Origin of the sequence: Mesonia phycicola, from assembly GCF_900141885.1 — a bacterium.
GTDB lineage: Bacteria > Bacteroidota > Bacteroidia > Flavobacteriales > Flavobacteriaceae > Mesonia > Mesonia phycicola.
The window spans coordinates 1-57,671 of sequence record NZ_FQYY01000008.1 but is presented as its reverse complement, the minus strand read 5'-3'; the positions used below and the strand labels follow the sequence as shown (position 1 = coordinate 57,671).

Annotated in this window: 52 protein-coding genes and 5 tRNA genes (1 of these 57 running past the window's edge); 41 read left to right on the top strand and 16 right to left on the bottom strand. The window is 31.8% G+C overall.

Annotation, left to right across the window (positions count from 1 at the left end; genetic code table 11):
• Positions 1–1,619, top strand: partial view of an amidohydrolase gene (locus BUC03_RS12245; protein ID WP_073152476.1) — the 3' portion only. It extends 49 nt beyond the left edge of the window; 1,619 of the gene's 1,668 nt are visible here — the last part of the coding sequence; its start codon lies beyond the left edge, outside the window; it ends in the stop codon at positions 1,617–1,619.
• A 91-nt stretch (positions 1,620–1,710) separates the two neighbouring features.
• Here the strand turns inward: BUC03_RS12245 and BUC03_RS12240 are convergent, their stop codons facing one another.
• The 4 genes from BUC03_RS12240 to BUC03_RS12225 all read right to left on the bottom strand — a co-directional run bounded on the left by BUC03_RS12240 (position 1,711) and on the right by BUC03_RS12225 (position 5,038).
• Positions 1,711–2,118, bottom strand: coding sequence for a DUF4332 domain-containing protein (locus tag BUC03_RS12240; protein WP_073152473.1), 408 nt, complete (start codon positions 2,116–2,118; stop codon positions 1,711–1,713).
• Between the two features lie 87 nt (positions 2,119–2,205).
• Positions 2,206–3,756 carry a helicase HerA-like domain-containing protein gene (locus tag BUC03_RS12235; RefSeq protein WP_073152470.1) on the bottom strand — a complete coding sequence of 517 codons (1,551 nt, stop codon included), beginning with the start codon at positions 3,754–3,756 and terminating at the stop codon, positions 2,206–2,208.
• 6 nt (positions 3,757–3,762) lie between these two features.
• Entirely contained in the window at positions 3,763–4,200 is a 438-nt protein-coding gene (locus tag BUC03_RS12230; RefSeq protein WP_073152467.1) for a DUF937 domain-containing protein, read from the bottom strand.
• A gap of 121 nt (positions 4,201–4,321) precedes the next feature.
• The gene (locus BUC03_RS12225) at positions 4,322–5,038 is read right to left on the bottom strand and encodes a class I SAM-dependent methyltransferase (protein ID WP_394333514.1); all 717 of its coding nucleotides are present in this window, start codon (positions 5,036–5,038) and stop codon (positions 4,322–4,324) included.
• A 35-nt stretch (positions 5,039–5,073) separates the two neighbouring features.
• Between BUC03_RS12225 and BUC03_RS12220 the strand changes: the two genes are divergently transcribed.
• The 5 genes from BUC03_RS12220 to BUC03_RS12200 all read left to right on the top strand — a co-directional run bounded on the left by BUC03_RS12220 (position 5,074) and on the right by BUC03_RS12200 (position 8,269).
• Positions 5,074–5,565: a YkgJ family cysteine cluster protein gene (locus tag BUC03_RS12220; protein WP_073152461.1), complete on the top strand. Its 492-nt coding sequence runs from the start codon at positions 5,074–5,076 to the stop codon at positions 5,563–5,565.
• 38 nt (positions 5,566–5,603) lie between these two features.
• Positions 5,604–6,062 carry a WapI family immunity protein gene (locus BUC03_RS12215; RefSeq protein WP_073152458.1) on the top strand — a complete coding sequence of 153 codons (459 nt, stop codon included), beginning with the start codon at positions 5,604–5,606 and terminating at the stop codon, positions 6,060–6,062.
• A gap of 13 nt (positions 6,063–6,075) precedes the next feature.
• Positions 6,076–6,870 (top strand): hypothetical protein, encoded by a 795-nt coding sequence (locus BUC03_RS12210; protein ID WP_073152455.1) that lies wholly within the window; start codon positions 6,076–6,078, stop codon positions 6,868–6,870.
• 43 nt (positions 6,871–6,913) lie between these two features.
• Positions 6,914–7,453 (top strand): hypothetical protein, encoded by a 540-nt coding sequence (locus tag BUC03_RS12205; RefSeq protein ID WP_073152452.1) that lies wholly within the window; start codon positions 6,914–6,916, stop codon positions 7,451–7,453.
• Positions 7,454–7,543: 90 nt separating this feature from the next.
• Positions 7,544–8,269 carry a YqjF family protein gene (locus tag BUC03_RS12200; RefSeq protein ID WP_073152450.1) on the top strand — a complete coding sequence of 242 codons (726 nt, stop codon included), beginning with the start codon at positions 7,544–7,546 and terminating at the stop codon, positions 8,267–8,269.
• Positions 8,270–8,302: 33 nt separating this feature from the next.
• Here BUC03_RS12200 and BUC03_RS12195 read toward each other — a convergent pair whose 3' ends face one another.
• The 3 genes from BUC03_RS12195 to BUC03_RS12185 are packed head-to-tail and all read right to left on the bottom strand — an operon-like array spanning position 8,303 to position 10,851.
• Positions 8,303–8,932: an outer membrane beta-barrel protein gene (locus BUC03_RS12195; RefSeq protein WP_073152447.1), complete on the bottom strand. Its 630-nt coding sequence runs from the start codon at positions 8,930–8,932 to the stop codon at positions 8,303–8,305.
• On the bottom strand, positions 8,916–9,578 hold the full coding sequence (locus BUC03_RS12190; protein WP_073152444.1) for a hypothetical protein: 663 nt from the start codon (positions 9,576–9,578) through the stop codon (positions 8,916–8,918). The genes BUC03_RS12195 and BUC03_RS12190 overlap by 17 nt, the downstream gene beginning before the upstream one ends.
• Before the next feature lie 58 nt (positions 9,579–9,636).
• Positions 9,637–10,851: an exo-beta-N-acetylmuramidase NamZ family protein gene (locus BUC03_RS12185; protein WP_073152840.1), complete on the bottom strand. Its 1,215-nt coding sequence runs from the start codon at positions 10,849–10,851 to the stop codon at positions 9,637–9,639.
• An 8-nt stretch (positions 10,852–10,859) separates the two neighbouring features.
• Between BUC03_RS12185 and BUC03_RS12180 the strand changes: the two genes are divergently transcribed.
• The 27 genes from BUC03_RS12180 (at position 10,860) to BUC03_RS12050 (ending at position 36,633) form a co-directional block, all read left to right on the top strand.
• Positions 10,860–12,098, top strand: a complete 1,239-nt coding sequence (locus BUC03_RS12180; protein ID WP_073152837.1) for an ABC transporter permease — start codon at positions 10,860–10,862, stop codon at positions 12,096–12,098.
• Between the two features lie 116 nt (positions 12,099–12,214).
• On the top strand, positions 12,215–13,195 hold the full coding sequence (locus tag BUC03_RS12175) for a PLP-dependent cysteine synthase family protein (protein ID WP_073152441.1): 981 nt from the start codon (positions 12,215–12,217) through the stop codon (positions 13,193–13,195).
• Between the two features lie 194 nt (positions 13,196–13,389).
• On the top strand, positions 13,390–14,070 hold the full coding sequence (locus BUC03_RS12170; protein WP_073152438.1) for an SGNH/GDSL hydrolase family protein: 681 nt from the start codon (positions 13,390–13,392) through the stop codon (positions 14,068–14,070).
• On the top strand, positions 14,067–15,350 hold the full coding sequence (locus tag BUC03_RS12165; RefSeq protein ID WP_073152435.1) for a DUF2851 family protein: 1,284 nt from the start codon (positions 14,067–14,069) through the stop codon (positions 15,348–15,350). Before BUC03_RS12170 ends, BUC03_RS12165 begins: the two co-directional genes overlap by 4 nt.
• Positions 15,351–15,365: 15 nt before the next feature.
• Positions 15,366–15,596, top strand: a complete 231-nt coding sequence (locus BUC03_RS12160; RefSeq protein ID WP_073152433.1) for a PspC family transcriptional regulator — start codon at positions 15,366–15,368, stop codon at positions 15,594–15,596.
• Between the two features lie 10 nt (positions 15,597–15,606).
• Positions 15,607–16,617 (top strand): potassium channel family protein, encoded by a 1,011-nt coding sequence (locus tag BUC03_RS12155; RefSeq protein ID WP_073152833.1) that lies wholly within the window; start codon positions 15,607–15,609, stop codon positions 16,615–16,617.
• Between the two features lie 400 nt (positions 16,618–17,017).
• Positions 17,018–19,111, top strand: coding sequence for an amino acid carrier protein (locus BUC03_RS12150; RefSeq protein ID WP_073152430.1), 2,094 nt, complete (start codon positions 17,018–17,020; stop codon positions 19,109–19,111).
• Between the two features lie 10 nt (positions 19,112–19,121).
• Positions 19,122–20,000 (top strand): ComEA family DNA-binding protein, encoded by an 879-nt coding sequence (locus BUC03_RS12145; protein WP_073152427.1) that lies wholly within the window; start codon positions 19,122–19,124, stop codon positions 19,998–20,000.
• Positions 20,001–20,092: 92 nt separating this feature from the next.
• The gene (locus BUC03_RS12140; RefSeq protein WP_073152424.1) at positions 20,093–21,259 is read left to right on the top strand and encodes an acyl-CoA dehydrogenase family protein; all 1,167 of its coding nucleotides are present in this window, start codon (positions 20,093–20,095) and stop codon (positions 21,257–21,259) included.
• Between the two features lie 118 nt (positions 21,260–21,377).
• Positions 21,378–21,572 (top strand): 30S ribosomal protein S21, encoded by a 195-nt coding sequence (rpsU, locus tag BUC03_RS12135; RefSeq protein WP_073152421.1) that lies wholly within the window; start codon positions 21,378–21,380, stop codon positions 21,570–21,572.
• A gap of 72 nt (positions 21,573–21,644) precedes the next feature.
• The gene (locus BUC03_RS12130) at positions 21,645–22,529 is read left to right on the top strand and encodes a tyrosine-type recombinase/integrase (RefSeq protein WP_073152418.1); all 885 of its coding nucleotides are present in this window, start codon (positions 21,645–21,647) and stop codon (positions 22,527–22,529) included.
• A 28-nt stretch (positions 22,530–22,557) separates the two neighbouring features.
• Entirely contained in the window at positions 22,558–22,860 is a 303-nt protein-coding gene (hpf, locus tag BUC03_RS12125) for a ribosome hibernation-promoting factor, HPF/YfiA family (RefSeq protein WP_073152415.1), read from the top strand.
• Positions 22,861–22,970: 110 nt separating this feature from the next.
• A tRNA-Thr gene (locus tag BUC03_RS12120) sits at positions 22,971–23,044 on the top strand.
• Positions 23,045–23,084: 40 nt separating this feature from the next.
• Positions 23,085–23,166, top strand: a tRNA-Tyr gene (locus BUC03_RS12115).
• A 42-nt stretch (positions 23,167–23,208) separates the two neighbouring features.
• Positions 23,209–23,281, top strand: a tRNA-Gly gene (locus BUC03_RS12110).
• Between the two features lie 67 nt (positions 23,282–23,348).
• A tRNA-Thr gene (locus BUC03_RS12105) sits at positions 23,349–23,420 on the top strand.
• Between the two features lie 112 nt (positions 23,421–23,532).
• Positions 23,533–24,720 carry an elongation factor Tu gene (gene tuf / locus BUC03_RS12100; protein WP_073152412.1) on the top strand — a complete coding sequence of 396 codons (1,188 nt, stop codon included), beginning with the start codon at positions 23,533–23,535 and terminating at the stop codon, positions 24,718–24,720.
• A 58-nt stretch (positions 24,721–24,778) separates the two neighbouring features.
• Positions 24,779–24,851 (top strand) — tRNA-Trp (locus tag BUC03_RS12095).
• Positions 24,852–24,928: 77 nt separating this feature from the next.
• A complete protein-coding gene (gene secE / locus BUC03_RS12090; protein ID WP_073152409.1) occupies positions 24,929–25,126 on the top strand; it encodes a preprotein translocase subunit SecE in 198 nt (65 codons plus the stop codon).
• A gap of 12 nt (positions 25,127–25,138) precedes the next feature.
• A complete protein-coding gene (gene nusG / locus BUC03_RS12085) occupies positions 25,139–25,690 on the top strand; it encodes a transcription termination/antitermination protein NusG (RefSeq protein ID WP_073152406.1) in 552 nt (183 codons plus the stop codon).
• A 79-nt stretch (positions 25,691–25,769) separates the two neighbouring features.
• Complete coding sequence (rplK, locus tag BUC03_RS12080; RefSeq protein WP_073152403.1) at positions 25,770–26,207, top strand: 50S ribosomal protein L11; 438 nt, start codon at positions 25,770–25,772, stop codon at positions 26,205–26,207.
• A 19-nt stretch (positions 26,208–26,226) separates the two neighbouring features.
• A complete protein-coding gene (rplA, locus tag BUC03_RS12075) occupies positions 26,227–26,925 on the top strand; it encodes a 50S ribosomal protein L1 (RefSeq protein WP_073152400.1) in 699 nt (232 codons plus the stop codon).
• 10 nt (positions 26,926–26,935) lie between these two features.
• Positions 26,936–27,457, top strand: coding sequence for a 50S ribosomal protein L10 (gene rplJ, locus BUC03_RS12070; protein WP_073152397.1), 522 nt, complete (start codon positions 26,936–26,938; stop codon positions 27,455–27,457).
• Between the two features lie 57 nt (positions 27,458–27,514).
• Positions 27,515–27,889 carry a 50S ribosomal protein L7/L12 gene (gene rplL, locus BUC03_RS12065; protein ID WP_073152394.1) on the top strand — a complete coding sequence of 125 codons (375 nt, stop codon included), beginning with the start codon at positions 27,515–27,517 and terminating at the stop codon, positions 27,887–27,889.
• Positions 27,890–28,060: 171 nt separating this feature from the next.
• Entirely contained in the window at positions 28,061–31,873 is a 3,813-nt protein-coding gene (gene rpoB / locus BUC03_RS12060) for a DNA-directed RNA polymerase subunit beta (protein ID WP_073152391.1), read from the top strand.
• A 77-nt stretch (positions 31,874–31,950) separates the two neighbouring features.
• The gene (gene rpoC / locus BUC03_RS12055) at positions 31,951–36,255 is read left to right on the top strand and encodes a DNA-directed RNA polymerase subunit beta' (RefSeq protein WP_073152388.1); all 4,305 of its coding nucleotides are present in this window, start codon (positions 31,951–31,953) and stop codon (positions 36,253–36,255) included.
• 57 nt (positions 36,256–36,312) lie between these two features.
• Complete coding sequence (locus BUC03_RS12050; protein ID WP_073152385.1) at positions 36,313–36,633, top strand: DUF3467 domain-containing protein; 321 nt, start codon at positions 36,313–36,315, stop codon at positions 36,631–36,633.
• A gap of 64 nt (positions 36,634–36,697) precedes the next feature.
• On the opposite strand, the gene BUC03_RS12045 is transcribed toward BUC03_RS12050, so the two are convergent.
• Positions 36,698–38,284, bottom strand: a complete 1,587-nt coding sequence (locus tag BUC03_RS12045; protein WP_073152382.1) for a peptide chain release factor 3 — start codon at positions 38,282–38,284, stop codon at positions 36,698–36,700.
• A 214-nt stretch (positions 38,285–38,498) separates the two neighbouring features.
• On the opposite strand from BUC03_RS12045, the gene BUC03_RS12040 reads away from it, so the two are divergent.
• Genes BUC03_RS12040 through BUC03_RS12010 form a run of 7 tightly spaced genes read left to right on the top strand, consistent with a single transcriptional unit; the run spans position 38,499 to position 50,683 of the window.
• The gene (locus tag BUC03_RS12040; protein WP_073152379.1) at positions 38,499–45,140 is read left to right on the top strand and encodes a T9SS type B sorting domain-containing protein; all 6,642 of its coding nucleotides are present in this window, start codon (positions 38,499–38,501) and stop codon (positions 45,138–45,140) included.
• Positions 45,141–45,154: 14 nt separating this feature from the next.
• Complete coding sequence (locus BUC03_RS12035) at positions 45,155–46,090, top strand: PorP/SprF family type IX secretion system membrane protein (RefSeq protein WP_073152376.1); 936 nt, start codon at positions 45,155–45,157, stop codon at positions 46,088–46,090.
• 12 nt (positions 46,091–46,102) lie between these two features.
• A complete protein-coding gene (locus BUC03_RS12030; protein ID WP_073152373.1) occupies positions 46,103–48,436 on the top strand; it encodes an OmpA family protein in 2,334 nt (777 codons plus the stop codon).
• 38 nt (positions 48,437–48,474) lie between these two features.
• A complete protein-coding gene (gene idi, locus BUC03_RS12025; protein WP_073152371.1) occupies positions 48,475–48,987 on the top strand; it encodes an isopentenyl-diphosphate Delta-isomerase in 513 nt (170 codons plus the stop codon).
• The gene (locus BUC03_RS12020) at positions 48,987–49,397 is read left to right on the top strand and encodes a 6-pyruvoyl trahydropterin synthase family protein (RefSeq protein WP_073152368.1); all 411 of its coding nucleotides are present in this window, start codon (positions 48,987–48,989) and stop codon (positions 49,395–49,397) included. Before idi ends, BUC03_RS12020 begins: the two co-directional genes overlap by 1 nt.
• Before the next feature lie 6 nt (positions 49,398–49,403).
• Positions 49,404–50,381, top strand: a complete 978-nt coding sequence (locus BUC03_RS12015) for a type I phosphomannose isomerase catalytic subunit (protein WP_073152366.1) — start codon at positions 49,404–49,406, stop codon at positions 50,379–50,381.
• 35 nt (positions 50,382–50,416) lie between these two features.
• The gene (locus BUC03_RS12010) at positions 50,417–50,683 is read left to right on the top strand and encodes a hypothetical protein (RefSeq protein ID WP_073152363.1); all 267 of its coding nucleotides are present in this window, start codon (positions 50,417–50,419) and stop codon (positions 50,681–50,683) included.
• Between the two features lie 56 nt (positions 50,684–50,739).
• Here BUC03_RS12010 and BUC03_RS12005 read toward each other — a convergent pair whose 3' ends face one another.
• From BUC03_RS12005 to BUC03_RS11990, 4 genes are read right to left on the bottom strand one after another with little or no spacing between them, the layout of a single operon-like run.
• Positions 50,740–51,474, bottom strand: a complete 735-nt coding sequence (locus BUC03_RS12005; protein ID WP_073152360.1) for a DUF4369 domain-containing protein — start codon at positions 51,472–51,474, stop codon at positions 50,740–50,742.
• 45 nt (positions 51,475–51,519) lie between these two features.
• Complete coding sequence (locus BUC03_RS12000; protein ID WP_073152358.1) at positions 51,520–52,785, bottom strand: DUF819 family protein; 1,266 nt, start codon at positions 52,783–52,785, stop codon at positions 51,520–51,522.
• Positions 52,786–52,800: 15 nt separating this feature from the next.
• On the bottom strand, positions 52,801–53,610 hold the full coding sequence (locus BUC03_RS11995; RefSeq protein WP_073152355.1) for a Cof-type HAD-IIB family hydrolase: 810 nt from the start codon (positions 53,608–53,610) through the stop codon (positions 52,801–52,803).
• 7 nt (positions 53,611–53,617) lie between these two features.
• A complete protein-coding gene (locus tag BUC03_RS11990) occupies positions 53,618–54,547 on the bottom strand; it encodes an alpha/beta hydrolase (protein WP_073152352.1) in 930 nt (309 codons plus the stop codon).
• Between the two features lie 138 nt (positions 54,548–54,685).
• Between BUC03_RS11990 and BUC03_RS11985 the strand changes: the two genes are divergently transcribed.
• On the top strand, positions 54,686–55,471 hold the full coding sequence (locus BUC03_RS11985; protein ID WP_200799140.1) for a S1/P1 nuclease: 786 nt from the start codon (positions 54,686–54,688) through the stop codon (positions 55,469–55,471).
• Here BUC03_RS11985 and BUC03_RS11980 read toward each other — a convergent pair.
• The 4 genes from BUC03_RS11980 to BUC03_RS11965 all read right to left on the bottom strand — a co-directional run bounded on the left by BUC03_RS11980 (position 55,468) and on the right by BUC03_RS11965 (position 57,110).
• Positions 55,468–55,743 (bottom strand): TIGR03643 family protein, encoded by a 276-nt coding sequence (locus BUC03_RS11980; protein ID WP_073152349.1) that lies wholly within the window; start codon positions 55,741–55,743, stop codon positions 55,468–55,470. The genes BUC03_RS11985 and BUC03_RS11980 overlap by 4 nt on opposite strands.
• Positions 55,743–56,093, bottom strand: a complete 351-nt coding sequence (locus BUC03_RS11975; protein WP_073152347.1) for a SpoIIAA family protein — start codon at positions 56,091–56,093, stop codon at positions 55,743–55,745. The genes BUC03_RS11980 and BUC03_RS11975 overlap by 1 nt, the downstream gene beginning before the upstream one ends.
• A gap of 98 nt (positions 56,094–56,191) precedes the next feature.
• Entirely contained in the window at positions 56,192–56,776 is a 585-nt protein-coding gene (locus BUC03_RS11970) for an alpha-ketoglutarate-dependent dioxygenase AlkB family protein (RefSeq protein ID WP_073152344.1), read from the bottom strand.
• A 1-nt stretch (position 56,777) separates the two neighbouring features.
• Positions 56,778–57,110, bottom strand: a complete 333-nt coding sequence (locus tag BUC03_RS11965; protein WP_394333516.1) for a DoxX family protein — start codon at positions 57,108–57,110, stop codon at positions 56,778–56,780.
• Positions 57,111–57,671 lie beyond the last annotated feature (561 nt).

The following is a 57,671-nucleotide window of genomic DNA, read 5'->3' as shown; positions in this document are numbered from 1 at the left end:
CTCAAAAAGAACAAGTAGACCTTTTGGTTAAAAATGCTAAAGTATACACCGTTAATAAAACATTTGATACTGCCTCTGCTTTTATTGTTAATAATGGTAAAATAAAACTAGTAGGAGAAGAAAAAGATTTATTACAAAGTTACCAACCTAAAAATACTTTAGATGCTAACGGTAAAACCATTGTGCCTGGTTTAATAGATGGACATGCTCATTTTTATAATTTAGGTTTACAATTACAAGCGGTAGATCTTACAGGTACTAAAAGTTTTGATGAGGTAGTAGAAAGAATTGTAACTTATCAAAAAGAAAATCAAACAGAATTTATTTTAGGTAGAGGGTGGGATCAAAATGATTGGGAAGTAAAAGAATACCCTAATAAAGATACTTTAGATATACTATTTCCCGATACACCAATAGCAATTACCAGAATTGATGGACACGCAATGTTAGTTAATAGTAAAACATTAGGATTAGCAAAAATCAATAAAAATACAAATGTAGAAGGTGGGGAGATAGAAGTAATAGATAATAAGCTTACTGGGATTTTAATAGATAATCCTATGGCTAAAATCTGGGAGGTAATCCCGCAACCTTCCAAAACACAAGAGATTGATGGTTTATTGGCAGCAGAAAAAGAAACTTTACCTTACGGTTTAACCACAATAGATGATGCAGGTTTAAGTAAATCTTCTATTATGTTAATAGATAGCTTACAACAGGCTGGCAAGCTTAAAACAAAGATATATGCTATGGTAAGAAATAGTAAAGAAGATGTAGAGTATTTTTTAAAGAAAGGAATTTTAAAAACCGACAGACTTCATGTACGTTCTGTAAAGGCTTATGCAGATGGCGCACTGGGTTCTCGTGGTGCTGTATTAAAAGAACCATACACAGATAAAGAAAATCATTTTGGGGCAATGGTAATTGGCCTAGAAGACTTTAAAGATTTAGCAGCCAAAATAGGTAAAACAAAATACCAATTAAATACACATGCTATTGGTGATTCTGCAAATTATGTAGTTTTAAAAGTTTACGATTCATTATTAAAAAATGAAAGTAATAAACGCTGGAGAGTAGAGCATGCACAAATTTTAGAAGAAGAAGATTTCTCTTATTTTGAAAGTGAAAAAAATATTATTCCTTCTGTGCAACCAACTCACGCTACAAGTGATATGTATTGGGCAGAAAAAAGATTAGGAAAAGAAAGACTAAATAACGCATACGCCTACAAAAGACTTTTACATATCGCAGGTTTAGTAACCTTGGGTACAGATTTTCCTGTAGAAAATGTAAGTCCGTTTTCAACTTTTTATGCCGCAGTAATAAGAAAAGATGCTGAGGGTTACCCAAAAACCGGATTTCAAATAGAAAATGCCTTAAGTAGAGAAGAAGCTTTAAGAGGAATGACTATTTGGGCTGCATATGCCAATTTTGAAGAGGAAGAAAAAGGAAGTATAGAAGCTGGGAAAATGGCAGATTTTGTGATATTAGATAGAGATATTATGAAGGTTACAGAAGATAAGCTCTTAGAAACTCAAGTAGAAGCTACTTTTATTAACGGAGAAAAAGTGTACACAAACCCCAATACTTCTTTAACTATAGAAAAAGAAACTTTATAAAGAAGTGTAGAGTTTATAAAAATAAAACGGCTTGGTTAATTTGTAACCAAGCCGTTTTTATGTTATTTACAATTAGAAAGAAACTAGTGAATTAATAAGTCACCATTGGTTCTGTCTCTTTTGCAATGTCAATAAAATTTTGCAATTGACTAGCGCTAGGTACTCTTCTTGTAAGTTTTTTCTCTTCATTAACGCTTGTCATTTTTTCAAATAAATTCTCTGCGTTTCTGTTACGTAATTCTTTCACTGTATCTACACCAGAAGCTTTTAAAAGTTCTGCAAATTCTCCACCAACTCCTTTAATACGCATCATATCTGCCATATTAACAAAGTCTAAAATTTTTCCTTCAGAAATACCAGATTCTTCAGCAACAGTTTTACGCCCAGATTTAGAAGCTGCTTTTTCAAGCAAACCTTCTGTAGTAGTAACTCCTGCTTTTTCTAATTTTCCAGCTGTAACTGGACCAATACTTTCAATAGTTTCTATTTTGTAAGCCATAGTTAATGTTTAATAAATTGATGTTGTACTTTTTCTTAAAGTTAAGCATTTTATAACTTATTTATATAAATAAATTATTAAGCTTAGTTATTTTTTTACTCCTAATACACCAAGAAGCCCTCTAGTAAGCTCTCTAAAAATGGTTCGTCCTACCTGTCTAACCATAGTGTTTTTGCTCATTTCATCAAAAAAGCTTTCTTCTTTTTTAGTAGAGTTAACCTTTCTTTTTTGACCAGCTTTTTTCATTTCAGCAGCTAAACGATCGTCTTTTTTAGATTGGTTTTGCGCTAGTTTAATCTTTTCTTTTAGTAATTCTGCAGCACTTTCAGAGTCTATATCTTGATTGTATTTATTGTAAATTAAAGAATTATCTATACAATCTTTAATTTCTGAAGAATCAAGAATATCCATTCTACTTAAAGGCGGACGCATTAGTGTATGTACTAAAGGTGTTGGCTTGCCATCTTCATCTAAACAAGTAATTAAAGATTCACCTAACCCCAGCTCTGTAATAGTTTCTGATATATTGTAATACGGACTTACAGGAAAATTTTCTGAAAGCTGCTTAATTTGTTTTCTGTCTTTAGCTGTAAATGCTCTTAATGCATGCTGAATTTTTAAGCCCAATTGCCCTAACACATCTTCTGGAATGTCTGAAGGGTTTTGAGTGATAAAATATATACCTACGCCTTTAGATCTAATTAATTTTATAATTACTTCTATTTGATCTAACAATGCACCAGAGGCATTTTTAAACATTAAATGCGCTTCATCTATAAAGAAAACTAGTTTTGGCTTGTTAGAGTCTCCAACTTCTGGCAGAGTTGCGTATAATTCTGTTAATAAGCATAACATAAATGTGCTGAATAATTTAGGTTTATCCTGCATATCCATAAGTCTTAAAACAGATATTCTTCCTTTTTGATCTTTATCTGTATAAATAAAATCGTTAACATCAAAAGAAGGCTCTCCAAAAAACTTATCTCCGCCTTGTTGTTCTAAGGCTATTAATTTTCTTAAAATAGTATTGATGGAGTTAGAAGATAATTGCCCATATTCTTTTTTTATGTTCTCTTTTCCTTCATTAATAGAGTATTTTAAAAATTCTTTTAAATCTTCAATATTTAATAAGGGAAGTAAATTATCATCACTATATTTAAAGAGAACAGCTAAAATTCCGCTTTGAGTTTCATTAAGGTCAAGCATTTTAGATAGAAGAACCGGACCAAATTCTGATATGGTAGCTCTCATTTTAACACCTTCACTTCCTAATAAAGTCATTAATTCTACAGGAAAGCCTTGCGGATTAAAATCTAAACCTATAGCATCATTTCTAAAAACTACGTGCTTGTTGGTAGAGCCAGGTTGGGCTAAACCACTTAAGTCTCCTTTTATATCCATTACTACACTAGGTACACCAGATAAACTTAATTGCTCTACAAATAGCTGTAAAGATTTAGTTTTTCCTGTACCAGTAGCGCCAGATATTAAACCATGACGATTAATGGTTTTAAGAGGTATATTTACTTGAAGGTCTTTTACAGGAGAGCCATTTAAAATAGCTCCCCCTAAGACTACAGAAGAACCTTCAAAGTTGTAACCTTCTTTTATTTCTTTTGTAAATTTATCTTGAAGCACAGTTTCTTAGTTAAAGAAGCCTCCTAATTTATCACCAAGACCTGAAGCTGCTGCGCTACCAAAAAGAGATTTTAATGGAGATGCATCATCTTCTGCGGTTTCATCATTCTTTTTAGAAATTAGGTTAATTAAAACAGGAACTACAATATTGGTAACAGTAGAAGATTTCTCTTTAGAGAATCCCATTTTTTCAATTAAACCATTTACCACACCAGTAGTTAAACTTGTTTGAAGACTATCTGCAGCAGTACTATTGCTTTTTCCGCTAAATAAATTCATTACGCTAGAAAGACCACCGCCTAGCATTTCTCCTCCAATTTTATCCATAGCTACAGATTTTACCACATCCATAACACCTCCAACATTAGAGCTGTCTACTCCAGCTTCTGTTTCTAATTTCCCTGCAACTTGATCTTTAAGTGAACCTAATATAGAATCTAACATGTTTTTTGTTTTTTATAATTAATTGTCTTTTGTTAAAGATATATAAAAATAGAAATGAAACCCAAATGTAAGCTTGAAAAAAAGCTGAACGTCACGTTTCTGTAGATAAATGGAAATCTGGTTATACTAGTTGTATACTTAGTTTTGCCAAATAATCAAAATGTTGCCCCTCTTTAATTAACTCACATATAAAACCATTACTTTGGGCCGCAAGTTGCAGAGAGTTAAAATCTACATATAACCAATTAAAAGAAGCAGAGGTTTCCCCTTTATAGCTAATGGTATAAGTAAGTTCTCCATAATATTGATTGGGATCTACCCAAATACCTCCATCTTCATCTTCTTCAAATAAATACCTAAGGTCTGAAGAGTCTATTAAAACACTTCCGTTAGGTGTTAGTAATGTTTTTATATGCTGAAAAAAATGCGTTAGTTTATTTAATTTACCAATAATACCACTACCATTCATAAGCATTAAAATAGTATCAAATTTTACATTTTCTATAGAAAAGAAGTCTTCAGAAACCGCATTTTTAACTCCACGTTGTTTTGCTATTTCTATTGCGCCTTTAGATATATCTATAGCTTTTACTTCTATACCTTTTTCTTGTAAATACAATGCGTGACTACCAGCACAACAACCCACATCTAATACTTTGCCTTTAGCTAATTGTAATGCTTTTTGCTCTAGAGGTGGCATTTCTTGATAACTACGGAAAAGATAATTTGTAGGAATTTCATCATCATCAAAATCGGTAGAATGTACTACAATATTTTCAGGCTGATTTTCAAAATAAAAATCGGCTACGGCTTGGCCAAAAATGTCTGGGTTTTTCAAAATAATATGTACTTATGAATAGTTATATTTGCCTTATGGAAGAAATTTTAAAAAATCTGCCAAAACAGGCCAAAGATAAGCATAACGAGAGTAAAAAGTTTTTTGCAAAGCTTAAAAAAAAGCAACCAAAAAACTTAGACCGTATAATGCAAGACCTGCATGAAGAAGAATTTGAACGTACAGACTGTTTAACTTGTGCTAATTGTTGTAAAACTACCGGCCCTTTGTTTACAAATAAAGATATAGAGAGAATTTCGAAATTTTTTAAGCAAAAACCACAGCAGTTTATAGATACTTATTTGCGTATTGATGAAGATAATGATTACGTGTTGCAGCAAGTACCTTGCACTTTTTTAGATGAAGATAACAAATGTTTTATCTATGATGTACGCCCAAAAGCTTGTGCAGAATTTCCGCATACAGATCGTAAAAAATTTCAGCAGATATCTAATCTAACATTAAAAAATGTAGCCATTTGTCCCGCAGCTTTTAATATTGTAGAAGAAATGAAAAAACGTGTAAAATAACTCTTGTATTGCTATAAGCTATATAAAACAGGAAAATTATGATTTTTGAAGGTGTAGATAACCAATTTATAGAGCTAAATATTATTAATTACCAGTTTTTAGAATCGATTAACAATCAATTTGATGCAAATTGGTTGTTAATCAATTTTAAAGTGCAAAGCTCATCAGCTATTTTTTCTGTAACAGATTCTGCTCTTTTAGTGAACGAAATATATAGTATTATTAATTGGTTAAAAAGCATTGTAACCAATAATGTATTGGTAGCAACTACTCTAAACTTTATAGAGCCAACCATAACTTTTACTTTATTAGAAAACAAACAAGACAAAAAGCATTTTAAAATAGAAATAAATGCCCAAATAAATAATAGTACGTCTATTAAGAAAGTTACTGTAAATTGCGTTTATAGCACAGATGAGCTGCAGAAAATAATTACAGCTTTAAAAGAAGAAGTAAAATTATTTCCTTTAAGAATAGTGAAAAATACAATCACATAATTTAAAATTTAAGTTGAAAATAATACGCCGTATTTTAATTTTTTCTCTACTAACTATTTTAACTCAAGTAGGTGGTGTAATTTACTTTCTATCTATTTTATTAATACCCCAAAAAAGTTTTAAAAAATCTCTACAACAATTTATTCTTTTTTTAGGTTTATATATGTTAGCCACATTAGTTATTGTACCCTATTTAGCTCCTGTTTTTGGGCGAGAAAAAATTAGAGAGACTAATAGCTTACAAGCTCGTTCTATATTTTTTGTATTAGCAAATAGAAATTATGTAGTGCCAGAATTGAATGAAAGTTTAAGAGAAATATCTGCAAAATTTAATAATGAAAACCCAGGTATAAAAATGTTGTATTTAGATGCTAGTTTTCCATTTTTTAATCACTTTCCATTATTACCGCACTTAAGTCATCACGATGGTAAAAAAATAGATGTGTCTTTAATTTATGAAAATAATGACGGGACCCTAAATAATAAAAAACCATCTGTGAGCGGTTATGGCGTTTTTGAAGAACCCACTCTTACAGAATATAGCCAAATAGATATTTGTAAAGAAAGGGGGTATTGGCAGTATGATTACCCTAAATATTTAACTTTTGGTAGCATTAATAGAGATATTAAATTTTCTAAAAAAGGCACTCGTCAGTTAGTAAATCTAATTTTAAAGCAAAACAATGTAGAAAAACTTTTTATAGAACCTCATTTAAAGACTAGGTTACAATTAAACCATACCAAAATAAGGTTTCATGGTTGCCAAGCAGTAAGACATGATGATCATATTCATTTTCAGTTGAAATAGTGAAGTTTGAGATTATAGAAATATTACAATTACATTAATTGATATGGAAGAATTTAAAATTATACTCTTTTTAATAAGTACGTTTTTTGGTATAGAAGGAGGAAGAGTAGTAGCAGATAAAACTACCGTTAGCATTTATCCTGAAAAACAGGAAGTAGAAATTATTCAAGAAAATTTATTTACAGTTCTAGAAGAAGACTATAATGCTGAAACTGTAATAAAACAGTGGAGAAAAATAGAAGAAGCTCAAACTAATGAAAACTTATGGAGAGAAGATTTAAAAAATTTCACAAATAAACAATTAATCCTTCGGGATAATAAAGAAATAAAGCCTCAAATTAAACTTACTTACACCAACAAAGAAGACTTAGAGGAGTTAGGTATTTGGTATAACGAAGAGCAGAGTCAATTTTCAATCAATCACCTTCCGCAAGAAATGATAAAAACTGAAGAAGGTGTACTAAAAGGTAATTATTGGTATTTTGATGCCAACCGTAAATTTACTTTTACTATACAACCTTTTTTAAAGATGCCAGAAAAATATAAAAAAATTAAAAAATCTATTAACAGTATTGTAGATTAAACAACAGTATCTTTAAAAGACTAATTAATTATAATACTTATATAGGAAACATTCTTTAATTAATGGATTATAAATTTTAATATCTGAAAAATGAGCTTTTTAACAGGAGAGTGGAGAAAATTAGCATTTGCAAATTATATTATAGACCCCAAAGTGCTGGCTAAATATGTTCCTTATGGCACAGAACTAGATTTATGGAATGGAAAATGCTTTGTGAGTTTAGTAGGGTTTATGTTTAAAAACACGAGGTTGTTAGGTGTGAAAATTCCTTTTCATGTAAATTTTGAAGAAGTTAATTTAAGATTTTATGTAAAGCGTTTTGAAAATAATGAATGGAAACGTGGTGTAGTTTTTATTAAAGAAATTGTACCTAAATGGGCTTTAACATTTGTAGCTAATACCGTTTACAAAGAAAATTACCAAACCATGAAAATGAAATATAAATGGTTAGAAGATGAAAATGGAAGAACAGTAGAATATATTTGGGAGAAATCAGGAAAAAGAAATATTTTTCAGATAGAAGCTAGTAAAGTATCTTTTGACATAGAACCAGGAAGCGAAACAGAATTTATAACAGAACATTATTGGGGCTATGCAGAAGTGAATGATAAAAAGTCTAATGAGTATGAAGTAAAACATCCTAAATGGAAAGCTTATAAAATAAATACATATAAAATAGATACAGATTTCGGGTTAGTTTATGGTAAAGATTTTGCTTTTTTAAATTCAATGCAACCTAATTCTGTAATGCTAGCAGAAGGATCTAAAATTACTGTAGAATATAAAAAAACCATAAAAACACAGTATGTGTCATAGTTGTTAACTGTAAATAAAAATGTTATATACAGTTTATATTACAAATTTTATACCTAAGCCTAGTCTTAAAAATTGTCCATACTTAAAGTAATCTTCTAACTCAGAAGGGACATCCATATTTAAATAATCTTTTTGTAGAGTTGCATTACCATACAAAGCAAGCCATTTGGTAAAATGAAAACTTACTTCTCCGTTTATCCATAAAGCTGTACCAGAATCGTAAAATTTATTTCCGTTTATACTTTGCCTATAGCTTACTTTTCCAACACCAATAGTAGGAGTAAATCTAATTTTAGACGAGGTGAAAAACTGATATCCTATAAGTAGTCCATTCAATCTATTATGAGTGGTAGAGTAATTACCAACGAGTGATTTGTCTTTAACATCGTGAGTAGAATTACTATGACGAAAACCAAAAATAATAGGAGAGTTTAAATTAAATGAAACCTCAAAACTAAATCCAGCACTACTATCTAAATTATCTCCAGTAAACGTATTCCCAATAGGAATAGCATAATCTCCTCCTATTTTAAAATTTGCAAAACTTTCATTTTTAAAAAAAGAATTAGATTCATTAGACTCTGAAGTTTCGGTTTGGCACCAGCTTAACGAAAAACTAAGAAGGCTTAACAGTATTAGTGAATTTCTAGTAAGATATTTCATAATCAAAATTTAGTTGATTAGGAATCACTTCAACAGTTACCTCTGGGTTTTCATCTATTTGATAAGTAATTGTTAAAGGAGCATCTTTAATTACTTGAAGGCTTAAATCTAAGTTGCTATGTAATTCACTAGTTTTAGCTGTTATTCTTTGTTCTTCATAACATCTAGAAGGGTCTTCAAGTAAACCGTATTTGTAATTATATAAACAAGTAATATTTAAAAAATTTATACTAACTTTTAAAATTGCATCTTGCGAAGACTTTTTTGTAGTTGTAAGGGTGAAATTAGAAATAGGATGTAAGTAAACAGTACCTAAATTATATATGTTAGATTCAAAAGTTTGGTTTTCATCTCTAATAATTTTAACAGATGTGTAGCCAAGCTGATGTCCGTTGTTAATATTTATAATGTAATTATCATCATAAGATTCCGCAGAAACCATATCAATAACTCCATCAGTATCTGTAAGTGTTTTTCCTAATATGTATTCTTCTACACTAGTGGTAACTTCTATATTTTGTACGGGTTGTTCATTTTCTGTAATAATATTACCTCTAACAATCACTCTTTTATTATTTTCTATTTTAGGCTCACAATCAGCTGCTAAAAGAGAAATAAATGTAGCGATTAACAACAATTTACTCATAAATAGTTGGTTTTTATGGTAGATGAACTAAATAAACAAAGGTTGCGTTAAATTACGGTTAATTGTATAAAATATATTTTTCTCTCATCTTTTTATAAGTAGTTAGTCCGTTTTGCCAAGTGGCTTTAATTGCTGTCTCGCTCATTCCATCTTCAATTTGTTGCTGAAGTTTTTTGGTGCCCGCTAACTTGCTAAAAAAGTTATTAAAAAACTCGTTTTTATTTTTTGTATGTTGATAAGCAGAAATTAACCAATTTAAATTAATGTGGTTAAGATTTTCTACAGAAGTCAAATTCATTCCGTAGCAAAGTTTTCCTTCATTTTTAGGGTGCTTAGCTCCGTCATTAGGTTGTGGTGTGTACGAGTAATTAAAAAAATCTGAATTTAAACTTGGTGCTCCAAATACTTGAAACTGAAAGTCTGTACCTCTTCCTGCATTAATGTTAGTTCCTTCAAAAAAACATAAACTAGGGTATAGATTAATAGCTTGAGCGTTAGGTAAATTTGGAGATGGTTTTATTGGTAGTTGGTAAGCTTGTAAATGATCGTAATTTTTCATTTTTATTACCATTAATTCACACTTAATATCATTATTTAACCAATTTTCTCCATTAATCATTTGAGCATATTCACCAATAGTCATTCCGTGAACAATAGGTACAGGGTGCATACCTACAAAGCTTTTATGTTCTTTCTCTAAAATTGGCCCATCAATATAATGTCCGTTTGGGTTAGGTCTGTCTAATACTAATAACGGAATGTTATTTTCTGCACAAGCTTCCATCACATAATGTAAAGTAGAAATGTAAGTGTAAAACCTTACACCAACATCTTGTATATCAAAAACCATAAAATCTATGCCTTGTAATTGAGCATTGGTGGGTTTTTTATTATTTCCGTAGAGAGAAACTAACTCAATTCCTGTTTTAGAGTCTATACCATCTTTTACTTTTTCTCCCGCATCTGCTTTGCCTCTAAACCCGTGCTCAGGCGAAAAAACTTTTTCAATTTTAATATTTCGAGAGAGTAGAGAATCTACCAAATGTGTGTAGCTACCATTTGCTTTAAATATTACAGAAGTTTGATTGCCAACAATCCCAATATTTTTATCTTTTAAAAGAGGGAGATAAGTATTTGTTTGATTGGCACCCATAATTATAGAGGTGTCATTTTTTTTATTCGGGATATTTTTTCTCATTTTTGTTTGACCTTGACAAGAAACTAGGCCTATTGCAAGAATAAAAAATGTATTTTTGACCAACCGGTAAAACATCATTGCTTTTGAATTTTGAATATTTTATTTCTAAACGCTTAATTAGCGCCAAAGATTATAAAAGTAGCATATCAGCACCAATAATAAAAATTGCAGTGACTGCAATTGCTGTTGGTGTAATTATGATGTTAGTTTCTGTAGCTACAGGAGTAGGTTTAGAGCAAAAAATTAGAGATAAAATAGCAGCTTTTAATGGGCATATTATTATTAATAATCTAAATAATAATAATTCACAAGAAACGCAGATTCCTATTTCTACTCAACAAGATTTTTATCCTGAATTTACTAGTGTAGAGGGTATAAATCATATACAAGGAGTAGCTACAAAATACGGAATTATACGCACAGAAACCGATTTTGAAGGTGCTATTGTAAAAGGTGTAAGTACAGATTACCGTTGGGATTATCTAGAAGAGTACTTGGTAGAAGGTAAATTGCCAATTTTTAAAAAAGAAGGATATAGTACAGAAATTTTAATTTCAGAATATTTATCTAAACGTTTACATTTTAACGTAGGAGACAAGGTGATTATTTATTTTATGAATGAAGAAAATAAAGATCGTCCGCGTTTAGTAGCTTTTGAAGTCAGCGGAATTTTTAATTCTGGCTTTCAAGAGTTTGATGAAACTTTTTTAATTGCAGATCTCAATCAAATTAGACGTTTAAATAAATGGGAAACTAATGAGGTTGGTAATTTTGAAGTTTTTGTAGATGATTTTAGAGAAATAGATAAAAAAGGAGGAGAAGTGTATGCTGCTATTGGTTCTTTTTTAGATGCTAAAACCATTAAACAAGCCTACGGCTCTATTTTTGAATGGGTTTCTTTATTTGATTTTAATATAGCTCTCATTATTGGTATCATGATTATTGTTTCTGGTATTAATATGATTACTGCATTATTGGTTCTTATTTTAGAGAGAACCCAAATGATTGGGATGCTAAAAGCTTTAGGGAGTACAGATTGGAGCATTAGAAAAATTTTTCTGTTTAATGCAGCTTATTTAATTATAAAAGGACTTTTCTACGGAAATGTAATAGGTATAGGGTTTTTATTACTTCAAAAATATTTTAAGTTAATTCCTCTAAATCCAGAAACTTACTATGTTACAGAAGCGCCAGTGTATTTAGGTTGGGATTATATTTTAATGATTAACTTAGGCACATTACTATTATGTATGCTAATGTTATTAATCCCATCTTACATTATAACAAAAATTACTCCTGCCAAAGCTATTAGGTTTGAGTAAATAAGAGAATTGTTTATTATTTCAAATCTATTTAAATAGAAAATTTTGATAACTTCTTTCTAACTTCTATTTCAATATCTAATCCCTATATTTGCAGTCCAAAAAAAAGAAAAAGAATGGACTACAAAAATAATATACTAGAAACTATAGGTAACACACCTTTAGTAAAAATTAATAAACTAGTAGAAGATATCCCAGCATTAGTTTTAGCAAAGTATGAAACGTTTAACCCTGGCAACTCGGTTAAAGATCGTATGGCGGTAAAAATGTTGGCAGATGCAGAAGAAAAAGGTTTAATAAAACCTGGCGGAACAATTGTAGAAGGTACATCTGGTAATACTGGTATGGGCTTAGCTTTAGCAGCAATTGTAAAAGGCTATAAAATGGTTTGTACCTTAGCAGATAAGCAAAGCAAAGAGAAAATAGATATTTTAAGAGCAGTAGGTTGCGAGGTTATAGTTTGCCCTACTAGTGTAGCTCCAGAACACCCAGATTCTTATTATTCAACAGCAAAAAGAATAGCGGCAGAACGTCCAAACTCGTGGTACGTAAATCAATACGATAATTTAGCAAACTCTCAAGCACATTACGAAAGTACTGGACCAGAAATTTGGAACCAAACCGATGGAAAAGTAACTCATTTTGTTGTTGGCGTAGGTACGGGAGGAACTATTTCTGGAGTTGGTAAATACTTAAAAGAACAAAATCCTAATGTGAAAATTTGGGGAGTAGATACTTACGGGTCTGTCTTTAAAAAATATCATGAAACAGGTGAATTTGACGAAAATGAAATCTACCCATATATAACAGAAGGTATAGGGGAAGATATTTTACCAAAAAATGTAAACTTCGATATTATTGATGGGTTTACTAAAGTAACCGATAAAGATGCGGCGGTTTACACCAGAAGATTAGCAGAAGAAGAAGGGATGTTCTTAGGGAATTCTGCCGGAGCAGCAATGAAAGGTTTACTTCAATTAAAAGATGAGTTTAAAGAAGATGATGTAGTCGTTATTTTATTTCATGATCACGGAAGCCGCTATATAGGTAAAATGTATAACGACGAGTGGATGAAAGCAAATGGATTTATAGACTAGATTTTTAGTTTTAAAAAATATAGAAAGGGCTTTTTAAAAAGTAGTTAAAAGCGTCACTCAAAATTAAAATTTGGGTAAATCGTGAAATACTTTTTAGAGAGCCTATTTTTTTTGCTGAAATTTTACTAACGGCTAAAAAATGAATTTGCGATATTTAACTGAAAATACTTAACTTAGAACGTATAACATATACTATGCGTTTTATATATATTACTCTTTCGTTTTTATTGATTTTATATTCTTGTAGCTCAAGTTCCACATTACCAAATAAACAACTTTCTTATTTAGCTTTAGGAGATTCTTATACCATAGGAGAAAGTGTAGCAGAAAATAAACGTTGGCCAGTTCAATTAACTCAAAAGTTAAAAAATAGTGGCTATATGATGCAATCTCCAAAAATTATTGCTAAAACAGGCTGGAGAACAGATGAATTATTAACAGCAATAAATGAGCAGGTAGGCCAAGAAAAATACGATTTGGTTTCTGTTTTAATCGGAGTAAATAATCAATACCAAGGTCAAGATTTAGAGCAATTTCAAAAAGATTTAGAAGTCATTTTGCAACAAGCCATACAAAAATCAAAAAAAGGAGCAAAAGGTGTTTTTGTAGTTAGCATTCCAGATTATAGTGTAACTCCATTTGCACAAAACAGTAATGTAGATGAAATTGCACACGAGATTATGATTTACAATGAACGTTGTATGATAACTAGTGCAGATTATGGAGTTAAGTATTTTTACATTACAGATATTTCTGAAGAAGCAAAAACAAATCTCGAGTTAGTAGCTAAAGATGGTTTGCATCCTAGTGCTAAAATGTACCTCCGCTGGGTAGAGCGTATTTTTCCTAGTGTAAAACAAATGCTTGAAGAATGAAAGAAGACTTTTTGCATTATTTATGGAAATTTAAAAAGTTTAGTTTTTTAAATGTTTTTACTACTCAGGGAGAAAAACTAGAGATTTTAAATAGTGGTTGGCATAATACAGAAAACTCTGGACCAGATTTTTTTAACGCCAAGATTAAAATAGGTAATCAACTTTGGGCGGGTAATGTAGAAATTCATATAAACTCAAGTCATTGGTATGCGCACCAACACGAACAAGATGCTGCTTACGATAATGTAATTTTGCACGTGGTATGGGAGCACGATGTAGAAGTGTTTAGAAGTGATAAAAGTGAAATAGCAACTTTACAGCTAAAAGACTACTGTAACCTTAGTTTACTTAAAAATTATGAAAATCTGCTAAATTCTACTCAAAAGTGGATTAACTGTGAGAAAGATTTTTTTGCTTTCAAAGATTTTCAACTTCATAATTGGTTAGAGAAATTATACATACAGCGCCTAGAGACTAAATCTATTTTAATTTTTGAAAAACTCAAAGAGACAGATAATGATTGGGAAGCGGTATTGTTTCAGTTATTGTTGAAAAACTTTGGCTTAAATAAAAATGGAGCAGCATTTTTAGAGTTGGCACAATCTATTCCATTTTCAATTATTAGAAAACTAGAAAGTACTCTTCAGTTAGAAGCTTTAGTAATGGGGCAAGCTAATCTTTTAATAGAAAATAAAGAAGATGTTTATTACCAGCAGCTTAAAAAGGAATATCAATATTTAAAACATAAATTTAGTTTAACACCTATATGTCAAAATTCTATTCATTTTTTCAGATTGCGTCCTTCCAATTTTCCTACCATTAGGTTATCTCAATTAATGCAGTTGTATAAAGAAAATCAACATTTATTTAGTCAAGTAAAAGATGTAAAAAGCTTAGAAGAGTTTTATACAATATTTAAAGTTAACACATCAGATTATTGGCAAACCCATTATTCTTTTGGGAAAGAAAGTAAAAAGCTTGCTAAAAATACTACTAAATCATTTATAAATTTACTGGTAATTAACACTTTACTGCCATTACAGTTTGCCTACCAAAAGTATATAGGAAAGGAGAATGTAGATGATTTATTTACTGTTTTAAAAGAATTGAAAGCTGAAGAAAATTCGATTATTAAAAAATTTAATAATTTAAGAAAAGATACCGCAAAAACAGCTTTAGACTCGCAAGCATTATTACAGTTAAAATCTTTTTACTGTGATAAAAATAAATGTTTACAATGTGAATTAGGAGTAAGTCTTTTGCAAAGCACAAGATCTTAACTTAAATTTGTAGAGATGAAAAATTTCATATCAAATATTCGATATTATTTCGAGAAAAACGGCTTTTACGTAAGTTCTCGTTTAGCAGACCGTTTAGGTATGCGTGTAAAAAGTGTAAGAATATTTTTTATATATGTGTCTTTTGCTACTTTAGGAGTAGGTTTTGCAATTTACCTTACCTTGGCTTTTTGGTTAAAACTAAAAGATTTAATCTATACCAAAAGAACTTCAGTTTTTGACTTATAAAACCATTTCTTTGAAAAAATATCTAAATTCCAGATTAACTATAGCTTGGCTTTCATTAGTTGTAGTTTTTTTTATTGGTGTTTTTGGTTATAAAATATTTTCAGGCTTTAGTTGGGTAGATGCAGTTTACATGACTGTGATAACTGTTACTACTATTGGTTTTGGAGAAGTGCAACCATTAAGTCCGCAAGAAAAGATATTTACCTCTATATTTATTGTCTGTAGTATATTTATTGTCGGTTACGCAATTTCTGTAATTACAGAATATATTTTAAGTAAAAATAATCTAGGTAATTTAAGAGAGAAAAAAGTGAACAGTAAAATAAATTCTTTAAAAAATCACGTAGTAGTTTGTGGTTATGGCAGAAATGGGGTGCAAGCGGTAAGTAAATTAAAAGCTTACAATAGAAGTTTTGTGGTGATAGATAAAGATGAAGAGGTTTTAGAACAATTATATGATTCTGGAGATCTTTATATTAAAGGTAACGCAACAGAAGATGAGGTATTAAAGCAAGCAGGTATAGAAAGAGCCTCTGTTTTAATGTGTACTTTACCTAGTGATGCAGATAATGTTTTTATAGTGCTTTCTGCAAAACAATTTAATGAAAATTTAAAAATTATAAGTAGAGCAACTAAAGAAAGTACGCTGTATAAACTTAAGTTAGCGGGAGCAGACAATGTAATTATGCCCGATAAAATAGGAGGGGACCATATGGCAAGCTTGGTGGTAACCCCAGATTTATTAGAGTTTTTAGGTCATCTAACCGTTTCTAGACAAGAAGGAAGCATAAATATAGAAGAAATTGCTTTTGATAAAATATGTAAGGATGGAAGAGAGCAGGCTATAAAAGATCTAGATTTTAGAAAAATTACAGGATGTACAGTAATTGGTTATCGTGCACCAGAAGGTCATTATACGGTTAATCCAGATGCAGATATGGTAATTAGAAAAAATTCAAAACTAATTTTTATAGGAAAGCCTAAACAAATAGAAAAATTGAAAGAAACTTATAACATATAGCATAACTCCCCCGTTTTTTAGTTGGATAATATTAGATTTTAACGAATTAGCTTTTGATAAAGCTAATTTTTTTATGATATTGCCAGTTCTTAAAGTTTTCTAAAATTATTACAATATTTTATGAGTAAAATTTTTCATTCAATTAAAGCTACAAAAGTGTTTCCTGCACATTTAAATGCAGAAGACCTTAGCAGGGTGATTATTACTACTCGCATATATAAAATTTCACTTACAAGTAACTTAATAAAATGAGTGCTTAAGTATAAATTAAAAATCCTTCTAAGTAATATTACTTTTTAGGATTTTTTTTGTAAAATATGTTAATATAAATCGTTTTTTTTAAGATATTGGTCAACCAATATTTAATAACCCAATAAATTATTTTAAATATATCAACTCTATGAGAAAGTATTTACTTTCAGTATTATGCTTAATTGGTTCAATCAATTTAATTAATGCTCAAGAAAGTCAAACAGAAAATAGTCAAGATTTAAAAGTTGAAGCTTCTTTAGTTAACCCTTCAAATTTAATTAATGACGGTAGCATTGAATTATCTGTAACAGGCGGAAAAGCTCCATACACTTATAAATGGACAGACCAAAAAACATCTTTAAAATCTAATAAAGCTGTAAAATTAGTAGAAGGTTTAACTTATGATGTGATTGTAACAGATGCTAATGGTAACTCTTCAACAGGTTCTTACCGTATTAAAGCAGAATCTATAACAGAGCATTTTAATGGATTTTTTAAGCCTCTTGTAGATAATATGGGAGCTATTTTATTTTGGGATCCATTTGCAGCAATAGGTGTGTACGACCCTGTAATTTATGCAGATGTAAAAAGAGTTGCAACACCAAGTTGGACAATGAATACAGATGATGTATACACATTGAAAAAATGGCAAAAGCAAGATAAAGCAAAAGTTAAAAAAGGAGAAGTTATTGCTATCGTTCAGCGTGGCGATTCAGAAGAAATAGTAAAAGCTTTAGCAGATGGTGAGCTTAAACATTTAGTGAAAGAAGGTAATGTAATCTTTAATCCAGAAAATGGAGAAGATGTGATAGAGCAAGGCGCTCATTATTTAGCAGAAATTAAATATGATGAACCAATTGCTTTAACTCACCCTAACGGTGATTTACAAAAAAATGCTATTCCATTTATTGTAATTTGGTTAGTGTTAGGTGCTACATTTTTTACTATAAGAATGGGCTTTATCAATTTTAGAGGTTTCAAACATTCTTTAGAATTAGCTAGAGGAAAGTATGACGACCCTAATGCACCAGGAAATATTACTCACTTTCAAGCATTAGCAACTGCGGTATCTGCAACAGTAGGTTTAGGTAATATTGCCGGAGTAGCAGTAGCAGTATCTTTAGGTGGAGCAGGAGCTACATTTTGGATGGTTGTTGCTGGATTTTTAGGAATGTCTTCTAAATTTGTAGAATGTACTTTAGGTGTAAAATATAGAAATATTACAGAAGATGGTCGTGTTTTTGGAGGACCAATGAACTATTTACGTTACGGACTTGAAAAACGTAATATGAAAGGCCTTGGTAAATTTTTAGCAGGTTTCTTCGCAATTCTAGGGGTTGGAGCTTCTTTTGGAGGTGGTAACATGTTCCAAGCTAATCAATCTTTTGAAATCTTATCTGGTCAATTCCCTGCATTAGAAGGTAATGGTTTTATCTTTGGTACTGTAGTAGCAGTACTAGTAGGGGTAGTAATTATTGGTGGTATTAATAGTATAGCTAAAGTTACTGGTAAAATTGTTCCTTTTATGGCAGCAGTTTATGTAATAGGAGCTTTAATTGTTATTGGAGCTAATATCTCTAATATTGGTCCTGCATTTTCAGCAATTTTTGATGGTGCATTTTCTCCAAGTGCTCTTAAAGGTGGTATTTTAGGGGTATTAATTGTTGGTTTCCAAAGGGCAGCATTCTCAAATGAAGCAGGGGTTGGGTCTGCAGCAATTGCGCATAGTGCAGCAAAAACTAATCATCCACCATCAGAAGGTTTTGTAGCTTTATTAGAACCTTTTATAGATACAGTAGTAGTTTGTACATTAACTGCATTAGTGTTAATTTTTACAGGAAAACATGAAGTACCTGGTATAGGAGGTGCTCAATTAACTTCAGATGCTTTTGCAAGTGTTATTTCTTGGTTCCCATATGTACTTTCTGCAGCAGTATTCTTATTTGCTTTTTCAACAATGATTTCTTGGTCTTATTACGGTATGAGAGCTTGGACATATTTATTTGGAAGAAGTAAAAAATCTGAGATGATTTATAAATTTTTATTCTTAATTTTCGTAGTAGTTGGTGCTTCTATAAGCTTAGGGGCAGTACTAGATTTTTCAGATATGATGATTCTAGCAATGTCATTCCCTAATATTATTGGATTATATATAATGTCTGGTGAAGTAAGAGAAGACCTAAGAGAATATTTTAGAAAATTAAAGGCAGGAGAGTTATTTACTAATCAAATGCCTGAGTAAATTATATAATATGAGTTTTAAAAAATCCCATTTTGTGTTTAATTTTAAACAACAGAATGGGATTTTTTTATTGGTAATTATTATACTCGTACTTTCTGTAATTATGTATGCGGTAAGAAATAATTACCTAAATCAATTTGAAAACTCTATCAATAATTCAGAAATCTCTGAAATAGAGAAATATATAGATTCTGTAAAAGCCCAAAAAAATCAGCCTAAAAAAGATACCATTTACCCATTTAACCCTAATTATATAAACGATTATAAAGGGTATGTTTTAGGAATGTCTGTAGAAGAAATAGATAGACTCAAACAATTTAGAGCACAAAATAAATGGATTAATTCTAAAAAAGACTTTCAAAAAGTTACACAGGTTTCAGATTCTCTTTTAAACAAAATAGCCCCTTCTTTCAAATTTCCAGATTGGGTAATTCAACAAAACAAAACATCTCTTTCTAAAAATTCTTCTAGCTTAAATCAAAATAGTGTAAAGAGAGATTTAAATAACGTTTCTAAAGAAGAATTAGAAAAAATTTATGGAGTAGGAGAGAAGCTTAGTCAACGTATAATTAATTACAGATTAAAAATAGGTGGTTTTGTAAATGATATTCAGTTAAAAGATATTTATGGTCTTAATTATGAAACTAGAGTTAAAATTCTAGAAAAATACACAGTACTACATGCTAAACCAATTACTAAATTCTCTATCAATAAAGCTAGTGTTATCGAGTTGTCAGAAATCATTTATTTTGATTATGAATTAGCAAGAGAGATTGTAGAATATAGAAAACTACATGAAAAAATCACTTCTTTTGAAGAATTAGCAAAAATTGAAAGTTTTCCTGCATACAAAATAGATAGAATTAAATTATATTTGACAATAAATTAGAATTTCGTAAAATAATTGATAAATTTTATAGAATTCATTTTTTCATGTCAAAAATTTTATCAACATTTAACCAGCTTAAAGAAAACTAAAGAATGAATAATATGTATTTTACAGAAGAGCATCAACTCTTCAGAAAAAGCTTAAGTGATTTTTTACAAAAAGAAGTAGTTCCGCACCTAGATAAATGGGAAAAAACAGGAACTATAGAGCGTTTTATTTGGGAGAAATTTGGTGAAATGGGTTTCTTCGGAATTAATTATCCTGAACAATACGGAGGCTTAGATCTTGATATTTTTTATACAGTTATTTTCTTAGAAGAACTTCAAAAAATAAATTCTGGTGGTTTTGCAGCTGCAATGTGGGCGCACGCTTATTTAGCAATGACGCATTTAAATAAAGAAGCAAACCACGAGCAAAAAGAAAAATACTTAGCTCCAAGTATTACAGGAGAAAAAATAGGATGCCTTTGTATTACCGAGCCGTTTGGAGGTTCAGATGTTGCAGGTATGCGATCTACTGCTGTAAAAAATGGAGATCATTACATTTTAAACGGCTCAAAGACTTTTATCACTAACGGAATTTATTCTGATTATTTAATTGTTGCAGCAAAAACAAGCCCAGAAGCCGGAAATAAAGGAATGAGTATTTTTGTTTTAGATAGAGATACACCAGGTATTGCTTCTACAAAACTAGACAAGTTAGGTTGGCGCGCTTCAGATACAGGAGAAATTTCATTTACAGATGTAAAAGTTCCAGTAGAAAATTTAATGGGAGAAGAAGGGAAAGGTTTCCCGTATATTATGCAGCATTTTGCCTTAGAGCGTTTAGTAATGGGAATTAATGCGCACGCTAGAGCAGAACATGCTATCGAGTATACATTACAATATATGAGTGATCGTACTGCTTTTGGTAAGTCTATTGATAGATTTCAAGCGCTTCGTCACCGTATTGCAGATATTTCTAGTGAAGCAGAAATGTGTAAGCAATTTAATTACTTAACAGCACAGCGTTTAGGTAATGGAGAGTATGTAGTAAAAGAAGCTACCATGTCTAAATTACTTTCTACCAAAATGGCCGACAAAACAATTGATGAATGTTTACAGTTTTTAGGTGGTTATGGTTATATGGAAGAATATCCGCTTGCAAGAATGTTGCGCGATAGTAGATTAGGGCCAATTGGGGGAGGAACAAGCGAAATTCTTAGAGAAATTTTAGCGAAAATGATTATAGATAAAAAAGAGTACAAACCGGCCACATAAATTTCTCTATAAAATTTTATAATTGACTTTGTGATATTTAGTTAGAATATTTTGTGAAATAAAAATAAATTTTATTTTTGCCGCTCAAAATTTTTCAAGGAAGGGAGGTGAATACAAAATGTTAATTATACCGGTTAAAGACGGAGAAAATATAGATAGAGCTTTAAAGCGTTACAAGAGAAAATTTACAAAGACAGGTATTGCGAGTCAGCTTCGTAATCGTCAAGAGTTTTTAAAACCATCTGTTGTAAATAGAGGTAAGCTACAAAAAGCAATTTATATCCAAAGCTTAAGAGATCAAGAGAATATTTAATCTTTTAGATCTTTTCTTACAAAGACTGTTGGTAGATAAAGTTTCTTAACTTTGTTTGTCAACAGTTTTTTTATGCAACTATCTCAGTTTATAGATTATTTATTACTAGAGAAAAAATATTCTCTTCATACAATAAACGCCTACCAAAAAGATATTGAAGGTTTTTCTTCATTTGCTAAAGATAATTTTCAATTAGAGCAATTAACAGAAGTAAATTATAGTATAATAAGGTCTTGGATAATTCAGTTAGTAGATAGTGGTATAACTAATAGATCTATTAATAGAAAAATATCTTCTCTTAAAACATTTTATAAATATCTATTAAAAACTAAGCAAATAGAAGTATCTCCGTTAATTAAGCATAAATCATTAAAAGTATCTAAGAAAATTCAAATACCATTCTCAGATAAAGAAGTAGAGCAAGTAATTTCAGGTTTTAAGGCAACTACATTTTTAGAGTTAAGAGACAAGTTAATAATAGAGCTGCTATATTCTACAGGAATGCGTCGAGCAGAGTTAATTAATTTAGAGGTAAATAATATTGATTTAGAAAAACTACAAGTAAAAGTACTAGGGAAACGTAATAAAGAAAGAATATTACCACTGCTATCTAGCATTAAAAATACTGCTGAATTTTACTTAAGAGAACGTGCACAAATAGCAAGCGCTAATACATCTGCTTTATTTGTAACAAGTAAAGGGGAGAAAGTGTACACAACTCTTGTTTATCGTGTAATAAATAATTATTTTAGTAAGGCATCCACAAAGGTGAAAAAGAGTCCACATATACTTAGGCATTCTTTTGCAACCCATCTTTTAAATGAAGGGGCAGATTTAAATTCAGTAAAAGAATTATTAGGTCATTCAAGTTTAGCTTCCACGCAAGTATATACGCATAATGGAATTAAAGAGCTAAGTAAGGTTTACCTTAAATCTCATCCAAGAAACAAAAAGTGAAATAATTGTTTAACTAATAACTATAGGTATGAAAGTAAATGTGCAATCCGTAAATTTTAATGCAGATCAACAACTTATTTCTTTTATAGAAAATAAACTTAGTAAATTAGAAACGCATTTTAATAAAGTGATTAATGCTAGTGTTTATTTAAAAGTTCAAAAAACCAGTGAGCCAGAAAATAAAATCACAGAAATATTAATAAAAATTCCAGGAAACGAAATTATAGTGAAAAAAGTCACTAAATCTTTTGAAAAAGGTGTAGATGAGGTGGTTAGCGCTATGAAAAGAAGTTTAAAAAAGAAAAAAGAGAAGCGAAAAGCGTTTGTTTGAAAAAAAAAATGAAAAAAAATGCAAAAAAGTTTTGCAGTAAAGATAAACTACTCTATATTTGCAGTCCGTTAGCGATAACGGGCTTTTTTTAAGTAAAAGGTGAACATAACGCCGATGTAGCTCAGCTGGCTAGAGCAGCTGATTTGTAATCAGCAGGTCGTGGGTTCGAGTCCCTCCATCGGCTCTGTTCTATGAAATTTTGAAGGTTTTTAAAATAAACCATTGGGGAGATACTCAAGCGGCCAACGAGGGCAGACTGTAAATCTGCTGACTACGTCTTCGCAGGTTCGAATCCTGCTCTCCCCACTACTGAATTTTAGTTTAAAATAATAAATTAATTTTTGGAATGCGGGAGTAGCTCAGTTGGTAGAGCGTCAGCCTTCCAAGCTGAATGTCGCCAGTTCGAACCTGGTCTCCCGCTCTATTTCCTTGATGTTGTCAAGGCTAAATAGAGCTTAATTTGTTTACGGCAAATTGGTTTTTTTTAGGCCGACGTAGCTCAGGGGTAGAGCGCTTCCTTGGTAAGGAAGAGGTCACGAGTTCAATTCTCGTCGTTGGCTCTAAGTTGAGTTGAAATTCAACTAATAAGCTTAGCAACTTTATTGTTGTTAGGTTTTTATGTGTATATAAATTGAACACTAATATATAACTAAGATTAAATAAGTATTAATTATGGCAAAGGAAACTTACGATCGTTCCAAACCGCACTTAAATATAGGTACAATTGGACATGTGGATCACGGAAAAACAACATTAACTGCTGCGATTACTAAGGTAATGGCTGATGCTGGTTATTCAGAGGCTAGTGCTTTTGATCAGATTGATAATGCTCCAGAAGAAAAAGAGAGAGGTATTACAATTAACTCTTCTCACGTTGAGTATTCTACAGCTAATCGTCACTATGCGCACGTTGATTGTCCTGGTCACGCCGATTACGTAAAGAATATGGTTACTGGTGCTGCTCAGATGGACGGTGCTATTTTGGTTGTTGCTGCTACTGATGGTCCTATGCCTCAGACTCGTGAGCACATCCTTTTAGGTCGTCAGGTAGGTATTCCAAGAATTGTTGTCTTCTTAAATAAAGTTGATTTAGTTGATGATGAGGAATTACTTGAATTAGTAGAGATGGAAGTTAGAGATTTACTTTCTTTCTATGACTATGATGGTGATAATGGACCTGTTGTTTCTGGTTCTGCTTTAGGTGCTTTAGAAGGTGAAGATCAGTGGACTAAAACTGTATTAGAGTTAATGGAAGCTGTTGATAACTGGATTGAGCTTCCTGAGCGTGATGTAGATAAGCCTTTCTTAATGCCTATTGAAGATGTATTCTCTATTACTGGTCGTGGAACTGTAGCTACAGGTCGTATCGAAACTGGTATTGCTAATACAGGTGATCCTGTTGAGATTATTGGTATGGGTGCAGAGAAATTAAACTCTACTATTACTGGTATTGAAATGTTCCGTCAGATTCTTGATAGAGGTGAAGCTGGAGATAACGCAGGTATTTTATTAAGAGGTATTGAGAAAACTCAGATTTCTAGAGGTATGGTAATTACTAAGCCTGGATCTGTAACTCCTCACGCTAAATTTAAAGCAGAGGTTTATGTTTTAAAGAAAGAAGAAGGTGGTCGTCACACTCCATTCCATAACAACTACCGTCCTCAGTTTTACGTGAGAACTACAGATGTTACAGGTACAATTAACTTGCCTGATGGTGTAGAGATGGTAATGCCAGGAGATAACTTAACTATTACTGTTGAGTTAATTCAGCCAATCGCAATGAATATTGGTCTTCGTTTTGCAATCCGTGAAGGAGGTAGAACGGTAGGTGCTGGTCAGGTTACTGAAATTTTAGACTAATTATAGATATTATAAAACTAAGGTGTTTTGTTAAATAAAAGCACCTTAGTTTATATTTACGGGTTTAGCTCAGTTGGTAGAGCACTGGTCTCCAAAACCAGGTGTCGGGAGTTCGAGTCTCTCAACCCGTGCTTTTTTAGAAATGTGATGTTTCTAAAGTTATTTAAACTTTAATTTTTTAATTAAAGTTTTTTAATATATAAATAAAATGGCAGGAATCGTAAACTACATATCGGAATCTTATAATGAATTAAAGAATCATGTGACTTGGCCTTCTTATGCAGAAGCGCAAAAGTTAACTGTAATTGTACTTGTATTTTCAGTGGTGTTTTCTTTGCTGATATGGGGTGTAGATACGGTTTTTAGTTCTTTAATTGAACAGTATTTTAACTGGGTAAAATCTTAAGATTACTGATTTATGGCAGAGAGTAGAACAAAGAAATGGTATGTGGTAAGGTCTGTAAGTGGTCAGGAGAATAAAATTAAAGACTACATTGAGAAAGAAATAGCTCATCAAGGACTAGAAGATTATATTGAGCAAATATTAGTTCCTACAGAGAAGGTTGTTCAAGTTAGAAACGGAAAAAAAATAAATAAAGAGAGAGTTTACTTTCCTGGGTATATAATGGTTCAGGCAGCTTTAGAGGGAGAGGTTCCTCATATTATAAAGGGCATAAATGGAGTTATAGGCTTTTTAGGTGAGACTAAAGGTGGAGATCCAGTTCCTTTGAGAACTTCTGAAGTGAATAGAATGTTAGGTAAGGTAGATGAATTATCTGTAAAAGAAGATAATTTGGTTATTCCTTATAATGTTGGAGAAACTATTAAGGTGATTGATGGTCCGTTTAATGGATTTAACGGTACTGTTGAGAAAGTAAATGAAGAGAAGCGTAAGCTTGAGGTAATGGTGAAGATTTTTGGAAGAAAAACACCATTGGAGTTAAGTTATATGCAAGTAGAGAAGATTTAAAATTGTTACACTTATATAGAATTATTGTTATTAATGCTTCCACTTTTTTAATTAATAATTCAAAATAAATTTTTAAAAAATGGCAAAAGAAGTAAGTAAGGTTGTAAAATTACAAGTGCGAGGAGGTGCGGCTAATCCGTCTCCGCCAGTTGGACCTGCTTTAGGTGCTGCCGGGGTAAATATCATGGAATTCTGTAAGCAATTCAATGGTAGATCTCAAGATAAACAAGGAAAAGTTTTACCTGTTGTAATTACAGTTTACAAAGATAAATCTTTTGATTTTGTAATCAAGACTCCTCCTGCAGCTGTTCAAATCTTGGAAGCAGCAAAAACAAAAAAAGGTTCTGGAGAACCTAATCGTAAGAAAGTAGCAAGTATTTCTTGGGATCAAGTTAAGACTATTGCAGAAGATAAAATGCAGGATCTTAATGCATTTACTGTTGAGTCTGCTATGAAGATGGTTGCTGGTACAGCACGTTCTATGGGAGTAACTGTAAAAGGTGATGCACCATTTTAATCTAAAAAGAAACTAAGAAATGGCAAAATTAACAAAAAAGCAAAAAGAAGTACAGGCAAAGCTTGATGGTTCTAAGTTGTATAGTGTAGCCGAAGCTTCTGCTTTAGTAAAAGAAATTTCTAACGTAAATTTTGATCCTTCAGTAGATTTAGCAGTTCGTTTGAACGTAGATCCTCGTAAGGCTAATCAAATGGTTAGAGGTGTGGTTACTTTACCACACGGTACAGGTAAAGATGTAAAAGTTTTAGCTTTAGTTACTCCAGATAAGGAGCAAGAAGCTAAAGATGCAGGTGCTGATTTTGTAGGTTTAGATGAATATCTAGATAAAATCAAAGGCGGATGGACAGATGTAGATGTTATTGTAACAATGCCTAGTGTAATGGGTAAATTAGGTCCTTTAGGTAGAGTGTTAGGTCCAAGAGGTTTAATGCCTAACCCTAAAACAGGAACTGTTACTATGGATGTTGCAAAAGCTGTATCTGATGTGAAAGCTGGTAAAATTGACTTTAAAGTTGATAAAACTGGTATAGTTCACGCTGCAATTGGTAAAGCATCTTTTGATGCTGAAAAATTAGCAGGAAATGCAAGAGAATTATTAACTACGCTTGTAAAATTAAAACCTCAGGCTTCTAAGGGTGTGTATATTAAAAGTATTCACATGTCTAGTACAATGAGCCCGAGTGTAGAGATTGATACTAAAAGGTTTACTGAGCAATAATTAAATTATTATGACAAGAGAAGAAAAATCACAAGTAATAAAAGATTTAACTGCCCAGTTAACTGAAACTTCAACGATATATCTAGCAGATATTTCAGGTTTAGATGCAGGTACTACTTCTAATTTAAGAAGAGCTTGTTTCAAAGCAAATATCAAATTATCGGTAGTTAAAAATACATTGCTAGCTAAAGCAATGGAAGTAGCTGATAAAGATTTTGGTGATTTACCATCAACTTTAAAAGGTAATACTTCAATTATGATTTCTGAAACTGGTAATGCTCCAGCTAAGGTAATCAAAGAATTTAGAAAGAAAAACGAAAAACCTATTCTTAAAGGAGCTTTTATTGATGAAGCTGTTTTTGTAGGAGATGAGTACTTAGAAACTTTATCTAGTATTAAATCTAAGGAAGAGGTTATTGGAGATATTATTGGATTATTACAGTCACCTGCTAAGAACGTTGTTTCAGCACTTAAGTCTGGTGGAGGTAAAATAGCAGGTATCTTAAAAACACTTTCTGAGAAAGAAGGTTAGAAAATAGTACGCACTTTTTAATTAAATTATAAATAAAACATTTTAAAACGATAGAAAATGGCAGATTTAAAAGATTTCGCAGAACAATTAGTTAATTTAACAGTAAAAGAAGTTAATGAATTAGCTGATATATTAAAAGAAGAATACGGTATTGAGCCTGCTGCTGCTGCAGTAGCTGTAGCTGCTGGTGGTGCTGGTGGTGCTGATGCTGCTGAAGAGCAAACAGAATTTGATGTAATTCTTAAGAGTGCTGGAGCGTCTAAGTTAGCTGTAGTAAAATTAGTAAAAGAACTTACAGGATTAGGTCTTAAAGATGCTAAAGGTTTAGTTGATGGTGCTCCAAGTCCAGTTAAGGAAGGAGTTGCTAAAGATGAAGCAGAAGCTTTAAAAGCACAATTAGAAGAAGCAGGAGCTGAGGTTGAGCTTAAGTAAGCTTAACAAAGCAATATTATTTAGGTTTAGGCCTCAGGATATGTTCCTGAAGGTCTAAACCCTTTTGCGTATTTATACGTTGGTGCAGTTTTTGCACACTATTTTATAAGTTAATTATGTGCTTTCAACTTTAAATCATTTAAAGGTGAAAACCTCAAATTCCGTCCATAGATGTTAGAAAAGCAAACTGAAAGATTGAATTTCTCTTCTGTAAAGAACAGACCTGATTATCCGGATTTTCTTGATATCCAGATAAAATCATTTCAGGATTTCTTTCAATTAGAAACCAAATCAGAAGAAAGGGGAAATGAAGGATTATATAATACCTTCATGGAGAATTTCCCGATTACGGATACCCGTAACCAATTTGTATTAGAGTTTTTAGATTATTTCGTAGATCCTCCACGTTATTCTATTCAAGAATGTATAGAGAGAGGGCTTACTTATAGCGTACCGCTAAAAGCAAGATTAAAACTTTATTGTACAGACCCTGAACATGAAGATTTTGAAACTATCGTTCAAGATGTTTATTTAGGGACAATTCCTTATATGACTCCAAGTGGTACTTTTTGTATTAATGGAGCAGAGCGTGTAGTTGTATCTCAGTTACACCGTTCCCCAGGAGTATTCTTTGGACAATCTTTCCATGCAAATGGAACAAAATTATATTCAGCAAGAGTAATTCCTTTTAAAGGTTCTTGGATTGAATTTGCTACCGATATTAATAGCGTAATGTATGCTTATATCGATAGAAAGAAAAAATTACCAGTAACAACTCTTTTCCGTGCAATTGGTTTTGAAAGAGATAAAGATATTTTAGAAATTTTTGATCTTGCAGAAGAAGTAAAGGTTTCTAAATCTGGTTTAAAAAAAGTATTAGGTCGTAAATTAGCGGCTCGTGTTCTTAACACTTGGTACGAAGATTTTGTAGATGAAGATACAGGTGAGGTAGTTTCTATCGAAAGAAACGAAATTGTATTAGATCGTGATACAGAGTTAGATAAAGAACATATAGAAGAAATTTTAGAGACGGGAACTAAAACAATTCTATTACATAAAGAAGATAATTCTACTGGAGATTATGCTATTATACATAATACTCTACAAAAAGATCCTACCAACTCAGAAAAAGAAGCGGTAGAACATATATATAGACAATTACGTAATGCAGAGCCGCCAGATGAGGAAACTGCAAGAGGAATAATTGATAAGTTATTCTTTTCTGATCAACGTTATAATTTAGGTGAAGTTGGTCGTTACAGAATGAACAAAAAACTTGGTCTTAATATAGAAATGGATAAGCAAGTGCTTACCAAAGAAGATATTATTACCATTATTAAATATTTAATTGAGTTAATAAACTCTAAAGCAGAGATAGATGATATTGATCACCTTTCTAATCGTCGTGTTAGAACGGTAGGAGAGCAATTATCTCAACAATTTGGAGTAGGTCTTGCTCGTATGGCACGTACAATTCGTGAGCGTATGAACGTAAGAGATAACGAGGTATTTACACCAATAGATTTAATTAATGCAAAAACACTTTCTTCTGTAATTAATTCTTTCTTTGGTACCAATCAGTTGTCTCAGTTCATGGATCAAACAAATCCATTAGCAGAGATTACTCATAAGCGTCGTCTTTCAGCATTAGGGCCTGGAGGTCTTTCTAGAGAAAGAGCTGGTTTTGAGGTTCGTGATGTTCACTATACTCACTACGGGCGTTTATGTCCTATTGAAACTCCAGAGGGACCAAACATTGGATTAATTTCTTCACTTTCTGTTTATGCAAAAGTGAATGGAATGGGATTCATTGAAACTCCTTACCGTAAAGTTGAAAATGGAAAAATAGATATAATTAATGATCCTGTTTATTTTTCTGCGGAAGAAGAAGAAGGTAAATTAATAGCGCAAGCAAATATTCCTTTAAAAGATGATGGAGAAATAGATACAGATAAGGTTATTGCACGTATGGAAGGTGACTTCCCTGTAGTAGATCCAAATGAGATTCACTTTACAGACGTTGCACCAAACCAAATATCTTCTATTTCAGCTTCATTAATTCCATTCTTAGAACATGATGATGCAAACCGTGCATTGATGGGATCTAACATGATGCGTCAAGCAGTACCATTATTAAGAGTAGATTCTCCTATTGTAGGTACAGGTCTTGAGCGTCAAGTAGCTTCAGATTCTAGAGTACTAATAAATGCAGAAAGAGCAGGTACGGTAGAGTATGTAGATGCAAGAATGGTTACTATCAAGTATGATAGAACAGAAGAAGAAAGAATGGTTAGTTTTGAGTCTGACTCAAAATCTTACAACCTAATTAAATTTAGAAAAACAAACCAAGGTACTTCTGTAAACTTAAAACCAATTGTAAAAGTTGGTGATAGAGTAGAAAAAGGTCAAGTACTTTGTCAAGGTTATGCTACAGAAGAGGGAGAATTAGCTCTTGGTAGAAATATGAAAGTAGCCTTTATGCCTTGGAAAGGGTATAACTTTGAGGATGCAATTGTAATTTCTGAAAAAGTAGTAAGAGAAGATATTTTTACTTCTATTCATATAGATGAATATTCTTTAGAAGTTAGAGATACAAAACTTGGTAATGAAGAGTTAACTAATGATATTCCTAACGTTTCAGAAGATGCAACAAGAGATCTTGATGAAAACGGAATGATTAGAATTGGTGCAGAAGTTAAACCTGGAGATATTTTAATTGGTAAAATTACTCCAAAAGGAGAGTCAGACCCAACTCCAGAAGAAAAATTACTTCGTGCTATTTTTGGTGATAAAGCTGGTGATGTAAAAGATGCTTCTTTAAAAGCTTCTCCATCACTAAATGGTGTAGTTATCAATAAAAAACTTTTCGCTAGAGCGGTAAAAGATAAGCGTAAACGTGCACAAGATAAAGAAGACATTGCAAGGTTAGAAGATAAGTACCGTGTAAAGTTTGAAAGTCTTAGAAATGAATTGATTGATAAATTATTTGCTATTGTTGGAGGTAAAACTGCACAAGGAGTTAAAAATGATTTAGGAGAAGATGTTTTGCCAAAAGGTAAAAAGTACACTCTTAAAATGTTAAACTCAGTAGATGATTATACACATTTAACGCAAGGTACTTGGAGTACAGACGATCATTTAAACACTTTAGTTGCAGATTTAATTCACAACTACAAAATTAAAGAAAATGATCTTCAAGGTAATTTAAGAAGAGAGAAGTTTACAATCTCTGTTGGAGATGAGCTTCCTTCAGGAATATTAAAACTAGCTAAAGTTTATATTGCTAAAAAACGTAAACTTAAAGTTGGTGATAAAATGGCAGGACGTCACGGTAACAAAGGTATTGTTGCAAGAATCGTTCGTCAAGAAGATATGCCTTTCTTAGAAGACGGAACTCCTGTTGATATCGTGTTAAACCCATTAGGGGTACCTTCACGTATGAATATTGGTCAGATTTATGAAACTGTTCTTGGGTGGGCAGGTCAAAAATTAGGTCAAAAATATGCAACACCAATTTTTGATGGAGCTACTTTAGACCAGATCAATGAGCTTACAGATAAAGCAGGTATTCCAAGATTTGGGCATACATATCTTTACGATGGTGGTACAGGAGATCGTTTTGATCAGCGTGCTACAGTAGGTATCATTTATATGTTGAAATTAGGACATATGATTGAAGATAAGATGCACGCACGTTCTATTGGACCTTACTCTTTAATTACGCAACAACCATTAGGAGGTAAAGCTCAGTTTGGAGGTCAGCGTTTTGGAGAGATGGAAGTTTGGGCATTAGAAGCATATGGTGCTTCTGCAACCCTACGTGAAATTTTAACTGTAAAATCTGATGATGTAATTGGTAGAGCTAAAACTTACGAGGCTATCGTAAAAGGTGAACCAATGCCAGAACCAGGATTACCAGAATCTTTTAATGTATTAATGCATGAATTGAAAGGTCTTGGTCTAGATATAAGATTGGAAGAGTAATAACATTGCCTTCGGTTTTTTAAACCGAAGGCATTAGTTATATCATAATTTAGTATAATTCTTTAGTACCATATATAATGGCAAGACATAACGATAAGAATACACAACAAAAGAGATTTAATAAAATCTCTATAGGTTTAGCTTCTCCAGAAAAGATTTTAGGCGAATCAAGAGGAGAGGTTTTAAAACCAGAAACAATTAATTACCGTACTCACAAACCGGAACGTGATGGACTTTTTTGTGAACGTATTTTTGGTCCTGTTAAGGATTATGAATGTGCGTGTGGTAAATACAAAAGGATTAGATACAAAGGAATTGTTTGTGACCGTTGTGGAGTAGAAGTAACTGAAAAGAAAGTACGTAGAGATAGAGTTGGTCATATTAACTTAGTTGTACCGGTAGCTCATATCTGGTATTTCCGTTCTTTACCAAATAAAATAGGTTATTTATTAGGTATTCCTTCTAAAAAACTGGACATGATAATTTACTACGAACGTTATGTAGTAATTCAAGCCGGTATTGCAAAAAATGAAGAAGGTGAACCATTAAATAAAATGGATTTCTTAACAGAAGAAGAGTATTTAAATATACTAGAAAGTCTTCCGCAAGAAAATCTATATCTTGAAGATTCAGACCCAAATAAGTTTATCGCTAAAATGGGAGCTGAATGTTTAATTGAAATATTACAACGCCTTGATTTAGATGAATTATCATACGAATTAAGACATAAAGCTAATAATGAAACTTCTAAGCAACGTAAAACTGAAGCGTTAAAACGTTTACAAGTTGTAGAAGCTTTCCGTGATGCTAATAAAGTTAGAGAGAACAGACCAGAATGGATGATAATGAAGGCTGTTCCTGTAATTCCACCAGAATTACGTCCATTAGTACCACTAGATGGAGGTCGTTTTGCTACTTCAGATTTAAATGATCTTTATAGAAGGGTGATTATTAGAAACAATCGTTTAAAGCGATTAATGGAGATTAAAGCTCCTGAAGTAATTTTACGTAATGAAAAACGTATGCTTCAAGAGTCTGTAGATTCATTATTTGATAATACAAGAAAATCTTCTGCAGTAAAAACAGATTCTAACCGTCCACTTAAGTCTCTTTCAGATTCTTTAAAAGGTAAGCAAGGTCGTTTTCGTCAAAACTTACTGGGTAAACGTGTAGATTATTCAGCTCGTTCTGTAATTGTTGTAGGACCAGAGATGAAATTGTTTGAATGTGGTTTGCCTAAAAATATGGCAGCAGAGCTTTATAAGCCTTTTGTAATTAGAAAACTAATTGAAAGAGGTATTGTAAAGACTGTAAAATCTGCAAAGAAAATTATAGATAAAAAAGAGCCTGTAGTTTGGGATATCTTGGAGAATGTTCTTAAAGGACACCCAGTATTGCTAAACCGTGCTCCTACGCTTCACCGTTTAGGTATTCAGGCTTTCCAACCAAAATTAATTGAAGGTAAAGCAATACAATTACACCCATTAGTGTGTACAGCCTTTAATGCCGATTTTGATGGAGATCAAATGGCGGTTCACTTACCATTAGGGCCAGAAGCTATTTTAGAAGCTCAATTATTAATGTTAGCTTCTCATAATATCTTAAACCCAGCCAACGGATCACCAGTAACGGTACCTTCTCAAGATATGGTACTTGGTCTTTATTATATGACCAAGCTTAAAAAGTCTACTCCAGAAGAACCTGTAAAAGGGGAAGGTTTAACTTTCTATTCTTTTGAAGAAGTAAATATAGCTTTCAACGAGAAAAAGGTAGATTTAAATGCATCTATTAAAGTTAGAGCGAAAGATTTTAATGAAGAAGGAGAATTAGTTTATCAAATTATTGACACTACTGTTGGGCGTGTTCTTTTCAATGAAGAAGTGCCAGAGAAAGCAGGTTTCATTAATGAGGTATTAACCAAAAAATCTTTAAGAGATATTATTGGTAATATTCTTAAAGTAACAAGTGTTCCAGAAACAGGAGAATTTTTAGATAAAATAAAAAGTCTTGGTTACGGTTTTGCATTTAGAGGTGGTCTTTCATTCTCATTAGGTGATATTATTATCCCTCAAGAGAAATATGAAATGATTGATGAAGCAAATGAGCAAGTTGAAGGTATTATGGCCAATTATAATATGGGTCTTATCACTAACAATGAGCGTTATAACCAAGTAATTGATATTTGGACAGCTACCAATGCTAACTTAACCGAGTTAGCGATGAAGCGAATTAGAGAAGACAAACAAGGATTTAACTCTGTATATATGATGTTAGATTCTGGTGCGCGTGGATCTAAAGAGCAAATTCGTCAGTTAACAGGTATGCGTGGATTAATGGCGAAGCCTAAAAAATCTAACTCAGGTGGTGGTGAAATTATTGAAAATCCAATTCTTTCTAACTTTAAAGAAGGTCTTTCAATTTTAGAATATTTTATTTCTACTCACGGTGCGCGTAAAGGTCTTGCAGATACCGCTTTAAAAACGGCAGATGCGGGTTACTTAACACGTCGTTTAGTAGATGTTTCACAAGACGTAATTGTAGGTGAAGAAGATTGTGGTACATTAAGAGGTATCGAAATGAAGGCGCTTAAGAAAAACGAAGAGATTGTAGAATCTCTTGGTGAGCGTATTTTAGGTAGAACTGCCCTTAATGATATTATAGATCCTATTACTCAAGAAGTTATTGCTGTATCTGGAGATGAAATTACAGATGCAATTGTTGCAAAAGTAAAAGCTTCTGCTCTAGACTCTGTAGAAGTAAGATCTGCATTAACTTGTGAAGCTAAAAAAGGAATTTGTGTAAAATGTTATGGTAGAAACCTTGCAACTGGTAAAACAGTACAAAAAGGTGAAGCTGTTGGTGTTGTTGCTGCGCAATCTATTGGAGAGCCAGGTACACAGTTAACCTTACGTACTTTCCACGTGGGAGGTATTGCAGGTAACATTTCAGAAGAAAATAAATTAGTATCTAAGTTTAATGGTATTGCAGAAATTGAAGATCTTAAAACAGTTAGTGGTGAAAGCCCTGACGGTAGTGAGGCAGAGATTGTAATATCTAGAACTTCAGAGCTTAAAATTGTAGATGCTAATACCGGAATTACTTTAAGTAATAATGTAATCCCTTACGGTTCACAAATATTTATTAAGCCAGGTGATAAGATTAGTAAAGGTGATGTTGCTTGCCAATGGGATCCTTATAACGGTGTTATTATTTCTGAATTTGCTGGTAAAGTTAAGTTTGAGAATATAGAACAAGGTATTACTTACCAAGTAGAAACAGATGAACAGACTGGTTTCCAAGAAAAAGTAATTTCAGAATCTAGGAATAAGAAAATGATTCCTACCTTATTAATTTTAGGTAAAAAAGACGAAGTTATTCGTTCTTATAACCTTCCTGTTGGTGCTCACTTAATGGTAGATGATGCAGAAAAAATTAAAGTAGGTAAGATTTTAGTTAAAATTCCACGTAAATCTGCGAAAGCAGGGGATATTACTGGAGGTCTTCCTCGTGTAACAGAATTATTTGAAGCACGTAATCCTTCTAACCCAGCTGTAGTAAGTGCAATAGATGGTGTTGTATCTTTTGGTAAAATTAAACGTGGTAACCGTGAAATTATCGTTGAGTCTAAATTAGGTGAAGTGAAAAAGTATTTAATTAAACTTTCTAACCAAATCTTAGTTCAAGAAAATGATTACGTTCGTGCCGGTATGCCATTATCTGACGGATCTATAACTCCAGAAGATATCTTAAATATCAAAGGGCCTAGCGCTGTACAACAATACTTAGTAAACGAAGTGCAAGAAGTATATCGTTTACAAGGGGTGAAAATTAACGATAAGCACTTTGAGGTAGTAGTACGTCAAATGATGCGTAAGGTTAGAATTCAAGATCCAGGAGATACAATTTTCTTAGAAAATCAATTAGTTCATAAAGCTGATTTTATTGAAGAAAATGATGATATATTTGGTAAAAAAGTGATTGATGACGCTGGAGATAGTGTAAACTTAAAGCCAGGTCAAATTGTTACCGCTCGTGAATTAAGAGATGAAAATTCTATTTTACGTAGAGAAGATAAAAACCTTGCTACTGCAAGAGACGTTCAGCCAGCTACGGCAACGCCAATCTTACAGGGTATTACAAGAGCATCATTACAAACAAAATCATTTATATCGGCAGCATCGTTCCAAGAAACTACAAAAGTATTGAATGAAGCAGCAGTTAATGGTAAAGTAGATTCTTTAGAAGGTCTTAAAGAAAATGTTATTGTAGGTCACAAAATACCTGCAGGTACAGGTCTTAGAGATTATGATAATATTATTGTTGGATCTAAAGAAGAGTTTGAAGAAATGACGGCAGAGAAACAAGAAGTTAATTATAACTAATGGTAAAATCCCGACTATTATTTAATAGTCGGGATTTTCTTTTTATAGTATATTATTATGAACGACGAAAAAGATAAAAATCCTAATCAAAAGCAGCTCAATATAGAATTAGATGAAGCTACAGCACAAGGTACATATAGTAACTTGGCAATTATTAATCATTCTGCTTCTGAGTTTGTTGTTGATTTTGTAAATATTATGCCTGGAGCGCCAAAAAGTAAGGTGAAATCTAGAATAATATTAACACCGCAACATGCTAAACGTTTATTAAAAGCATTAGAAGGTAATATTGGCAGATTTGAGAAAGCTCACGGAGAAATTAAAGATTATGATAGACCACAAATTCCTTTGAATTTTGGACCAACTGGTCAAGCATAATTATTAAATAGTATAAAAAAAAGCCTTGAATGAAATTCAAGGCTTTTTTTGTTTTAAACATTTTTTAAAATTCAGAAGTAAAATGAAATTTAATAGTTTTATACTTTTGTTGTGTCATTTGTAATGAAAACATTGAGTCTGCAAAAAATACAAGTTGACCTCGTTTGTCTTTCGCTAAGAATTTACTTTTTACTCTCTTAAATTCTTTAAACTCTTCGCTTTTTTCATCTTCTGCTTCTACCCAACAAGCTTTATGTACATTTAGAGGTTCATAAGTACATTTTGCACCATATTCATGTTCTAAACGATATTGAATTACTTCATACTGTAAAGCACCTACTGTACCAATTACTTTTCTATTATTTAGTTCAAGTTTAAAAAGCTGTGCAACACCTTCATCCATTAATTGATCAATCCCTTTTTCTAATTGCTTAGATTTCATTGGATCAGCATTATTAATATATCTAAAATGTTCTGGTGAGAAACTAGGTATTCCTTTATATTGAAGTATTTCTCCTTCTGTTAAAGTATCTCCAATTTTAAAATTTCCTGTATCGTGTAACCCAACAATATCACCGGGGTAAGAAGTGTCTACAATTTCTTTTCTCTCTGCAAAAAAAGCATTGGGACTGCTAAAACGTAATTTTTTGTTATGCCTTACGTGTAAGTAAGGTACATTTCTTTCAAATTTCCCTGAAACAATTTTAATAAATGCTAAGCGGTCTCTATGTTTAGGGTCCATGTTAGCATGTATTTTAAATACAAAGCCGGTAAATCCTTTTTCTTTGGGATCTACAAGTCGGGTGTCACTTTCTTTAGGGCGAGGAGATGGGGCTATATCTACAAAACAATCTAGCAGTTCTCTTACGCCAAAATTATTTAATGCAGAGCCAAAAAATACAGGTTGTAAATTAGCTTCTTTATATTGTTGCTCGTTAAACTCTGGGTATACTCCCTTTGTTAATTCAATTTCTTCTCTTAAAGTATTAGCAGCTTTGTCTCCTATTAAGTTATCAAGTTCAGGAGACTCTAAGTTAGATATTTCAATAGTTTCTTCAATATCTCTTCGAGGATCACCTGTAAATAGGTTTATATTTTTCTCCCAAATATTGTAAATTCCTTTAAAATCATATCCCATTCCTATAGGAAAGCTTAAAGGAGTGACTGTAAGGTGAAGTTTTTGTTCAATTTCATCTAATAAATCAAATGCGTCTTTCCCTTCTCTATCCATTTTATTAATAAAAACTATGATAGGGATTTTGCGCATTCTACATACTTCTACTAATTTTTCGGTTTGCTCTTCTACACCTTTAGCAACATCTATCACAACAATAACACTATCTACTGCAGTTAATGTTCTAAATGTATCTTCGGCAAAATCTTTGTGTCCAGGGGTATCTAAGATATTAATTTTAATATCTCTATATTCAAATGCAAGTACAGAAGTTGCAACAGAAATACCTCTCTGTCTTTCAATTTCCATAAAGTCACTTGTAGCTCCTTTTTTTATTTTGTTAGATTTTACTGCTCCAGCTTCTTGAATAGCTCCTCCAAATAGTAAAAGCTTCTCGGTTAAAGTTGTTTTACCGGCATCTGGGTGAGAAACAATACCAAATGTTCTCCTTCTGTTAATTTCGTCTATAAAACTCATGGGTGCAAATGTATTGATTTTCTTTGTTGATATCAAGTAGAATAAGTTTCTTAAATACTTTAAGAGGTGAATTTATTTGTCATAAAATACTGTTAAGAACTTTTCTGATATGAATAGATAAAAGTTAATTAATATTAAATTTTTTTCTTTACATTTAACGACTAAATGTCCCCCACATAATACTTATATATAAATTGTTAGATTTATAGGTAAAATGAAAGATAAATTTACTTTTCAAATTTTATTTATTTGCTTGTTGGGATTTTTGAATTCTATAAACTCCTCTGCGCAAAGTGTAACACAGGCACATATATACGGCCATGTGTATCATGACGTGAACGGTAATGGGATTGAAGAGTCAGGAGAGCCTGGATTGCCAAATATAGATATTATATATCAAGTAAACGCTGGTGCATTGCAAGCGGTAACTACAGATGCAAATGGTGATTGGGAAATTTATACAACTGCTGGTTTAGTTGAAGTTTATGTCGATGTAGGTGATTTAGGTCCAGGAGCAGTGCAGACAGATGGAGTAGATCCTAACACTGTTATAGCTATAATAGGGGTAAGTCATGATGGTGGTACAGATGGATATTATTACCAAGGAGATGTATCAGGGCATTTGTATTTTGATAAAAATGGTAATGGTACTCAAGACTCTTCAGAACCAGATATGCCGAATGTAGATGTTTTGGTAACAGATGCTTTTGGTATTGTTCAAACTGTTTCTACAAACTCTAATGGAGATTGGACGGCTAACGTAGCAGCTTTAACAGCTATTGCGAATGTAGATGAATTAGATCCCGATTTTCCGGCTTTGTCTGTTCAAACAGAAGGGTCAGATCCTTCTGCGGTATCTATTACAGCTGGTCAAGATAATTTTACAGATAACGATGGTTATTATGAAAAAGGTATCTTAACTGGTCATTTATATTTTGATGATAATGGTAATGGTACACAAGATTCATCAGAACCAGATATGCCTAATGTGGATGTTTCTATTACAGATAGTCAAGGGCAAACGTATATAGTAAGCACAGATGCTAATGGAGATTGGATTATAGAAATACCAATAGGTAGTGCTACTAGTAATATAGATATAACAGATCCAGATTTTCCTACCGGAGCAACTCAAACAGAGGGTACTAATCCTACAACATCTACCGTTTTAATTGCGCAAACTGTAATAGCAGAAAATGATGGTTTTTATACTACAGGTACAGTAACAGGTCATTTGTACTTTGATGTAAATGGTAATGGAATCCAAGATGTAGGAGAGCCAGATATGCCAAATGTAGATGTATCTATCACAGATAGTCAAGGTGCTATTTATTTAGTTGCTACAGATGCAAATGGAGATTGGCAAGCTCAAGTAGCTGTAGGGAATGCGCAAATAGATATAGATAATACAGATACAGATTTTCCTTTAGGTGCTACTCAAACAGAAGGGACAGATCCTTCTGTGACTTTAGTATTAGCAAATCAAAGTGTTTTTTCAGAGAATGATGGCTTTTATGAAGAGGGAGAGCTATTAGGTCATGTTTACCATGATCAAAATGGTAACGGTGCCCAAGATGCAGGAGAGCCAGATATGCCAAATATCTCTATATTAATAACAGATGCTTTAGGGAATACTTCTTATACAGTAGTAACAGATGTAAATGGAGATTGGAGTGTTTTAGTTCCTTCAGGGAATACTTCTGTAGAGGTAGATGTAACAGATGTAGATTTTCCTATTGGAGCCTCACAAACCGAGGGTACAAATCCAACAACAGAAATAGCTGTAACAGGACAAATTTTATTTACAGAAAATGATGGTTTTTATGAGAGCGGTTCGCTTTCTGGGCATTTATATTTTGATGTAAATGGTAATGGAACCCAAGATGCAGGAGAGGCAGATATGCCAAATGTAGATGTGACTATTACACCTCAGGTTGGGAGTCCGCAAACGGTGTCTACAGATGCTAATGGAGATTGGATTGCATCTAATGTTCCAGTAGGTAGTGCTTCTATATTGATAGATGTTACAGATCCAGATTTTCCTATAGGAGCTACACAGACTGAAGGGACTAATCCAAGTTCAACTACAGTGGTTATTAATCAAAATACATTTACAGAAAATGATGGTTGGTATGAAGTAGGTATTTTGTCTGGTAGGTTGTATTTTGATGTGAATAATAATGGAGTGCAAGATACAGGAGAGCCAGGCTTAGATAATGTAGATGTAGCTATTACAGACGCATTAGGTAATACTTCAATAGTAGTAACAAATTCTAATGGAGATTGGCAAGCAACGGTTCCTTCTGGTCCTACAATTTCTAATATAGATCAAACAGATCCAGATTTTATTTTTAACATGCCTAATGATATAACGCAAGGTTCTAACCCAACAACAACAATTGTACAAACTGGAGTTTCTGTAAGCGAAGAACATGATGGGTTTTATGCGGAAGGTTTATTATCAGGGCATTTATATTACGATACTAACGGAAACGGAACGCAAGATGTAGGTGAGCCTAATCTACCTAACGTTACTGTGAATGTTACCGATATTGCAGGGAATATACACTCTATTGTTACTGATATTAATGGTGACTGGAGTATTACTGTACCAGTAGATAGCGTTTCATCTTTAATAGATGTTACAGATCCAGATTTTCCTACAGGCGCAATTCAAACAGAAGGTACAAACCCAACTGTTAGTTCTGTAGCTTCTTCTGTAACTTCTACAGAAGTAGATGGATTTTATGACCCTACTATTATAATTACCACCATAACTGGTCAAGTGTATTACGATGTGAATGGAAATGGTACTCAAGATCCAGGAGAGCCAAATTTACCAAATGTAGCTGTAGAAATTACAAACTCAATAGGAGGAATCTCTATTGTAGATACAGATATTAACGGAAATTGGTCTGCACAAGTACCAGAAGGTGTTACTGTTGTAGAAGTTGATGAAACAGACCCAGATTTTATTACTGGCGGAACACAGACAGAAGGAACCAACCCTACTACTATAAATGTCGTGACAGGTGGAAGTAACTCTCAAGTAGATGGGTTTACTTTATCTAATGTTAGTACTAACAATATAACAGGACACTTGTATTTTGATTACAATAACAACGGAACTCAAGATGCTGGAGATGCAAATATGCCAAATGTAGATGTGGTAATAACCAACTCTCAAGGGCAAAATTCAACCGTAACTACAGATAATAATGGAGATTGGGTTGCAATAGTACCTGTAGGGACTACAACTTCTAATATAGATGAAACAGATACAGATTTTCCAACAGGTGCTACACAAACAGAAGGTACAGACCCTACTGTAAGTACAGTTGCATTTGGTACTACTTTTGTTGAAGGTGATGACGGTTTTTATATAAGCAATATACTTATAACAACAATATCAGGTCATTTATATTATGACATTAATGGTAACGGAACTCAAGATGCAGGAGAACCTGATTTAGCTAACGTAGATGTTATAATAACAGATGTTAATGGAGGTACCCAAACAGTTTCTACAGATGCAAATGGGGATTGGTCAACACTTGTACCAGAAGGATCTACCATAGCGCAAATAGATGAAACAGATTCAGATTTCCCTATAGGATCTACACAAACAGAAGGAACCAACCCAACTACTATAAACGTTGTAACAGGTGGTAATAACTCGCAAATAGATGGTTATTATAATTCTAATATAGTTTTTGTAACCTATACAGGACACTTGTATTATGATACAAACGGCAACGGAACTCAAGATACAACAGAGCCAAATTTACCAAATGTAGATGTTGATATTTTAACCTCTTTAGGTTACAGTATAACTGTAGTGACAGATGCTAATGGAAATTGGTCTGTACAATTGCCAGAGGGTACTACTGTAACAGAGGTAGATGAAACAGATCCAGATTTCCCTATAGGTGCAACACAAACAGAAGGAACCAATCCAACCACATTTGTTTTAAGTGCTTCTGGAACTCTATCAGAAACAGATGGATTTTATTTAGATACCGTAAAAACAGCAACATTATCAGGTCATATTTATTATGATTATAATGGTAATGGTACACAAGATGCTGCTGAAGCAAATATACCAAACTTAGATGTGTTAATTACAGATGTATTAAATCTTTCGGTAATAGTAACAACAGATATTAATGGTGATTGGTCTGTAGTGGTTCCAGAAGGAAACACTGTCTCTGTAATAGACATTACAGATCCTGATTACCCTACGGGTTATATTCAAACAGAAGGGACAGATCCAACAACTACTAATGTGGTTTCTGGTTCTACTAATGTAGAAACTCCAGATGGTTTTTATAATTCCAATTTTCAAACAGGAGATTTGTCTGGTCACCTTTATTATGATACTAATAGTAATAATACCCAAGATACGGGAGAGCCAAACTTACCAAACGTTGATGTGCAGATTACAGATTCATTTGGAGGTACGCAAGTGTTAACTACAGATGCTAATGGTGATTGGTCTGTTACATTGCCAGAAGGTTCTACTACATCATTAGTAGATGTTACAGATCCAGATTTTCCTACAGGGTCTGTGCAAACAGAAGGTACTAACCCAACTGTTTCTAATGTAATAAACTCAACACCTGCTCAAGAAATTGATGGTTTTGTAAATAATAAATTAACAACTTCAAATTTATCAGGCCATGTGTATTATGATACAAATAGTAATAGTACCCAAGATGTAGGTGAGCCTGATTTACCAAACATAGATGTTGAAATTGTAAACTCTCTTGGTATTTCTGTAATTGTAGTAACAGATGCAAATGGAGATTGGGCTATAACTGTACCAGAAGGTTCTACAACTTCTTTAGTAGATGTTACAGATCCAGATTTTCCTACAGGAGCTACACAAACACAAGGAACCAACCCTACAAGTCATGGTTTAGCAGGAGGTACTACAACTTCAGAAATTGACGGTTTTTCTAATACGAGTGTCAATACAGCAGTTGTATCTGGTCATTTATATTATGATTTTAACGGAAATGCTACTCAAGATAGTGGTGAGCCTGATTTAGCAAATATAGACGTGTCTATTTATACAAGTCTAGGATTTACTATAATTGTTTCTACAGATAATTCAGGAGATTGGTCTTTATTAGTTACTGAAGGGTCTACTACTACAACTATAGATTTAACAGATCCAGATTTTCCTACAGGTGTCACACAAACAGAGGGGACAAATCCAACTATAATTAATGTGGTTGTAGGTGCTGCTAACTCAGAAATAGACGGTTTCTATAATCCAAATTTAGAAGTAGGAGAGTTATCTGGACATATATATTATGATACTAATGGTAACTCTACCCAAGATATAGGCGAGCCAGACTTAGCTAATATTCCGGTGTTAATAACAGATAGTTTTGGAGGTACTTATAATTTAATTTCAGATACTAATGGAGATTGGATTATAAGTGTGCCAACAGGAAACACAACCTCTTTAATAGATGAAACTGCAGCTAATTTCCCTGTAGGAGCAACGCAAACAGAAGGGACTAACCCTACAACTACTAATGTAACCAGCGGATCTTCTACACAAGAATTTGATGGTTACACAAATTTAAATTTAGGTACAGGAGATATCAATGGTCATTTATATTATGATGCTAATGGAAATGCAACGCAAGATAGTGGAGAGCCAGATTTACCAAATGTATCTGTAGCAATAACATTATCTGTAGGAAGTACTATTAATGTCGTTACAGATGTAAATGGAGATTGGAAATCTACCGTTCCAGAGGGAAATACAACATCACTTGTAGATGAAACAGATGTAGATTTTATAATTGGTGCTGTACAAACCGAGGGAACTAACCCTACCGTTACAAATGTTATTGCAGGAAATATATTTTCTGAAGTAGATGGTTACGAAGTTCCTTTAAGTGAGTTAGGGGAATTAAGCGGACATATGTATATAGACGCTAACGGAAATGGAGTTCAAGATAATACAGAGCCAGATTTAGCAAATGTTGATATTGTAATAACAGATTTCTTAGGGGGTAATCAAACATTAACATCAGATGTAAATGGTGATTGGTTTGCTAATGTAATATCAGGTCAAACCACATCAGATATAGATGAAACAGACCCAGATTTCCCATCTGTTTATATTCAAACCGAAGGGACAGACCCAACCGTAACGCAAGTAACACAAACATCTTCAAACTTTGAATTCGATGGTTTCTTTAGTCCAGAATATGCAATAAGTACTTTAAATGGACATGTGTATTTTGACACTAACGGTAATAGTACACAAGATGTAGGAGAAATAGATTTAGCTAATATAGATGTAGAAGTTTCAGATCAATTAGGTTTAACACAAACAGTTTCAACAGATATAAATGGTAACTGGTCAACGGGTGTTCCTTTAGGTGATGTTACAAGTTATGTTTTAATAAATAATATACCAGCATTTAGTGATGTAGTACAATCAGAAGGAACCAATCCAACTAATACTACTGTTGCGGGGAATATGGATTATTATGAAATTGACGGATATTATATAGATGAATTAACACCAAATGACTTAAAAGTTTTTAATGCAATAAGTCCTAACGATGATGGTCAAAATGATTATTTAATAATTGAAGGTATAGAAAACTTCCCTGATAATAAATTAATTATCTTTAACCGTTGGGGAACTAAGGTGTTTGACGTGTCAGGTTATGGGCAAGATAATAAGTATTTTAGAGGTTATAGTGAAGGAAGAGTGACCATAAAAAAAGAGTCTAAATTACCTGCGGGAACATATTTTTACATATTAGAGGTAAACTCTAATAGCGGTGAAACAATGAAAAAAGAAGGTTACTTATATATAAATTAAACTAATATTGTTTAATGATTAAAAATTATAAAAATTTAATATTCATTTCTCTTTGTTTTTTTGTTGCGCAAATTGTTTTTGCTCAACAAGATGCACAGTATACGCAATATATGTATAATACGTTGAGTATAAACCCAGCGTATGCAGGTTCTAGAGATATGTTTAGCGCAGTTTTATTACATAGATCACAATGGGTTGGGGTAGATGGAGCTCCTACAACCCAAACCTTAAGTGGGCATACACCAATAAATGAAAAAATGGGTGTGGGTTTAAATATTATAAATGATAAAATTGGTCCAGCTAAAGAAACTTATGTAGATGCAAATTTTAGTTATAGCTTAGAATTATCTTATGACACAAAATTAAATTTTGGACTAAAAGCTGGAGCTCATTTATTAGACATAGATTACAATAGCTTAAACATATACGATATTACAGATCCAAATTTTCAAGCAAGTAATATAGATAATAAAATATCTCCGCAAGTAGGCTTGGGTCTAATGTTATATACAGATGAATACTATGTAGGTTTAAGTGTACCCAATCTACTAGAAACAAAACATTTTGACGATTCTTCTAATGCTAGTGAATCTGTAGCTAAAGAAAGAATGGGGTTTTATTTAAGCTCAGGCTATGTGTTTGATGTTTCAAATGATGTGAAATTTAAACCAGCTATCTTAACCAAATTAGTAACAGGTACACCTTTACAAGTAGATTTATCTGCTAACTTTTTATTTTATGAAAAATTTACTGTAGGAGCAGCTTACAGATGGAGCTCTGCAGTTAGTGGGTTAGTAGGTTTTCAATTTACAGACTCACTTATGCTAGGAGTGGCGTACGATGCAGATACTACAGAATTTAGCGAGTATAGCGGAGGTAGTTTTGAAGCTTTTCTTAGATTTGATTTATTCAAAAGTTATAATAAAATGGTTACCCCAAGATTCTTTTAACAATAATACCACATGAAATTTTCTTATACCTCTATCATAAAATTTACACTATTAATAGTTTTTTTCTGTCAACCTGTATTTGCTCAAGAAGATAAGCTTGCAGAAGCAGATAAAATGTTTGATAGGTATGCATTTATAGATGCTAGAGAAGTTTATTTAGAAGTAGCAGAAGCAGGCTATAAATCTGAAAACCTATTTAAAAAATTAGGTGACTCGTATTATTTTAATGGAGATCTACCAAATTCTGAAAAATGGTATGATGAACTTTATAAATTAAAAAACGGAGATTTAGAAGAAGATTATCTTTTTAGATATGCAATGGCACTAAAAGGAAATCAAAAATATAAAGAGTCTGATAAAATTATGCTTGAATTTGAAAAAAAGAAAGGCACAGATTCTAGAGTAAAACTATTAAGAGGAGAAAGAAATTATTTAGAATTAATAGAATTACAATCAGGTAGATTTTCATTAGAACAAGTAGATATTAACTCATCTCTTTCCGACTTTTCACCAACCATTTATCTTAATCAATTAGTATTTGCAACAAATAGAGAAAGCGGATCTACGGTAAAAAGAGTACATGAGTGGAATAAACAGCCTTATTTAGATCTTTATCAGGTAAAATTAGATGAAGAAGAAAAAATTATTAGTAGTCCTGTAATTTTACCTAAAGTTATAAACTCTAAATTTCATGAATCTTCTGCAACTTTTTCAAAAGATGGTTTAACTATTTATTTTACAAGAAATAATTATAATAATAAAAAATACGGCAAAAGTGAAGAAGGTATAAATTTCTTGAAAATATATAAATCTACAAGAGAAGATTTAGAGTCAGATTGGTCTGAGCCTGTAGAGCTTCCTTTTTCAAGTGATAATTATTCTATTGCTCACCCAGCACTTAACCAAGATGAAACAAAGCTGTATTTCTCTTCAGATATGCCAGGTACTTTAGGGATGTCAGATATTTTTGTAGTAGATATTTTAGAAGATGATACTTACGGAATTCCTGTAAATTTAGGAGAGAACATTAATACCGAAGGAAAAGAAAATTTCCCTTTTATAAGTCAAGATAACGAACTCTTTTTTTCTTCTAATGGCCATATTGGTTTGGGAGGCTTAGATGTTTTTGTTTCTGTAATAGGAGATGACGGAGAATATGGAGAGGTATTTAACTTAGGAAGACCTGTAAATAGCTCTAAAGATGATTTTAGCTTTATTATTAATAACGAATTAAAAAAAGGATTTTTTGCATCTAATAGAGAAGGTGGAGTTGGAGAAGATGATATTTATGAAAGTATACAAATTGAAGACCTAATTACCTCTTGCCAACAATATGTAGATGGTAAAATAACAGAAGCTAGTACAGGCGAAGTTATAGAGGGGGTAACCGTAGAATTGTTAGATGAAAATCTAGAAAAATTAGATTCTACAGTAACAGATAAAGAAGGTTTTTATGAGTTTACATTAGATTGTGATACGCAATATATAATTAGAGTTTCAAAAGATGAGTTTGAAACAACAGAAGAAATGTTAGAAGCAGGATCTGAGTTTGAAAAGAATTTTCAACTTCCTGTAAAAATAGAAGAAGGAGAAAGCTTAGGGATAGAAAAAGCAGGTTTAGGTGATGATTTGAGTGATTTATTACAGCTAGATCCTATATACTTTGATTTAGATAAAACGAATATTAGAGATGATGCTGAGGTAGAACTTCAAAAAGTACTTTCTGTATTAAAAAAATATCCTAGTATGAAAATTGATATTCGCTCACACTCAGATAGTAGAGGGAAAGATCAATACAACTTAGACCTATCCGACAGGAGAGCTAAAGCAACTGCTAAATATTTAATAGATAACGGTATAGCTTCCAATAGAGTTACCGGTAAAGGTTATGGAGAAACTCAATTAATAAACCATTGTGATGATGGAGTAGATTGTACAGAAGAAGAACACGCTTTAAATAGAAGATCAGAATTTATAATACTAAATGAAAATCAGACTCCAGAAGAGGTTAGAAGTTCTATTGCTAAACAAAACGGTTTTGATGAGGTGACTCAAGCAGAACAAACTTCTGTAGCAAGCTCTGGAAATTCAATTTATGATTTTAATTCTTCAGAAGAAGTTTTTACAGTACAAATAGGAGCCTTCAAAATCAGTAGAAAAATAATGACTTTTGATAAGTTAGATAACGTTTATTACTACAAATACGTTAATGAAGGCTACACACGTTACTATACAGGTACTTTTAAAACACGTAATGAAGCAGAGCTTTACAAAGAAAAAGTACTAGCTAAAGGTTTTAAAGGAGCTTTTGTTTTAAAATTAAAAGGAGATAAAAGAATTTTTTAAGCTAGAAAATTATATTGGATTTTGTAGATTTGAAATCTATGAAAGAACAAGTTATTCTAGTTAATGAAAATGATGAGCAAATAGGCTTGATGGAAAAAATCGAAGCCCATGAAAAAGCACTTCTACATCGTGCATTTTCTGTATTTGTATATAATGATAAAAAAGAAGTAATGCTACAACAAAGGGCATTATCTAAATATCATTCTCCAGGTTTATGGACAAACACCTGCTGTAGCCACCAAAGAGAAGGTGAAACCAATATTGCTGCAGGTAAAAGACGTTTAATGGAAGAAATGGGTTTTACTACAGATCTTGAAGAAACCATTTCATTTATCTATAAAGCTCCATTTGATAACGGCCTTACAGAGCATGAATACGATTATATTTTAATAGGTAATTACAATGGTGAACCTAATATTAATCCAGAAGAGGTTGCCGCTTGGAAATGGATGAGCCTAGAAAATATACAAAAAGACTTAGAAGAAAACCCAGATAATTATACCGCTTGGTTTAAAATAATTTTTAAAAAACATTACAATTCTATAAAGTAATGGGAGAGGTAACTGTAAGTAGAAAAGCTCATTTTAATGCAGCACACCGTTTATTTAAAAAAGAATGGAGTAATGAGAAGAATAAATTAGTATTTGGTAAATGCAGTAACCCAAATTATCACGGTCATAATTACGAGCTTATAGTTTCTGTAACTGGTACAGTAGATAAAGAAACAGGTTTTGTGATGGATATGAAGCTGCTTAGAGATTTAATTTATGAAAAAGTAGAAAAGTTATTAGATCATAAAAACTTAAATGTAGAAGTAGATGAGTTTAAAAACTTAAACCCTACAGCAGAAAATATTTCTATAGTAATTTGGAATAAATTAAGAACAGAAATAAATTCTAACCTTTCTCTAGAAGTTACACTTTACGAAACTCCAAGAAATTTTGTAACCTACAAGGGGTAATTAATAATGAAAAATAAAAAACTGTACCCTTTAAAATTTAGCCCTATTTTAAAAGAAAAAATTTGGGGAGGGGCAAAACTTAAAACCTTACTCAATAAAAAATCTGATAGCTCTATTATTGGTGAAAGTTGGGAAATTAGTGATATAGAAGAAAATCTATCTGTAGTTGCTAATGGAGATTTACAAGGAGAAACTCTTAAAAATTTAATCACTAATTTTAAAGACAAATTAGTAGGTAAATCTATCTACAAACAGTTTGGAAATAACTTTCCGTTATTAATAAAATTTATCGATGCTAAAGAAAATCTTTCAGTTCAACTTCATCCAGACGATAAATTAGCTAAACAAAGACATAATTCTTTTGGTAAAACAGAGATGTGGTACATTATGCAAGCAGACGATAACTGCGGAATTATTGTAGGTTTTAATGATGGTGTTACTGTAGACGATTATAATAAATCTCTTCAAAATGATTCTATAGAATCTATTTTAAATTTTGAAACTGTAACAGCAGGAGATACTTTTTTTATCAAACCAGGTTTAATACATGCCATTGGCAAAGGAGTTGTGCTGGCCGAAATACAACAAACCTCAGATATTACCTATAGAGTTTACGACTATAATAGAAAAGATAAACTAGGTAACAAACGAGATTTACATACAGAAGAAGCAAAAAAAGCAATAGACTTTAAAGAAAACCAAGAATATAAAATAAATTATACCTCTAAAGAAAACCAAAAAACATCTTTAGTAGAAAATCAATATTTTAAAACTAAAGAAATAAAATTATCTACAGAATTAAACTTAGACTACTCAACCACAGATAGTTTTGTGATTTATATGAATATTGAAGGCATAACAACCGTATCTGTAGAAGGTTTTGAAGAAACCTTAAAGGTAGGAGAAACACTTTTAGTGCCTGCTTGCTTTAATAAGATAAAATTAAGTTCAAATAAATCTACTTTATTAGAGGTCACTATTTGATTTTAGATTACTTTTGCGCCATTAAATTATAAATTATGGCAAGCGTAAAAACATTAAAGCGTGATCTAAATTATGTTATGGGCGATATTATTGAAGCTGCATACATTCATCAAGTGGTAAATCCAGATGAAGATCACTCTAAATCAGATCAAATTGTAGAAGATGCAATTTCTTCATTTGACAATTTAATTGTTGAAATAAACAAAAAGAACGTTGAAAATCCTGGTGCTCACTTTAAAAATATAAGTAAAGAGCTAGAGGTTAAAGCAAACGATTTGGTTACAAGATTAAATGAACTTTAATAGCACAAAAAAAGCGGAATTTAAAAATTCCGCTTTTTTTTATTTGTTGGTTTTATTTAATTTTTAGCTTCTACTTTCTCTTCCAGTTTTTCTAGCTTCTTTCTTTCTTTAATATAATTTTTCATTTCTTTTCCGTAAAGAGATTTTTGTACTTTCTTGTCTAAAGAATTATAGACTGTATCTAAGTATTTTGTATTAGCATCAAAAACTTCTGTAAGCATAATGTAAGGTGCTATTTCATATTTTTTATGATTTATAGCAAAATTTACAGTGTATAGATATTTTCTTTTTAAAGTATTTTCATACTTCTTATTAATAGCTATAATTTTTTCTTCATCATTTTCTTTCTGAGCTTCAAAATTTTCTTTAATTAAATCTAAGTTTTGATTATTGAAGCGTTTTAACATGCTTCGATATTCTGTAAGTTTTTCATGGTTTTTAGAACCAATAACTTTGGCAGCAGATGTGAAATTTTTGAGTTCTGTATTAATGGTCATTTCTCCTTTTTCAGCAAAAAAATCAATAATGTCATCATTTTTTTCACCATCTACTTTATCTAAATATAAAAATAAGATTTGTGGTTCTTCAATGTTTGCTTCTAATAAGTAATTTGAGTCACCGTTTATCTGTATAGAATCAATATCTACTACAAGAGTATCGTCTATTTTTTGTAAATACAGTGTTCCTTTTTTAAGCCCGTCTATAGTTCCAGATAGCCTAAAATTAGCTTCTTTATTAGAGCAAGAAATAATAAATGTGGTAATTAAACCAAGTAAAATAAACTTTTTCATAGAATTAAAATAGAGGTGCAAATATCTTATTTTTTTAAACAATAACTAACTTCCAGAGGCTATTTGCATTAAAATAGCGCAAGCATAAGCAGACCAGGTACCTACTACATAACCCATCACGGCAAGTAGTACACCAACTGTTGCTAAACTAGGGTGAAATGCAGCAGCTACTACTGGAGCAGAAGCAGCACCACCAACATTTGCTTGGCTCCCTACTGCTAAGAAAAAGAAAGGTGCTTTTATAAGTTTTGCAACTAGAATTAATAAAATAGCGTGTATAGACATCCAGACTAAACCTATGGCAATAAGCCCTGGATCGTCGAAAATCATGGTTAAATCCATTTTCATACCAATAGTAGCTACAAGTATATAAATAAATACACTTCCAATTTTACTGGCACCAGCACCTTCATATTTTTTTGCTTTGGTAAATGATAATAGAATACCAATTACAGTAGCAATACTTATCATCCAGAAAAAAGTAGAGGTGAAAGAAGAAAATGCAGAAGTTTTATCGTTAAAAATTTCAAAGTTAGAAGTTAAAAAAGTAGATATGTTATCTGCTCCAAAATGAGCAATACCAACAGCTCCCATTGCTATAGAAAGCATAACCATATAATCTGTTAAACTTGGATTTTTTGTAATACTTTTAGTATAGTGCTCAACTTTGTTTTTAAGTTCTGTAATGGCAGATGCATCTGCGTTAAACCATTTATCAATAGCTTTTGTTCTTCCTATACCTAGTAAAATTATAGCCATCCATAAATTTGCTACTACAATATCTACAAAAACCATCCCTCCATATTTTTCAGGGTTGTATTCAAATATTTCTAGCATTGCAGCTTGGTTGGCTCCGCCACCAATCCAACTTCCTGCTAGAGTAGCTAAACCTCGCCAAGTAGCATCTGGACCAATACCACCAACTGTTTCTGGAGATATGGTAGAAATTAATAAAATAGCCAATGGCCCGCCAATTACAATACCAATAGTACCTGTAAAAAACATTATTAAAGCTTTAGGCCCAAGATTAAATATTGCTTTTAAATCTACACTTAATGTCATTAATACTAAAGATGCTGGTAATAAAAACCGACTAGCTACATAGTATAGTTGAGAGTTTTCAGAATCTATAATACCTAAAGAATTTAAGATAGCTGGTAACAAATAGCACATTAATAGTGCTGGTACAATCTTGTAAAATTTTGCCCAAAATCCTGTTTTACGAGAAGAGGTATAAAAAACTGCTCCCAAGAGCAGCATTAATATACCAAAAACTATTGCATCGTTATTAAAAAACGGGGTTTCATCCATAATAGCTTGTAAATTTTATTTTAAGAAAAGTTCTTCAATGCTTTTAGCAACACCATCTTCTATACTTGCATCTGTAATTTTTTTAGCAACTTTTTTAGTTTCTTCTCTAGCATTAGCAACTGCAACACCCATACCTACACCACCAATCATTTCTACATCATTATAATTATCTCCAAATGCAACAGTTTCTTCAATAGATAAATTAAAATGATTATCTAAAAGATATTTTATAGCGGTTAGTTTAGAAATTTGCTTGTTGGCTATCTCTATATAAGTAGATTTTGAGCGGTAAATATGTAAACGATCGCTATAATTTTTGTTTAAATGCTGAAAAAGCTCTTCAATTTTTTCTTCTTCACCCATACACATAATTTTATGAGCGCCTAATTCTTTCTTTTCCCAATCTGCCATAACCTCATTAATATGAGTAATAGTTGGGGTAACTTTTGTATTTCTCTCTTCTCTTTTAGCCCAATAGTCATAACCAGGTACGTGCCACTCATCTGCATTATAGAGACTAAAATGTACGTTTCTTTCTTCGTTAAATTTTGCTAGTTCTTTAATTGTAGCTAATGGTATTGCGGTAGAGCTTACAGGTTTATCATCTATTATAACATAACCACCGTTATAACATATGTATGGTTGGTTTTCTATACCTAATTGTTTTTGAAGATGTCTCATTGCTGAAGGCATTCTTGCAGAAATTAATACTACAGGTATTTCATCTTTAATTTGTTTGATAGTTTTTATTGTTCTTTCAGAAAGTTCTCTATTGCTGTTTAATAAAGTTCCGTCTATATCAGAAAATACAATCTTGTAGCTCATAATTTATTTACTCTTTGTTTAAAATAAAGTTAGAAATCTCTTCTATCAATTCTGTTGAAATTTGATGGTGAGTTTCGTTATAAGATTTTTGGTTGGCAATATCGTCGTTTTTATCTATAATATTAAATATATAGTTCATATTTTCTATAATAACTAGTTTAGAATCTGGCTTTGCAGCTTTTAATTTTTTTGCTTCTTCTGTATTTACTTGAAAATCATTATCTCCATTTATAATAAGAGTAGGTATGTGTAGTTTTTTTAATTCTACTTGCGGATTGTATTTTATCCAAGACAACATAAATGGTTGCACTTCTTTTTTAAAAATAGTTTCTAATGCAGGACTATAATTTTTAACTTTTCCTTTTTCTCTTAAATCTTTAAATGCAGATACAGCATTTTCTTTTAAACCTGGCATTTGTGCTCCTATTTGTTTTATTATTACACTATCTAAAGGTTGCCCTGCTCCGCCAATACTAATAAAACCATCTACATTGTTTTGGGCAGCAACCATACCCACTAAAGAACCTTGATTATGACCAATAATGTAAATTTTATTAAAATTAGGTATGGGTTTAAACCTATTTATAACAGAGTTAGCATCTTCAATAAAATCATCAAAGCGCATATCTTTTTCTTTTATATTTAGTTTTGTAGCTTTTAAAGTTCTTTTATCGTACCTAAATGTAGCAATTCCCTTTTTAGATAAACTTTCGGCCAATTTTTTAATAGAATTATTCTCCATCATTCTTTGGTTTCCGTCTCTATCTATAGGTCCAGCACCATTAATAATAATAGCTAAAGGTACTGTTTGTTGTTTGGGTGCTAATAGCGTGCCTTCTATATATTTGTTTATTCTAATATCATTTGCTATAAATTTTTCTTGAGCTTGAAGAAAGAGAAATGAAAAAAAACTAATGCTTATTAAAAAGTACTTCATAGAAAAATGAATTAATAATTGTTATAACTTTTATGAATTTGTAATAACATGAATCTAATCAAATTAATTGTTTAATTACAGTATTTTAATTGAAAAACGAAAGAACTTTTATATTTTCGAATTTCTAAAAAAAAGAATATGAATTTGAGAATAATATTTTTTATTGTCTTATTAAGTTTTAACGGAACTATTTATGCAGATAATGAAGGAGATTGGGGAAAGAATGGACATAGAACTACCGCCAAAATTGCAGAAGGCTATTTGAAGAAGAAAACGATAAGAAAAATTGAAAAATTGCTAGATGGAGAGTCGTTGGCATTAATATCTAATTTTGGAGATGATATAAAAAGTGATCCTGCATACAAAAAATTTAGTCGTTGGCATTATGTAAACATACCTTCTAATAAGACTTATGAAGAGGTAAAAGATGAATTAGGAGAAAATTTAATTTGGGCAATTGAAGAATGTGTCTCAAAATTAAAAGAAGACAAAACCTCTAGAGAAGATAAACAGTTTTACTTGAAAATGTTGGTACATCTTATTGGTGATTTACACCAGCCTCTTCATGTGGGTAGAGCTGAAGATAAAGGAGGCAATGCAATTGAAGTAAAATGGTTTAATAAGAAATCTAATTTACACCGCGTTTGGGATTCAGAAATGATAGAGTCTTTTGATATGAGTTATTCAGATTTAGCAATAAATCAAGAAGAGCTTTCAAAAAAAGAAATTAAAGCAATTAAGCAGGGAAGTGTTGTAGATTGGGCTAGAGATTCTCAAATTTTAGCACAAAAAGTGTATCAATCTGTAGAAGAAAATAACAGTTTGTATTATAGCTATATGTACACTTGGTTTAGCCAAGTAAGAACACAGCTTCAAAAAGGAGGTATACGTTTAGCAACTGTACTAAATGATATTTTTGCTTAGCGTTTAGAGATAGAGTTGTGAGTAATATGCTTTTGTCTAGAACATTTAAAGGTATTTACCCCGCTAGCTCTTAATTTTAAGTGTTTTGTTTTTCTGCCTTGTACTCTTTTGCGCCACATTCTAAAACTAGAAGGTTTTAGTTGTTTTTGCATCAGTTTAATTACTTCACTTTCAGAAATATTAAATTGAAATTCAATAGCTTCAAAGGGAGTTCTATCTTCCCAAGCCATTTCTATAATTCTATCTATTTGTCTATCGTTAAATTTATTCATTATTCTTCTACCCAATTTTGAGCTTCTTTTTTCTGCTGATTACTAAAATATTTAATTTCTGCCAAGTTAAATGGTTTAATTAGTTTAGATAACCATTTTTCCCATTCTTGATCTCCAACCATAGCTATTTTTTTAAGATGATTGCTATATTCAATATCAAGCTGAATATCATTCCAAATTGCTTTAGAAGTCCATCCATTAAAATTTTTCATTTCAAAATACCAGTTTAAATTATCTTCATAATCAATTTTTCTTTCTAAAAAAGGTATTAATTGCTTGTAATCATCTTTGTCAAGTTTTCCTTCTGCAATTGTGTAAATAGTTTTTCCTTTAGATTCTAATGAAATCATAATTACTTTTTTCACAAAGTTATTGTTAGATGATTAAATTGGGTCTTAAACAATCGCTAAAACTTGATATTTTCTTTGTTAAGTATTCATAATATAACTTAAAGAAGTGTTCTAAAAGTTAAATTAATGCGCTCATCTATCTTCATTTGGGTTTTAGGAACTTGATGCTGCCAAAAATGCTGTGTTTCTCCTTTCATAAGTAGTAAGCTTCCGTGTTTCAATAGTATTTTCTCTTTAAGTTGAGGGTTATTTTTATGTCTAAATTTAAAATATCTATTTTGGCCTAAACTCAATGATGCTATCTCAGGATTTTTGCCTAGTTCTTTCTCGTCGTCAGCATGCCAACCATTACTGTCTTTTCCATCACGATACAAATTAGCTAAACAAGAAGTAAATTTTGAGTCAACTTTATTCTGAATATCGTTTTTAACAGATAATAATTCTTCAAAAAAGGGTAGAGGAGTTAGTTTTAAAGAAGAGTAGGTGTATGTATTTGAGTTATCAGCATAAAAAGAAGTTAATCTGGGCTGCCAATATAATTTGCCAAACACTTTTACTTGTTCGTGTTTCCAAGTAATTTTTTCTTTCAGGGCAGCATAAAGAGCATCTGCTTTTTCTCTAGAATAAAAATCTTCATAATATATAATAGTAGACTGTGGTAATTTTAGTTGTACTTCTTTCATATTATAATGCTAAATAATAATAAGCCCAATATATAAGTACAAACTGTAATGGAATTCTTATTATAAGTAACCATTTTGGTAATCCAGCTGAAGCTTTTTTAGAGCTCAACATGTAAAAATGAACAGAGAAAAATAATACTAGTAATGTAATTATGCCATAAATAGCAATCTCTTTAGTAATAGAGATGCAAACTCCAACACCAAAAATAACTTCTAAAGCTCCACTTGCATAAACTAATAATTGATGTTTAGGTAAGTACCTAGGCATTATTCTTAGATAAATTTTAGGTTTTATAAAATGATTTATTCCAGCTATGATGTATATAAATCCCATTAAATATAAGTGCCAAGGGTAATTCATGTTTTTATTTAAAGGTAAAAAAATAATTAAGTATAGTTAAATAAGACATTTTTTATAATTTTATTTGTATATATTCTTCTGATTTACTGTAGTTTAAATTTAATATGAAGAAATTATTAAATAAACTTGTAAAAAAGTTTGTTTTAGGAACAAAAAGGGGAGTATATTTGCATCCGCTTTGAGAGAGAAGCTATGTTCATTGAGAGGGTTATTTTTTTTGGTTTATTAGATATATAGTTTGTATCTTGTAAGGCTCTAAAAAATAAAAATAAAAAACTTGAAATTTATTCTTGTTAGTTTAAATAAAGGTTATATATTTGCAGCCGCTAACGCTTAAAGCGTTAAAGTTCTCAAAAAATTATGAAATAGAAAAGCTGGGAAGCTGAGTAATTAAGAAATTACTTTTGAGGTTCGAGTCCTTAATTTTTAACGATTACTATTACTTTTTGGTGGTAGTATTATGAGTTCATTGAAGTATTGATTGACAGTAAAAACGAATTAAAGCTAAATAGCTAATTTATTAATTTTGAGTCT

What these genes read in the sequence shown, in the direction of transcription:
- BUC03_RS12240 (WP_073152473.1), bottom strand. Translation starts at nt 2,118, where the DNA reads ATGGCTTACAAAATAGAAACTATTGAAAGTATTGGTCCAGTTACAGCT.
- BUC03_RS12230 (WP_073152467.1), bottom strand. Translation starts at nt 4,200, where the DNA reads ATGTTAGATTCTATATTAGGTTCACTTAAAGATCAAGTTGCAGGGAAA.
- BUC03_RS12220 (WP_073152461.1), top strand. Translation starts at nt 5,074, where the DNA reads ATGGAAGAAATTTTAAAAAATCTGCCAAAACAGGCCAAAGATAAGCAT.
- BUC03_RS12215 (WP_073152458.1), top strand. Translation starts at nt 5,604, where the DNA reads ATGATTTTTGAAGGTGTAGATAACCAATTTATAGAGCTAAATATTATT.
- BUC03_RS12205 (WP_073152452.1), top strand. Translation starts at nt 6,914, where the DNA reads ATGGAAGAATTTAAAATTATACTCTTTTTAATAAGTACGTTTTTTGGT.
- BUC03_RS12200 (WP_073152450.1), top strand. Translation starts at nt 7,544, where the DNA reads ATGAGCTTTTTAACAGGAGAGTGGAGAAAATTAGCATTTGCAAATTAT.
- BUC03_RS12195 (WP_073152447.1), bottom strand. Translation starts at nt 8,932, where the DNA reads ATGAAATATCTTACTAGAAATTCACTAATACTGTTAAGCCTTCTTAGT.
- BUC03_RS12190 (WP_073152444.1), bottom strand. Translation starts at nt 9,578, where the DNA reads ATGAGTAAATTGTTGTTAATCGCTACATTTATTTCTCTTTTAGCAGCT.
- BUC03_RS12185 (WP_073152840.1), bottom strand. Translation starts at nt 10,851, where the DNA reads ATGTTTTACCGGTTGGTCAAAAATACATTTTTTATTCTTGCAATAGGC.
- BUC03_RS12175 (WP_073152441.1), top strand. Translation starts at nt 12,215, where the DNA reads ATGGACTACAAAAATAATATACTAGAAACTATAGGTAACACACCTTTA.
- BUC03_RS12170 (WP_073152438.1), top strand. Translation starts at nt 13,390, where the DNA reads ATGCGTTTTATATATATTACTCTTTCGTTTTTATTGATTTTATATTCT.
- BUC03_RS12165 (WP_073152435.1), top strand. Translation starts at nt 14,067, where the DNA reads ATGAAAGAAGACTTTTTGCATTATTTATGGAAATTTAAAAAGTTTAGT.
- BUC03_RS12160 (WP_073152433.1), top strand. Translation starts at nt 15,366, where the DNA reads ATGAAAAATTTCATATCAAATATTCGATATTATTTCGAGAAAAACGGC.
- BUC03_RS12150 (WP_073152430.1), top strand. Translation starts at nt 17,018, where the DNA reads ATGAGAAAGTATTTACTTTCAGTATTATGCTTAATTGGTTCAATCAAT.
- BUC03_RS12145 (WP_073152427.1), top strand. Translation starts at nt 19,122, where the DNA reads ATGAGTTTTAAAAAATCCCATTTTGTGTTTAATTTTAAACAACAGAAT.
- BUC03_RS12140 (WP_073152424.1), top strand. Translation starts at nt 20,093, where the DNA reads ATGAATAATATGTATTTTACAGAAGAGCATCAACTCTTCAGAAAAAGC.
- rpsU (WP_073152421.1), top strand. Translation starts at nt 21,378, where the DNA reads ATGTTAATTATACCGGTTAAAGACGGAGAAAATATAGATAGAGCTTTA.
- BUC03_RS12130 (WP_073152418.1), top strand. Translation starts at nt 21,645, where the DNA reads ATGCAACTATCTCAGTTTATAGATTATTTATTACTAGAGAAAAAATAT.
- hpf (WP_073152415.1), top strand. Translation starts at nt 22,558, where the DNA reads ATGAAAGTAAATGTGCAATCCGTAAATTTTAATGCAGATCAACAACTT.
- tuf (WP_073152412.1), top strand. Translation starts at nt 23,533, where the DNA reads ATGGCAAAGGAAACTTACGATCGTTCCAAACCGCACTTAAATATAGGT.
- secE (WP_073152409.1), top strand. Translation starts at nt 24,929, where the DNA reads ATGGCAGGAATCGTAAACTACATATCGGAATCTTATAATGAATTAAAG.
- nusG (WP_073152406.1), top strand. Translation starts at nt 25,139, where the DNA reads ATGGCAGAGAGTAGAACAAAGAAATGGTATGTGGTAAGGTCTGTAAGT.
- rplK (WP_073152403.1), top strand. Translation starts at nt 25,770, where the DNA reads ATGGCAAAAGAAGTAAGTAAGGTTGTAAAATTACAAGTGCGAGGAGGT.
- rplA (WP_073152400.1), top strand. Translation starts at nt 26,227, where the DNA reads ATGGCAAAATTAACAAAAAAGCAAAAAGAAGTACAGGCAAAGCTTGAT.
- rplJ (WP_073152397.1), top strand. Translation starts at nt 26,936, where the DNA reads ATGACAAGAGAAGAAAAATCACAAGTAATAAAAGATTTAACTGCCCAG.
- rplL (WP_073152394.1), top strand. Translation starts at nt 27,515, where the DNA reads ATGGCAGATTTAAAAGATTTCGCAGAACAATTAGTTAATTTAACAGTA.
- rpoB (WP_073152391.1), top strand. Translation starts at nt 28,061, where the DNA reads ATGTTAGAAAAGCAAACTGAAAGATTGAATTTCTCTTCTGTAAAGAAC.
- rpoC (WP_073152388.1), top strand. Translation starts at nt 31,951, where the DNA reads ATGGCAAGACATAACGATAAGAATACACAACAAAAGAGATTTAATAAA.
- BUC03_RS12050 (WP_073152385.1), top strand. Translation starts at nt 36,313, where the DNA reads ATGAACGACGAAAAAGATAAAAATCCTAATCAAAAGCAGCTCAATATA.
- BUC03_RS12045 (WP_073152382.1), bottom strand. Translation starts at nt 38,284, where the DNA reads ATGAGTTTTATAGACGAAATTAACAGAAGGAGAACATTTGGTATTGTT.
- BUC03_RS12040 (WP_073152379.1), top strand. Translation starts at nt 38,499, where the DNA reads ATGAAAGATAAATTTACTTTTCAAATTTTATTTATTTGCTTGTTGGGA.
- BUC03_RS12035 (WP_073152376.1), top strand. Translation starts at nt 45,155, where the DNA reads ATGATTAAAAATTATAAAAATTTAATATTCATTTCTCTTTGTTTTTTT.
- BUC03_RS12030 (WP_073152373.1), top strand. Translation starts at nt 46,103, where the DNA reads ATGAAATTTTCTTATACCTCTATCATAAAATTTACACTATTAATAGTT.
- idi (WP_073152371.1), top strand. Translation starts at nt 48,475, where the DNA reads ATGAAAGAACAAGTTATTCTAGTTAATGAAAATGATGAGCAAATAGGC.
- BUC03_RS12020 (WP_073152368.1), top strand. Translation starts at nt 48,987, where the DNA reads ATGGGAGAGGTAACTGTAAGTAGAAAAGCTCATTTTAATGCAGCACAC.
- BUC03_RS12015 (WP_073152366.1), top strand. Translation starts at nt 49,404, where the DNA reads ATGAAAAATAAAAAACTGTACCCTTTAAAATTTAGCCCTATTTTAAAA.
- BUC03_RS12010 (WP_073152363.1), top strand. Translation starts at nt 50,417, where the DNA reads ATGGCAAGCGTAAAAACATTAAAGCGTGATCTAAATTATGTTATGGGC.
- BUC03_RS12005 (WP_073152360.1), bottom strand. Translation starts at nt 51,474, where the DNA reads ATGAAAAAGTTTATTTTACTTGGTTTAATTACCACATTTATTATTTCT.
- BUC03_RS12000 (WP_073152358.1), bottom strand. Translation starts at nt 52,785, where the DNA reads ATGGATGAAACCCCGTTTTTTAATAACGATGCAATAGTTTTTGGTATA.
- BUC03_RS11995 (WP_073152355.1), bottom strand. Translation starts at nt 53,610, where the DNA reads ATGAGCTACAAGATTGTATTTTCTGATATAGACGGAACTTTATTAAAC.
- BUC03_RS11990 (WP_073152352.1), bottom strand. Translation starts at nt 54,547, where the DNA reads ATGAAGTACTTTTTAATAAGCATTAGTTTTTTTTCATTTCTCTTTCTT.
- BUC03_RS11985 (WP_200799140.1), top strand. Translation starts at nt 54,686, where the DNA reads ATGAATTTGAGAATAATATTTTTTATTGTCTTATTAAGTTTTAACGGA.
- BUC03_RS11980 (WP_073152349.1), bottom strand. Translation starts at nt 55,743, where the DNA reads ATGAATAAATTTAACGATAGACAAATAGATAGAATTATAGAAATGGCT.
- BUC03_RS11975 (WP_073152347.1), bottom strand. Translation starts at nt 56,093, where the DNA reads ATGATTTCATTAGAATCTAAAGGAAAAACTATTTACACAATTGCAGAA.
- BUC03_RS11970 (WP_073152344.1), bottom strand. Translation starts at nt 56,776, where the DNA reads ATGAAAGAAGTACAACTAAAATTACCACAGTCTACTATTATATATTAT.
- BUC03_RS11965 (WP_394333516.1), bottom strand. Translation starts at nt 57,110, where the DNA reads ATGGGATTTATATACATCATAGCTGGAATAAATCATTTTATAAAACCT.